Source organism: Caballeronia sp. LZ035, assembly GCF_031451175.1.
Lineage (GTDB): Bacteria > Pseudomonadota > Gammaproteobacteria > Burkholderiales > Burkholderiaceae > Caballeronia.
The window spans coordinates 1,614,848-1,671,761 of sequence record NZ_JARUXS010000003.1; the positions used below are offsets into that span (position 1 = coordinate 1,614,848).

A 56,914-nucleotide genomic window follows, 5' to 3' on the forward strand; every position below is an offset into this window, starting at 1 on the left:
CATATCCGGCCCGAAGATATTGAACGGCGGCTGATCGATGATGACGCGCCAGTACGACGGGCTGCGCGGCTCGATCCGGATCTGCGCGCGGGTGCTATCGAAGGTCATGTCGCTTTCTCCATTACCGATGTTTTCGGTCGCGTGATGCAGCAACTATAGTGGTGGAAACCGCGGCCCGGCGGCGTGTTCATACCAACGTATGTCGGTCTATACGAGGTGCACGCAGCAGCGATACGGCGCGTTGCAGAACCTGTTCAGCGCGTCAAAGGTTATTTAACCCGCGACGCTGCAACGGAGTCCGGATCGCAGCCAACATCGCTCACAACTCGGCAGAATTTTTTTATTAAATCCTGCTAGAGTGTTTCGCATCGCTATGTAACATGACGCTGGCCCACAGTCATGACATGGCGCCAGGCGCGTGACCGAATGGGTCGGCCGCCTGGACACTCCCCTTGCCTGTCGTGACTTTCCTGACGTATCGAATCTGATTCTTGCCCCGGACTCATCCGCGCAAGGTCTCTGCACAGGAGGAAAGATGAACTCCATGCTGCTATCCGCGTCCGGCGGCGCCACGCCGGATGATCAGACGCCGGTGGTCTATGTGGTCGATGACGACGAGTCGATCCGCTTCACCTTGCAGAGTCTGGTGCGTTCGGTCAGGCTGCGGGTCCAGACCTTCGACTCGCCCGCCGAATTCCTCGCCTTTCCCAAATACGCCGTGCCGAGCTGTCTTGTCCTCGACGTGCGCCTGCGCGGCGCGAGCGGCCTGGCGTTCCAGACCGACCTGGCGCGCCATGGCGTGCACATGCCGATACTCTTCATGACCGCCTACGGCGACATCGAGATGACCGTCAAGGCCATGAAGGCGGGCGCGCTCGATTTCTTCGAGAAGCCCTTCCGCGACCAGGACATGCTCGACGCGATCGCCGATGCACTGAAGCGCGATGCAGCGCGCCGCGCATCCGACGCGGCGCTGGCGGTCGTGTTCTCGTCATTCGAGTCACTTACGTTGCGCGAGAAGGACGTCATGCAACGCGTCGTCGCGGGCATGCTGAACAAGCAGATTGCCTACGACATGAACCTCAGCGAAGTCACCGTGAAGATCTATCGCGGACAGGTCATGAGGAAAATGGCTTCCCGCAATCTGCCCGATCTGGTCCGCAAGGCAGAGGTGCTCGGCATCGGACACGCGCGCGACGTTCAAACGGTCGTGCCGCTCGTCGCGCTGGATGCGATCGGGCGCGTCGCCGCTCCGCCGACGGCGCATCACGGTACGGTATAGCCGGCGCTTCACGCCAGCGTGTATTGCTCGATCACCGAGGCAAGGATCATCGCGTGCCCGTTGCACACGCTGGTGGTCCGGATCGGTGCATAGACGAAATCGCCTGCCGCGATCGACTCGCCACTGATTGCACACCGCCCTCGCTTGCGCGCGCGCCGGATTCTCCACGACTGATCGCAATAGCTGCAACGGGTCGGGTCGCGCCAGTAGATCGTGGCGGTGGTCGGCGTGGGGCGTTCTATCACGCTCACCACCAGCCCGGCGCCGCATGGATCGGCGCTCTTGTCCGGCAGCCCGCACACCGCGTGTCGCGACGCGGCGAGACCCGCCGGATTCATGCACGATCGCATCATCACGATGGTCCGTGACCACGCATCGATGGTCTTCATCAGGTCCGACATAACCAGGCTCCTTGAGCGCGCAGCCATGTTTGAGCCGCCGTCACAGACTGGCGGCTTGAAGAATCGCGTCCGCAAAAGCACGGGGCGCCTCCTGCGGCAGGTTATGGCCGACGCCGCCCGCTATCGTGTGGTGGACATACTTGCCGCTGAACTTCCGTGCGTAAGCCGCCGGTTCCGGATGCGGCGCGCCGTTTGCGTCGCCTTCCAGTGTCACGGTGGGCACCTGAATGGCGGGTGCGGCGGCCAGCCGTTGTTCGAGCGCGTCGTATTGCGGCTCGCCTTGCGCGAGGCCGAGGCGCCATCGATAGTTGTGAATCACGATGGCGACGTGATCGGGATTGCGGAACGCGGCGGCCGAACGCCGATAGGTTGCGTCGTCGAACGACCAGCGCGGCGAGGCGAGTTGCCAGATCAGCCGGTTGAACGCATCCAGGTTCGCCGCATAACCCAACGCGCCACGCTCGGTCGCGAAATAGTATTGGTACCACCATTGAAGTTCGGCCGATGGCGGCAGAGGCTTCCGGTTCGCGTCCTGACTGCCGATCAGATACCCGCTGACTGACACCAGCGCCTTGACGCGCGCGGGCCAGAGTGCGGCGACGATGTCCGCGGTGCGCGCGCCCCAGTCGTAGCCGCCGAGCACGGCCTGGTCGATGCCGAGCGCGTCCATCAGGGCGACGAGATCGAGTGCGGTGACGACCTGCTGTCCGTTGCGCGGTGTGTCGGACGAGCGGAAGCGCGTGGAGCCATAGCCCCGCAGATACGGCACGATGACGCGATAACCGCTCGATGCAAGCAGCGGCGCGACTTGGGCATAGCTGTGAATATCGTAGGGCCAGCCATGTATGAGGATCGCCACGGGGCCGTCAGGCGGACCGGCCTCCGCATAACCGACATTCAGCGCGCCTGCATCGATCTGGTGGATCGCTTCAAACGTCCCGGAGGCTTTCGTTTGCGCCGGCTGTGCGCTGAGCCTGGACGACACACCGCATGCCACCGCGCCCGCCATGGCGACAGCCGCACCGAGCGTCCGGCGGCGTTGCGTGCTGATGATGTCGTCCATGTCTCGCTCTCCGCATCGACCTGTTTAACAGTCTACGAAGAGCGGCCGGGATTGGCAGCTTGCCATTGGTATTCCCGCATCGTCGGTTGATATAGCCGACGCATCCCATGGTATTTCGCCAGTTCAGCAGCACGCCTGCCTAAGTCATGGCAGCACCGCGCCGGCGCTTTCCATTGTCTTACGGAAGCTCATCCGACGCGTGTCGGCAATCGCTCGCGGGTCGAACTGTTCGTCCAGCATGACACCCCAGATCTTGCGCATCTGCATGCCGATGTTGCCCGCATCGTACAAGGGGAACACGGCAGCTTCGCGCAGGAACTTCTCCATCGGATGCTGCCTGTCGAGCGCATTGACACCCATCACCTGAAGCGCCCGGAACACCGCGCCGAACAGCGCTTCTCCGCAGAACACCTTCGCCATCGCGGCGACAGCGTGGCCGTCCGAATCGAACTGATCGAGATAATGTGCCGCTTTCCATGAGAACGCCCGGCAGGCCTCGATCTTCATGGCGATCTCCGCGAGCATGTAGCCGACTGCCTGGTGATGAATCATCGGCACGCCGCCGCCCGCGCTGCGCGTCTTCGACCAGTTCAGCGCGAACTCGTAGGCCGAGCGCGCCACGCCCACCGCCGCAATCGCCGCCACCGGCCCCGACCACGTGAATGCCTTGCTGATGACAAGGTCGCCGTCTCCCACCGCAAACACATTCTCTTCGGACACACGGCAGTCCGAGAACGTCATCGCATTGTTCTGGCACAGACGATGCCCCAGCTTCGAAATGGGTGGGGCATAACTGACGCCTGCCGTTCCTCGCGGGACGATGATCGCGCTGAGTCCCTCGCGACCGCCTTTTGAAGTATCGGTACGCACGATACAGACGTTCACGTCCGCGCCCTTCAAATCCCAGCCGCCCGCATTGCACGGCCAGTACTTGGTCCCGTTCAGCACATACTCGCCGCGCCCCTTGTCATGCTTCGCGATCAGGCCGATGCCTGCCGGACTCGCCGCCGGGTGATCGAAGTTCGCCGTGCCGCCGGTTTCACTGACCGCCTCGCTGACTGTCCATCCGGCGATATATTCCCCGCGCGGGTCGCTCGTTGCCTGGGTGAGCCACTTCTGCTTCTGTGCGTCCGACCCGAACCAGACAAGCGGCATGAGCGCGAGTCCGTTCACCAGCAGCACGGTGGCGAACCCCGGGTCGACGGCCGTGATTTCTTCTGCGACGATCTGCAAATCCAGATTGCTGATCCCGCCGCCGCCGTACGCCTTGGGCAGGAAGCCCATGGCAAAACCGAGCTTGTAACACTCGAGATAAGCGCTCTTCGTGATGGCGAACGCCTTCTGCGTGTCAGGCTCCTCGTCCGCCCGCCTGACCACCGGCTGAAGAATTTCGATGGCGAATTCGCGGGCATTTTTCTGCAACTTCCGTTGCGGGCCGGTCAGTGTGAAGTCGATTGGCATGAGATGAGCCCCTGACGTCCAGATCGTTTCAGGCATGACGAGCGTACGCTCGCTCCGTGTATTTCGATGACGTTGCCCACCGCGTGCGCTTCATCCGACGCCTTCCGCAAGCGACGGCGAATAGACAGCCTGATCATCGAGGGCGGCACGTGGATTGAATCGTTCGTGCGCCATGATGCCGCGCACGCGGCGCCGTTGCGCGGCCATGTTGCCGCTGTCATAGATGGGCAGCAGCGCGGCATCGTGCAAATGTCTGCTGAAACTGAATTCGTCGTCGCCGGTACGCGCGCCCACCAGCTGCATGCACCTGAACACGCAGTCGAACATCATCTCCGTGACGTTGATCTTGCACATCGCGCCGAAGATTTCGCCGTGCTGGTCATGTTTGTCCAGATAGTCGGCGGCGCGCCACGCAAAGTAGCGCGCCGATTCGATCCTGGCCGCGACCTCGCCCAGCACATTGCCGACATTCTCGAACCGGCTGAGCGGTGCAAGCGAGCTGCCCGCATGACGTTTCGAGAAGCGCAGGGACACTTCATACGCCGCGCGCGCCACGCCGGCCGCCGCAATGGCCGCCATCGGTCCGAACCAGGCGAAGTTGCGGTCGATGACCCGATCGCCATTGCTCTGGCTACCCGGAAGCAGATTGTCTGCGGCGACTTCGGCATCGTGGAACTCGATAGTGGCGCTCGTTCCCATTCGATACTCGTCCCGTGGCGCCGCATGACACGCAATGCCCGATGTGCCGCGTTCCACGACGATCGCGGAAAGACCTCTCGGGCCGACAGTTTGCCCGTCGGTGCGCACGATGACGGTCTGGGTATTGGCGCCGAGTCCATCCCATCCCGCCGCCGACGACCACTTCTTGCTTCCGTTCAGTACGTAGTGGTCGCCGCGACGGGTTGCGGTCAGAGTGATGTCGGACAGCGAACGGGGATCATCGATGTCATTCACCGCGTGCGTCGATTGATGCGGCTCGGCCGCCGTCCACGCGCCGAGATACTGTTCGCTGGGATCCGACGTGGCCGCACTGACGAAGCGTTGCTTCTGGTCTTCGGTCCCGTACCAGATGACCGGCATCAGTCCGAGGCCATTGCACAGCACGGTACAGGCGAATCCTGGATCGATGGCGGCAATCTCTTCCGTCGCGATGGTGAAGTCGAGACAGGAATAGCCGCCGCCGCCGTATGCGGCCGGCAGCATCGCCGTGGCAATGCCTTGCCGATAGGCTTCGATATACGCTGGTTTCTTCTTTACGAATGCGGTGGTCAGATCGGATTCGTGCTCGGCCTGGTAGAGCAAAGGGGCGAGGACGTCCTCGGCGAACGCCCGTGCTCGCAATTGCACGGCTTTCTGCGCCGACGACATGGTGAAGTCAATGGCCATCTTGTGCCTCTTGATAGAAGCAGGTCACGCGTGTCACTGGGGCGAGTTACACGCGGCCTGTGGCATCAAGATAGGCACAGCTTTTGGCAGGCGCAATAGTCAAAAGTGTTGAAAGGCTCGACTGTTACAACTTCGTCGTGCAAGTGGGGCTGCGACTGAAGAATCGCTCTGTGAGCTTACGGAAACGGCTTGAAGCGAAAGCGGCAGGCTTCTCCGCCGCGTTGCATGCAGGCCTGGTGTTCGACCTCGGTGCCCATCAGCCCGGTGAGAAAGCCGATATCGAAACGGCACACCTCGGGATAGTCTTTCGTCAGATCATGGTAGACACAGTTGGTGCACTCCACGCGCGATAGCGTGGACACACGGTCCGGACCAATCTCCATGGCCCGGAAGCCTGCCTCGTTCATGATCTTCACGGTCTCGGTTACGCGCTCGGAACGCGTCTTCCCGACCAGACGCGGAATCATGCTCGCCGACGTCCTGACGCCCAGATCGAACATGTAATGGTCGAGCCGCTCGGTGCCGAGCTCATCGCGTAGCGTCGACACGAGCAACGCGGAAAACCACGAATACTGCTTGGGAAACTGATTGGTGCCCTCTTGCGTGAGGACATAGACCTGAACCGGCCGGCCGCCGGTTTTTCTGGGAACGCCTTTCTCGATGAAGTTGCGGCGTTCCAGCGCAATCAGATGCTGGTTGACCGCTGTCCTGCTCAAGCCGACGGCCTCGATGATTTCATCGACCGTCAAACCGCTCTTGCGCTGGAGCAGGATGTCCAGAATGCCCTGACGGGTGCTGGACAACGGATCGGTAGCCATGTCGATCGGAGGTCGTTTGGGAAGGGCCATGCGACTGACACAAGGATATACCCTTCTTCGAAGCGACATCAGTACAACATGGCTCAATGCGGCAGTTCGTTCGCAACCTTCGCGACGCCGGCGGCCGCGCACACTTCGTCCTTGTCGCCGCCCGGTGCGCCGCCAATGCCGAGGGCGCCGATCATCTCGCCGTTGACCTTGAACGCCACGGCGCCCGGCAGCGCCATGACGTTATGAACCGTCGCAAGCTGCGGCGCATAGGGACTGGTCTTCATGAGTTCGAAAAAGCCGCTCGACCGGTCGAAGCCGAATTCGGGGCCGAGCGTGACCACAGTGAATGCCTTTCGGAAACTGGATTCGGCGGTGTGTACCGTGGCCTTGTCGCCGCGCAGCACGAGTTGCGGCACGCCGTCCATGTCCACGACAGTCGCGGTCACCCAGTAATGCTTCTGCTCGCACACGCGCAGCGCTTCCTGTGCGGCATCGAGCGCGACCTTCAGCGGCAGGCTATAGCGCCAGCCTGATTTTCCTTCGTCCTCCGCATGGCCTGTCATGCCGATGAAAAGCTGGCCGCAGACAAGCGCGGCGGATGCAAGGCGTTTCATAGGTTCTCCACATTCGACCCGTGGCCATGCAGGAACGTGTTCGATCAGGCGTTGAGCAGCTTGAGCAATTCCTTCGCGGTCGGGCCCGACGATGCCGGGTTTTGCCCGGTAATCAACCGCCCGTCGGTCACCGTGAGGACGTCCCAGTTCTTCACCTTTTCGAAGCGTCCGCCCAGACGCTTCAATTCATCCTCGACCAGAAAGGGCATGACCTTCGTCAAGCCGACCGCTTCTTCTTCGTCGTTGGTGAAACAGGTGACACGCTTGTCCTTCACCAGCGGCTGGCCTTCGAATGTCGCGTGACGAAACACGCACGGCCCGTGGCAGACAGCGGCCACCGGCTTGCCGGCGTTGTAGAAGCTTTCGATCAACGCAATCGAAACGGGATCCTCGGTGAGGTCCCACATCGGTCCGTGGCCGCCCGCGTAGAAGATCGTGTCGTGATCTTCTGCCCGCACGTCGGAGAGCTTCACGGAGTTGGCGAGCACCTTTTGAGTATCGGCATCCTTCTTGAAGCGTTGCATCGTGTCGGTCTGATTGTCGGGATCGTCGCTTCTCGGGTCGATCGGTGGATGGCCGCCCTTCGGCGATGCCACGGTCACCTCGACACCCGCGTCCTTGAACGTGTAGTAGGGCGCGGTGAATTCTTCGAGCCAGAAGCCAGTCGGTTTTCCTGTATTGCCAAGAATATTGTGTGACGTAAGCACGATGACGGTCTTCATGTTCGATCCTTCAAAGGAAGCGTTGCGAAGGCGAGCGCGTCGTATCGACGCGGCCGACGCCTCCATTAAAGGCGAAGCAACAGCCAGCACCATCAGACAATGGTTTTGCGGCGGCATCTGCTGGTATAGCGGCGGTGCGTCATGGTCATCGCACGAGCCACTCAACGCATCGACACCGGCTCACCCGCCCCACGCGCCGACACGCCCCCCGCCCTCGCACTTCTCGCGCGTGCGTCCTGCTTCAGCCCCCAGATCCACGTCACCGCGAGACAGGGCAACAGCGAAGCAATCGAATATCCGACGCCCGCAAGCGGATTCCCGGTCAGGTTGACAAGCGAGAGACTGATGAGCGGAAGGAATCCACCGAACACGACATTGCCGAGTTGCTGCGCCAGGCCGAATCCGGTCGTGCGGCTCTGCGGCGGAAAGCACTCGGCGATGAACGCAGGCAGCGGCGCCATGATCATCGCAGTGAGAATCGCAAGCACCGCGATCAGCAGCGACACCGACACCCACTGCGCCGAAGCCACACTCGACCGGATGCCCGCGAACGCCGGATAAACCGCCGCGATCCACAGCACGATGCCGATCAACATCACGCGCGCCCGCCCGATCGCATCGGACAGTTTGCCGAACACGGGATAGAGCGGCGCCGCGATCAAGATGCCGAAGCCGAGGCACAGATTGGCCTGCATCGGCTCGACCTTGAGTACGTTCTGCAGGAAATACAGCATGTAGACGATCGACGTATAGAGCGAGACCGACGTGCCGCCCTGCGCGCCGAACATCGCGACCAGGATGGCTTTCCACGATGTACGGCTCGACAGCGTCTCCTGCAACGGCCGCTTCGACAGGCGGCCCGCTTCCTTCATCTCGGCGAAGACCGGCGTCTCCGTCATGCCGAGCCGGATCCAGGTCGCGACGGCCACGATCGGCGCGGAGATCACGAACGGCACACGCCATCCCCATGAAGCGAAGCTTGCTGCGTCGAGCGACAGCCGCAACGCGCCCACGACAACGAGCGCAAGCAGCAGGCCGATGCTCGCCGTGCTTTGCAGGACACTGGTTGCCGCGCCCTTGCTCCCTTCCGGCGCATGTTCCATGACATAGACGACGGCCGAGCCGTACTCGCCGCCGAGCGCGACGCCCTGCACGATGCGCAGCGTCAGCAACGCGATGGGCGCGGCGACGCCCGCTACGGCATAGGTCGGCAGGCAACCGATACCGACCGTGGCGATCCCCATGATGGCGAGCGTGATGACGAAGGTTTTCTTGCGGCCAATGCGGTCCGACATTGGACTGAAGATGACAGTGCCAAGCGGCCGCGCGACATAGGCGATGCCGAAGGTCGCGACACCCACGAGCGCCGCGACGGTGCTGTCGGTGGAAGGCAGGAAGAGTTTCGTCAGGGTCGCCGTGAGCGCGACATAGACGAAGAAGTCGTAGTACTCGAGCATCGTGCCGAGACTCGATGTCGCGATGATCCGTACCATGCCGGGACCACGATGATGCGCGTGAGGTCGGGTTGTCATGCTTGTCTCCATCGTTGATTGTGTGCGTCCGCGTCACATGCGGGACGCCTTCTGCCGCGCCTGCTGCTCCAGAAAACCGGACACCGCCTGCTTGTGCTCGCTGCCGCACAGGAGGATGGCCTGCATGTTCGCCGCCAGTTCGAGCGACGCGGAGAGCGTGCCGTGCGCCGACTCCTGCACGAGCTTCTTTGCCATGCGCAACGCGCGGGGAGGATTCGCCGCGATCCGCAAAGCGAGCGCACGCGTTTCGTCGTCGAGTGCGGCATCGGGATGAACGTGGGCGACAATGCCCAGGCGCCGCGCCGACTCGGCATCGACGAACTCGCTGGTGAGCGTCAGTTCGAGCGCCTTCGCGGGCCCGACGATGCGGGACAGGAACCACGCGCCGCCGATCCCCGACACGAGACCGAGCCGGAGAAAGCTCTCCGCGAACACGGCCCGCACGCCTGCCAGCCGAATGTCGCACATCAGCGCGAGGTCGCAGCCCGCGCCCACCGCCGCGCCATTCACGGCGCAGAGCGACGGCACTTCCATCGTGCTCAGCGCCCGCGTGATCCGGTGCAGGCCATGGCGCAAACGCTCGCGCACCGCTTCGACGCCGCCGTCCATCAGATCCTTGCCGCTCTGCATGTCCTTGACGTTGCCGCCCGTGCAGAAGTGCTTCGACGACGAACGCAGCACGACACACTGCACGTCGTCCCTGCTGTTGACGCTTTCGAGCACGTCCGAAAGCGCCGCGGTCATGGCCAGCGTGAGCGCATTGCCGTTCGATGGTTCGTCGAGCGTGATGGTCATTACGCCCGCTTCAACGGCGTGGCGCACCAGCGGCCTTGCGCTTGCATCAGGTTCCCTATCCTGCACGGTCTGTCTCCTCATCCTTGCTTCATCGATTGACAAAACGGGCGGTGCGCCGCTCAAGAAACGCAGCCATGCCTTCTTTCTGGTCCGCCAGCGAAAAACCCGCATGAAACAGACGCCGCTCGAACAACAGCCCTTCCGCCAGCGACGACTCGAAGGAACGATCGACAGCCTCCTTGACCGCCACGATCACCGGCAGCGAATGCCGGGCGATCTGCTGTCCGATCCGCAACGCTTCCTCGATCAGCGCATCCGGCTCGACGACTTTAGAAATCAGGCCGCACGCCAGCGCGTCGGACGCCGGGAGCGCTTCGCCCGTGAGGCACGCGAGCATCGCAGTCGACTTGCCCGCCGCGCGTGGCAAACGCTGCGTGCCGCCCGCGCCCGGCACGATCCCGAGCTTGATTTCGGGCTGGCCGAACAGCGCATCGCGGGCAGCGATGACGATGTCGCACATCATCGCCAGCTCGCAGCCGCCGCCGAGCGCGTAACCCCTGACCGCCGCGATGAGCGGTTTGCGCAGCCTGCGCAGGTGATCCCAGTTCCGGCCGATGAGGTCTTCGGAGAACGCCGTCGCGTAGTCGAGCGGCGCCATTCCGACGATATCCGCGCCCGCCGCGAAGGCCTTGTCCGATCCGGTCAGCACGGTCGCATGCACGGCGGGGTCCGCCTCGATGCGCTGCATTGCGCTGACGAGCGCGTCGATCAGCGCGTCGGTCAGTGGGTTCAACGGGTTGCCGGAGGCAAGCCGTACGAGCGCGACGCGGCCATGCAGTTCGGTGTGTACGATGGGTTGTTCCATTTCCATGCGAGCGCTCCTAGACCGTTCCGGCATGCGCCGCGGCGGCGCGGATCACGCCGGCATTGAGCAAGGCGGCGATGGTTTCTTCGTCGAAGCCGTACAGGCCGAGCATGTCGAGCGTGTGCTGGCCGGTCACGGGCGCGGGCGTTTCATCGCATGCGGGAGGATCCGACGGCCCGAGCGCAAACCCGTGTGTCCTGATGCACCCCGCCACCGGATGCACGACGGTGCGCGCAATCCCGCTCTGCCGATACTCCACCGACTCCATCACCTCGCTATAGGTCGTGACCGGCGCGCAGAGAATGTCCCTCGCCGAGAGCAGCTCGATCCACTCGGCCGTGGTCCGCTGCTCGAAGCGCGCCGCGAGAATCTCATGGAGTTCGGCGCGATGCCGCACGCGCGCGTCATTGCTGGCGAAGCGCGCATCGGCTTCGAGTTGCGGCGCGTCGAGCAGCTCGCACAGCGCGCTCCAGCGTGCCGTGTGATAGGCGACGACCATCATCCATCCGTCGCGCGTGGGAAAGGCTTCGTTCGGGCAGGCATAAGGCGCCGCGCTGCCGACCTTCTCCGGCTCCGAACCCGAAGCGAAGAACGCGGCGAAACCGATCTGCTGCAGCATCAGCGTCGCGTTATAGAGGCTCACGTCGAGGTGCTGGCCCTTGCGCTGCGCACGCGCTGCATGCAGTGCGCCGAGCACGGCGATGGCGGCGAGATAGCCGCCGATCATGTCGGCGACGGGCACCGGCACCTTCAGCGGATCGCCCTGCGCGGTGCCGAGCGTGCTCATGAGTCCGCTCACGGCCTGAATCACACCATCGACACCCGGCCGGCGCGTGCTCTCGCCGCGCTGCCCGAACGCCGAGATCGAGCAATAGACCAGTTGCGGATTGAGCGCGTGGAGCGTCTCGTAGCCGAGTCCCATCGACGCCATCACGCCGGGACGAAAGTTCTCGACCAGCACATCCGCCTGGCGCGCCATCTCGGCGACGGTGCGGCGCCCCGCGTCGGTCTTGAGATCGATCGCCACGCTGTACTTGCCGCGATTGACGCTCATGAAGGCCGGGCTGACGCCGTTCACCCACGGCGGCCCAATCTGTCTGCCTATCTCGCCGCCTGGCGGCTCGATCTTCACCACGTGCGCGCCGAGATCGGCGAGCGTCATCGAACATACGGGGCCGGCCAGCACGTGCGAGAAATCGAGCACGCGAACGCCTTTCAAGCTGTCTCGGATCATGTCGTTGTCCTGTCTCCGGGTTCGACGTTGCATCGAACCATGGCCGCAGATTAGAGTTGCGCGACCGGCGGAACAATCGACTTTTTGGAAACGAGGCTTTGACTTTTTGTTAAAGGGTGGCGTCCGTCTTCACGAGCGACACCAGCCAGTCGCGGAACGTCGTGAGCGCCTCGGACGCGTGCCGCGCCGGCCAGGCGAAGTAGTAGGTATAGGCGCCCCGGTCCAGCTCGAAACGAAACGGCGCGACCAGTTGTCCGCTATCGAGCTCGGCGCGCACGAGCGCTTTCTGCGCGACAGCGACACCATGTCCTTCGATGGCCGCCTGATACGCCAGCAAGGAGGTCTCGTAACGCATCTCGCGGCGGCGCGGATCGCGTGCGAAGCCGGCTGCTTCCATCCAGATGGCCCAGTCGTCGGCGCGAGCGAGCGAATGCAGGAGCGTCTCGCCGGTCAGCTTGCTGCGCGCGCGGATCTTGCGCGAGGGCGCCGCGACCGGCACGAGTTCGTTGGGAATGAGCCGCTGCACGGAGAGGCCGGGCCAGCGGCCGTCGCCGAGCTGGATGCCGCCGTCGATGTCCTCGCGCCTGAAATCCAGCGGCGCCGATGACGTGGTGAGCTGCACGTCGATATCCGGGAACTGCCGATGGAAACTCGCGAGCCGTGGAATCAGCCAGCGCACGGCGAACGTCGCGGGCGAGCGGATCTTGAGCACATGGGAGCGTCTGCCGGCTGTGCGAATGCTGTCGGTGGCCTGGCGCAGACCGGCGAACAGCGGCATCAGTTCGGCGAGATAGCGCGCGCCCGCCGACGTCAGTTCAAGCCGTCCCCTGACGCGTTCGAACAGTTGCAGCCCGAGAAAGCCTTCGAGCGCCTTGACCTGCCGGCTCACCGCGGCCGGCGTGACCGCCAGCTCGCTTGCCGCCTTGGAGACGCTCAACGTGCGTCCTGTCGCTTCGAATGCCCGGATCGCGTTGAGCGAGGGAAGAGTGACGGCACGGTTCATGAGCGGTTTGCGCGGGTCTGACGTGACGGTTCGGAAATTTTTTCAGCGGGCGCGAGCCGGGCGATGAAGCGATCGCGCCAAGCCCGTCTCGCGCGGCCGTCCAGACGTTACCATGGCGGCCGCGCAGCGCCTGATCTCGCCTCAAACCCGAACGCCTGCGCCTGCGGGACTCAATCTTGCTACAAGTTTGCCTCTGAAAAAATCGCTTAAATGCGCTAATGTCGGCGTCCGCCGCACACTAAAGATCGCTGATGGCTTCGATGGACTTGCTGCGTCTCAACCTAACCGACCAGGGGATCCCGGCGACGCTCGACGCGGGCGCCGCCGCCATGGTCAGCCGGAGTGCGCGCAGCATCATCAGCCGGATCGAGTCGCCGGACGTTAGCCTGATTCTCAAAGAGACCGTTGCCGGCATCGATGACGTCGGCGCAATCGCCTCCTTGCGACATGAGCACGCGCTGCTGGACGGTCTGGATCTGCCGGGCGTCGTCAAAATGGTGGGACTCGCCGGCAATCACAGCCGGCTCGCGCTGGTGATGCACGACGGCGGACCGTTCAACCTCGCTGATCGGCTGTCGACCGGCCCCATGGCCATCGACGATGTGCTCGACATCGCCGTGCAACTGGCCGAAGCAGTGGCCGCGCTGCACGCGAACAAGATCGTCCATCGGAATATCAACCCGGCGAACATCGTGCTCGATTCGGCCCAGCGGCTGACGCTGGTCGATTTCGCCATCGCGACCACGCTGTCCAAGCTTGCGGTGGAGCGCACCAGTCCCGCGTTGCTCGAAGGCGCGCTGCGTTATCTCTCGCCGGAGCAGACCGGACGGACGGGACGTTCAGTCGATCTGCGCGCCGATCTCTATTCCGTCGGCGCCACGCTCAACGAAATGCTGACCGGCTCGGCGCCCTTCGCCGCTGACGATCCGGTGGAACTGGTTCATGCGCATCTGGCCCGCCGGCCACGGCCGCCGCATGAACTGCGCGCGGACGTGCCGCTCGCGCTGTCGCATATCGTGCTCAAGCTGCTGGAGAAAGAGCCCGAGTTGCGCTATCAGACCGCCGAAGCGCTGGCCGCCGACCTGCGTCACGCGCGTGCGCAATGGCAGGCGACGGGCGCCATCGAACCGTTCGCGCTCGCCCGGCATGACGTGCCGCGCGAATTCAAGATCGCCGAGAAACTCTACGGCCGCGCCGATGAAGTGCGCCTGCTCGACGAAACCTTCGCCCGCGTCAGCGCCGGACAGCGCGAACTGGTGTTGATCACCGGTGAACCGGGCGTCGGCAAGTCCGCGCTGGTGAGTTATCTGGAGCGGCCCGTCGTCGAGCGTCACGCGCGTTTCATCGCGGGAAAGTTCGACCAGCTTCAACGCAGCGTGCCGTATACCGGCATCGTGCAGGCTTTCCGGATGCTGGTGCGGCAGATCCTGTCGGAATCCGAAGCCGCGCTCGCGGTCTGGAAACAGGAGATCCAGGACGCCGTGGCGCTCAACGGCCAGGTCTTGATCGACGTGGTGCCCGAAGTGCAGCATGTGATCGGACCGCAAGCGCCGGTTCCGGCCTTGGCTCCAGGCGAGTCCGTCAGCCGGCTCAACCTCGTCTTCACCGCGTTCCTGGGCGTGTTCGCCAAGGAAGCGCATCCGCTCGTGCTGTTCCTCGACGACCTCCAATGGGTCGATGCCGCGTCCCTCCAGCTGATCACGCGCTGGATGAGCGATGGCGACCACCGCTTCCTGTTCATGCTCGGTGCGTACCGGGACGAGGAAGTCGGCTTGTCGCATCCGTTGAACCTGACGCTGGCCGCCATTCGCAGCGGCAACGCACATCTGCTCGAACTGCATCTCGGGCCCATGCGTGGCGAAGACGTGGAGAGCCTGATCGCCGATGCGCTGAATCAACCGCCCGAGGAAGTGCGTCCGCTCGCCGATCTCGTTCTCAGCAAGACCGCGGGCAATCCGTTCTTCGTGCGTCGTCTGCTGCATACGCTGCATCACGAAGACCTCATTCGTTTCGATCAGGACGCGGGCGGGTGGCGCTGGGATCTCGTCGAACTGGAACAGGCGCCGTTGAGCGGCAATGTCGTCGAACTGATGGTGCAGACGCTGAACCGGCTGCCCGAGCCGACCCAGCATCTGCTCCAGGCGGGCGCATGTCTGGGGCATCGTTTCGATGTGAGTCTGCTCGCCGATGTCACCGCGCGCTCCGGCATGGCGGTGATGGGCGATCTCTGGCCCGCACTCGAAGAGGGGCTGCTGCTGCCGTTGCACCACGCGTACAAGCTGCCGCGCGTGGCCGGCCCGCTCGACGACAGACTGGCGAATCTGCCCGCCGTGCTGCAGTTCGGTCACGATCGCGTGCAGCAGGCGGCGTACTTGTCGATGAGCCCACAACAGCGCCGGTCGCTGCATCTGGACATTGGGCGCCGCTTGCTCGGCCGATGTTCCGCCATCCAGTCCGACGAACCGTTGTTCGATGAATCGCTGTTCGATATCGCGGATCAGCTCAATCTCGGGCAGGAACTCATCGAACGCCCGGCGGAACGCCTGAGCCTCGCGCATCTGAATCTTGCCGCCGGCCGCAAGGCGAGGACTTCCGCCGCGTATCAGGCTGCCTTCGACTATCTCGATGCCGCTCTCCGCCAGTTGCCCGAAGACGCGTGGACTGGGCACCGCGATCTGACCTTCGCGGTGCATCGCGAACTGGCGGAATGCGCGTATCTGACGGGCCGTCACACCATCGCCGAAGATCTGGCGCAAAACGCGCTCGGCCACGCGCGCTCGAAGAGCAGCCAGGCGGACCTCTGCACGCTTCGCGTGCTCGCGGCGATGGTCGCGGGAAACTCGGGCCGCGCGTTGCAGATTGGCCGTGAGGGGCTGGCGTTGTTCGCGGCGGAATGGCCGCTCGACGATCTCGACGCAGCCATCGAACGGGAAGCGGCGAACGTGCTTGCGAGTCTCGGACAGCGGCGCATCGGCGAACTGAAGGACGCGCCCGAAGTGGCGGACGAAGAGGTGCGCGCCTGCATGCGCCTGCTCTCGACGCTCGGACCGCCCGCCTACTTCAGCGGCGCCAACGACGTCCTCGCCTTCGTCACGATGAAAGGCACCGATATGGCGCTGCGCTACGGGCCGTCGGCGTCTTCTTCCTATGCCTACGTGTTCTACGGGGCGCTGCATCACGCGCGCACCGGCGAGTACGACACGGCTTACGCGTTCGGCGCGCTGGCCGTGGATCTTGCACGCCGCTTCGGCGACAGCGGCGAACTCGCGCGCACGCTCCAGGTGTTCTCGCTGGTGGTGAGCGTCTGGAAGGCGCCGCTGCGCGATACGTTGCCCTTGATGCAGGAAGGCTATGCCGCCGCGCTCAAGTCGGGCGAACTGGCTTACGCGGCCTTCACGCTCGCCGGTCTGCTGATCAACAGCCTGCCTGCGGCCGTTACGCTGAGCGACTTGCTCGAACAGTCGGAGATCGGTCTGGACTTCGTCATCACGCAGAAGAACCAGATTGCGACGTCGATCATCCTGCCGTTCCGTCAACTGGTACGCAACCTGACCGGACAGACCGCGTCGGTCACAACTTTCGACGACGCCGACTTCAACGAGCCGGACTTTCTCGCCGACGCGCACGGCAACGATACGGCCATCGGACATTATTGGGTCGCGCGTTTGCAGGCGGCCTATCTCGCCGGCGATCACGCACTCGCTCAACGCTGTTCGAGCGAGGCGAACGCCGCGTTGAAGGGCATCCAGGGGATGATTACGTCGGCGGAACACGTGTACTACACGATTCTGTCGCTGACGGCCTCCCACGATGCAACCGGCGCCGAAGCGCGTCCGTCGGTCACGGTGATGCAGCAGCAACTCGCCGTGTGGGCCATGCACGGTCCGCAGAGCTTCGATCACAAGCTCGCCTTGGTCGATGCCGAACTCGCGCGTCTCGACGGCGATGGTTGGCGCGCGTTGCAGCTTTATCGCGCGGCTATCGAAGGCGCGGAACGTGAAGGCTTCCTTCAGGACGAGGCCATCGCCCATGAACTGCGCGGGCGTTTCCTGCTGGCGCAGAATGAACCGGCTTTTGCCGCGCTGCACATTCAGAAGGCGCACGACGGATACAGCCGCTGGGGTGCGACCGTGAAGGCGCATCGGCTGACGCTGGACTACCCTGCGTTTTTCGCGGCGAAAGTGCCGGCGCTATCGTCCAGAGGCGGCGAACTCGATACGCTCGGCCTCATCAAGTCGTCGCAGGCCATCTCCGCCGAAACGGTCCAGGCGCGCTTGTACGAGCGCATCCTGCAAATCGTCGTGGAAGTCGCGGGCGCGCAAACAGGCATCCTGGTGCTGGATGCGCCAGGCTCGCTGATGGTGCGCGCCAGGGTGACGGCGGACGAAGGGCTGATTACGGCATCGGAGAGCACGCCGCTCAGCGAATGCGCGGATATTCCGCAGGCCATCCTGCGTTATGTCGCTCGGAGCAAGGAATCCCTCGTACTCGCGGATGCCGCCACCGACGGCCTCTTCGCTAATCATCCCGAAGTCCGCCAGCTCGGCACACGCTCCGTGCTGTGCGTGCCGCTGCAGCGTCAGGAGCGGTTCATCGGCTTGCTGTTCCTGGAGAACCATGCGTTTGCGAACGCGTTCACGCAGGAGCGCGTGGAAGTGGTCCAGGCGCTGGCGACGCAGGCGGTGATTTCGCTCGAGAACAGCACGCTGATCCTGCAACAGGAACGCACCGAGATTGCGCTGCGTCAGACCGATCGCCGCAAGGACGAATTCCTGGCGATGCTCGCGCACGAACTGCGCGGCCCGCTGGGCGCGATCATGAACACGGTCCACTTGCTCGACCGCCGCGCCGATGAACCCGCCGCGCGCCGTTTCATCGACATTCTTCATCGGCAGACGGGCATGCTGCGGCGTCTGGTGGACGATCTGCTGGATGTGTCGCGGATCACGAGCGGGCTGATCGAACTGAAACATGACCGGGTGGATCTGCTGCATATCATCGAGCGCGCGCTGGAAGCCGTACAGGGGTTGATGGATGCCAAGCATCACGACGTGAGCGTCACGCTGCCGCGTCGGGCGGTGGAAGTTTTTGGCGATGCTGTACGGCTTGAGCAGGTGCTGGTGAATCTGTTGACCAATGCGGCGAAATATACCGACGACGGCGGGTCCATCGCGCTGATTCTCAAGACGGACGATGGGCGCGCGCGCTTGCATCTGCGGGATAACGGCATCGGGATGGCGGCGGAAGTGCTCGAGCGGATTTTCGAGCTTTTTGGGCAGGCGGAACGGGGGCTCGCGCGATCGCAGGGGGGGTTGGGGATTGGGTTGACCATCGCGCGCAATCTCGTGGAGTTGCATGGGGGGGAGATCGAGGCTGTCAGTGCGGGGCTGGGGTTGGGGTCTGAGTTTGTTGTGGTGCTGCCGCTGGCGCCTGTTGTCGAGTTGGTGGCTGAGACTGAGCTGAAGGCGGTCCTGCCGGAGGCCGTGCGCGGCAAACGCGTGCTGGTGGTGGATGACAATGTCGATATCGCACAGTCACTGGCCATGCTGCTGGAAGGATGGGGACATCATGTCGTCACCGCCCACGATGGGCATGGGGCGCTGGAGATGGCTGAAGCCGAGAACCCGGAGGTCATCTTGCTGGATATCGGGCTGCCAGGGATGGATGGGTATGAGGTGGCAAGACGGCTCAGGGCCGATCCGCGCATGAAAGGGAAGACGCTTGCGGCGATTACCGGGTACGGGCAAACGCGCGATAAGGCCATGGCGATCGAAGCCGGGTTCGATCGGCATTTTACGAAGCCGGTGGATATTCCGGAGTTGGAGGCGTTTGTGGATGCGGTGGGGCGTGGGGGGGTGGGGTAGGAGGGCGAAAGGCAGTTGCCGACCCGTTTCGGTCGATCATGCCTCCCGAAAGCAGCCACCCACGAAATCATTTCGACAATGAGCATCCACGTTGCTGGGCCTGCAAACGCTGTGCCTTTGATCGGTGCACTCCGCTCGGAATTGTGGAAGGAAACCTGCTGCAATCATTCTGCCGGGAGTTTTATTCAGCCTTCCGTCTTGAGAACCGGAAATTGCAATGGCTCGCTCCGCCCGCCAATGTTTGCGTTCTTTCCAGGTGGATGCCCCGCGTCGCATAGTCGTCGAAATCGAGCCCACAGATGCTGGGCAGGAGTTCCTTGTCACCATGGCGAGCGGCGAACTTACAGAAACCGCAAGCCGTGTAGTTGATACCGAATTCGAAGTTCTCACCGGGGCTCGGCTCGACAAACTCGTATGCAAAGTCGTCCGGAAATGTTTCCCGATGACCTTCTGTCATGCTCATGACGGCCTGCTTGCTCAACTGGGCTCGGTTCTCTGTCGACATAAATTGGCGACCTGCAGCGAGGCGCTCTGCTTCGGGCACTGCGAGCCCTTCTGACTTCAAGGTTTCTCGCGTGACGTCGCAAATCACCGGAAGCGGCACACCATGCCGTCGGAGCACCCGGCCGATGGCCAGGAAGCCAATGAGGCGCATGAAGAAGTTGCTCATGCGATTTTCTGAGCCGCCGACATAGGGCAATTGGGTGAGCACCAAATCGAATTCAGCCATCACCGCATGCTTGACGCCTTCAATGTCCGAAAAGTGCGTGCGCTCGCGCAAGATCGGCTCAGCCAAATCGAGGCGATGGCACATGCTGGCCTCCATGGCGCTTCGCTTTGATTCGTAAAAGGGATGGACACTTTCAGTCATGGCGCACATCTCCTAACCTCGTGCCCGAAATACTGGCAGGACAGGTTGCTTACCGACTCAATATTCAATCGGTGTAAACCGCTTGCGAAAATCACAATGAGGCAGAAAAGCCTCGATCAGAGTCATTTATATTTTTCCGTACACCGATTGTCAACGATCCACGCGCTCGTGTCGGTCGTCCGCTTTTGGCCGACCTCTGCCCGACAATCAACGCAGAACCGCCCCGCATTGATGAAGAACACGCCTTGAATCCAAAAACCTCATCGCCGACCAGACACGCCGTGATATTTCTATGACGACGATCGGCGCACAACTCACGCAAAACCAAGCCCGCGAACTCCGCGAACGTGCGCGACCGAAGGGCTTGCCTGCCGACACGACTATCTGGACCTTCCCCCGACAGGCTGTCGCTAAGCTTCCGAACTGAGCCGAGCACGTCTCACAAACTCGCCTCTCTCACCCTATCCCGCAACCGCGGCACCACAAAATCCACAAACGTACGCAGTTTCAAAGGCAACCTACGCTGCCTGTCATACACGAGATGGACCGGCAGCGCCTCCGGCTCAAACCTCTCCAGCACGACACGCAACCGCTGCTGCCGTACATGCTCAGCCACCTGATAAGACATCGCCCGAACCAGACCCGCACCTGAAAGCCCAGCGTCGATTGCGGCATCGATGGTATTGACGCTCAGCCGCGGCTGTATCGGCGCGGAAATCTCCTCACCATCCGACCAGAAGCTCCACCGCGCCGACGCCGATATGCTGTCGAACGAAATCACGCTGTGCAGCGCGAGGTCCGCCGGCTCAGCGGGTTCTCCCCGCGAATCGAGATACTCCGGACTGCCGCACACCACGCGTCTGATCGAGCCCAGCCCGACCGCAATCAGGTTACTGTCCGGAAGATCCCCGACGCGCAGTGCCACGTCCACCTGATCGTCGAGAAAATGCGTGATCCGGTCGGTCAGGACGAGTCCCACGGCAACCTCCGGATAGGAAGCAAGGAAGCGCGTAACCACCGGCAGCACATGCAGCCTGCCGAACATGATGGGCGCCGTCACAACAAGGTCACCTTTCGGCTCGGCGTACTCTCCTGCCGCCGTTCGCTCCGCCTCGACCACCTGCTCGAGAATGGCCTTCGCTGACACCGCGTAAGACCGGCCGGCGGGAGTCAGTTCGAGCCCTTTCGCCGAGCGGATCAGGAGCGTGGCTCGCAGATGCGTCTCCAGGTCGGCCATCTTGCGGCTGACCGTGGCGAGCGGCACGCCCAGCCTGCGGCTCGCTTTCGAAAAACTCCCCATTTCAGCTGCGGCGAGAAACACCGCCATTGCATCGAGCTGATCCATGGCCTTCCAGAAAATGAGAGGTCGCTTCCCCATATTAGCGTCTATCGCCATTGTCCGGGAATGCGCAGACTGCATTCACGACTTAAGCACAGCTTCGCTTGAGTCAGCCCTTCAACTCGCACAGCAAGCTCACCTTCCACCGCGACGCGGAGAGCATTTTTCCTTGTTGTTTCTTCATACGGAGTTTCATCATGGCATCGATCCCGCAATCCGCGTTGTCCCAGTTCGCAGTGGCCGAACGATCCTCGGGCGCTTACATGTCACAGGCGCTGCTGAGATGGTCGCTCGTGATCGTGTTCCTGTGGTTTGGCGGCATGAAATTCACCAGCTACGAGGCGCATGGCATCGCACCGTTCATCGCCAATAGTCCGATCATGAGTTGGCTGCATGTGGCATTCGGCATTCAGGGTGCAAGCTATGTGATCGGGACGCTGGAACTGTCCACCGCGGTCGCACTCGCAGCCGGCGCATTCGTTCCCGTGCTCTCGGCGCTGGGCGCCGCCATGTCGGCCATGACCTACCTGATCACGTTGACCTTCTTTGCCACGACACCAGGTGTGGCTGAAGCAAGCGCCGGCGGCTTTCCTGCGATTTCCGCACTGCCAGGCCAGTTTCTGCTCAAGGACCTGGTGCTTCTCGCGGCGTCGTTCAGTCTTCTGGCAACGTCCTTGCCGCGCCTGCTGTCCCGGATACGTTGATTGACCCTTCACGCTGCCCGGCCTGTCCGTCGCGCAGCGTGATCAAGGACTTCAGCCACACCGCCATTCTCGAATCAGCCCACTCTGGAGGTCATCATGTTTGCGACGCCGACGTATCAAACGGTCGCTGTTGAAGATCGTCGTACAGGATCGAGCATCGATGTGTTCTATCGCGATGCCGGACACAAGGACGCTCCGGTTGTCCTCCTGCTGCACGGTTTCCCGACGTCGAGTCATCAGTATCGTGGGCTCATCGCCCGGCTCGCCGACAAATATCGTGTGGTCGCCCCCGACCTCCCCGGCTTTGGCTTCTCCGCAGCGCCTGACGCCGATGCCTTTGCCTACACCTTCGACCATCTGGCCGAAGTGGTCGAAGGCTTCACCGAGATTCTCGAACTGAAGCGTTATGCACTGTATGTGTTCGACTACGGCGCCCCCGTCGGCTTTCGACTGGCTGCGTCCCGGCCTGAGCGCGTCAGCGCGCTGATTTCCCAGAACGGCAATGCCTACGAAGAAGGGCTCAGCGAAGGCTGGAATCCCATTCGAGCGTACTGGGAAGCGGAGACAGACGAGAACCGCAACGCCTTGCGTGCGTTCCTGAAGTCCGAGACCACGTCGTTTCAATACACGCACGGTGAGTCGGACACGTCTCTGATCGCTCCTGAGTCATACACGCTCGACCAGCATTTCCTCGACCGCCCTGGCAACGCCGAGATTCAGCTCGATCTGTTCCGCGACTACAAAACGAACGTCGCGGCTTATCCCCGCTTCCACGACTATTTCCGTACCCACCGCCCACCGACGCTGGCTGTCTGGGGAAAGAACGATCCGTTCTTCTTGCCCGCCGGCGCTGAAGCCTTCCGGCGCGATCTTCCGGAAGCGGAAGTGCATTTCGTCGACGCAGGCCACTTCCCGCTGGAAACGCATCTCGACGAAATCGCGGGGATCATTCGTGCCTTTCTGGCCCGGAACGTGGATTCGACGCAAGGCGCGGCGCTGTTCGGCGCGCTCGGCGAGGCCTCGGCGCCTGCCGAGGCGAAAGAGCTGATCGATGTGATGCGCGGCGTGTTCGGCTTCGTGCCCAATCTGGGCTACGCGCTGGCCGCAGAGCCGTCGGTGCTGGGCGCGTATATCGCCATGCTTCAGGCGCTCGGCGCAAGTTCGCTCGACCCTGTCGCGCAGCAAGTCGCCATGGTCGCCGCAAGCCGCGCGAACGCCGCGGAGTACGGCATTGCCGTGCATGCAACGCTTGCAGCGAAACTGGGCGCATCGGCCGACGTCGTGCAGGCTCTGCGAAGCGGAAGCGTAATCGACGATCCCAGGCTGGATGCAGTACGCCGCTTCGCCGCCGCCATCGCGACGAATCGGACGCAGGTATCGGACAGTGACGTCAATGCCCTGAAAGCGGCAGGATTCGATCACCGCGCGATGGTCGCCATCGCTTTAGCTGCGGCTGCGAAGACACTCGTCAATACCGTGGCGCATCTGTCCCGGCCGGAAATCGACGCTGCTTTCCGGGCCGGCCAGGCTTGATCATTCGACTCGCGGGACGGCATCCCAAGTGCCGTTCCGCGATTGCGCATGGCGCATCGACCCTGTCGAGCAGCCTGAACAGCGCCTGCTTCGAACCGGAAGCATTGACGCGATCGACCGCTAGGCCATCAACCCGGTCGAGGAGCACGTCCCTTCCCCACATGCCGCCCGATGATCACCCCCGCCGTCTGCGTAAATGCCTCCGCCAGTTCGAGATCCATCGAAGTCGGCTGTCTCGGCTCCCCGGAATACATGGCCAGCGACCCGATGAGACTTCCCTCAGTCGACTCCACCGGGAATGACCAGCACCCCCGATAGCCAAACTTCTCCGCCAGCCACGTCCACGGCTGCCAACGCGGTTCGTCAAGCACATCTGCCGTGATCACCGGCTTCCCCGTCGCCACCGCCAGCCCACAGGCAAGCGACTCGGGCGAAACCACAAACCCGTCGACACACCGCGCATACTCATCCGGCATGCCCACGACATGCCGGAGGACGTTTCCATCCACGATATAGAACGCACACCGGCCCCGCTCATACGAATGATTCGACAGCGTGCGAGCCAGGATGCCCAAGGATGTCTCCAGCGACGCGCCGTTCATGGCGGCCTGAAACGCTTCCTTTTGCGCCGAGAGCCAGGCCCGGCTGCGCGCGATCACCGCCTCGGCACGAGCGTGATCGCTGATGTCCACGAACGTCACCGCTACGCCGGTAATTGCCTTCGTCTCCGACACATACGGATAAATCTTGCGCAGGAACGTGTGGTCGTGGCTGTCGCGAATAATCGCTTCACGCGGTTCACTGGCGCATAGCACGGCGTGGATATCCGTGTAGAAAGCGGCGTCCGGAAACTTCGAGACAAGGTCCGCAATATGGCGGCCGGTGTCGCGCGGCCTCAGCGGGAACACGTCCCGCATTGAAGGCGTGAACCATCGAAGCCTCAAATCCGGGTCCAGGAACATCGTCATCACGGCGCCCGAGGACAGCACGCGACTTTGCATCGCAAGCTGTTCGATATTGTCCTGCAACGCCACGTTCGCCACGTTGAGATCGCCGTTGCTGCGATTGAGCTGTTCGTTCGATGCCTTGAGCTCTTCATTGAGCGCCTGCAATTCCTCTCGCGACGCTTCCAGCTCCTCACGCGAGGCCCGGGCCTTGTCTTTCCAGTCCACCGACTGCGCAAGGTCGAGATCACCCTGCATGAGCAGCGTGCCGTCCGCCTCGAATGCATCGGCCGCGTCCGGCTCCCTGACGAACGACACCAACACACGGTCGCACGCAGCACCGAACGATGTTTGCAACGGCGTGAGCCGTACGCGCATCGGGATGGTTTCGTCGGCGTCGAGTTTCATGCACTCCAGCGTGAGGGGTTCCTGATCGGCCAGTACCTGTCGAATGGCATGCCGAAGGCTCGCCTCCCACTGTCTCGGCACGAGATCCGTGATCTTGAGCGAGGGTTCGCCCGCAGCAAAACGCAGCACATCCTTCGTGTCGCCATAGATCCGCAAGATGCTGCGGTCTTCGTCGATCAACACGGACGGAACGTCGAACTGCTCGTACGCAAGGCGCAGCGCAAGTTTGGCCAGTCTTTCCTCATCCGATGCCACTCTGCGCACAGCAGTGTGCGCCGCCTTGCGCATCGGCCCGACCTTGCGGTAGATGTTCCACTTCCGGGAAACGATCTCGAAGCCCTCTTCGCCGAGAGGGTAAGCCTCGCTTCTGCCAAGAAGGAGATAACCGCCCATGCGCAATGACGTGTGAAGCGAGAACAGTACGTCCCAGACCGTCTCCGGCTCCAGGTAGATGAACAGGTTGCGGCACGTGACGAGGTCGAGCCCCGAAAGCGGTGGATCGGAGATCAGATCCTGCGGGGCGAACACCAGCTTTTCGCGCAGGAACCGTTTGACGCGGAAAGAGGCGTCCACCTGGTAGAAGTAGCGTCCCTGACGTGCGGGCGACACGCCGGCCAGCAACCTGGCATTGAACTGACCCAGGCTTGCGCTGGCGACCAGTTCAGGCGCGGCATCCGTGGCGAAGATCTGGAAGTCGAAGGGCTCGGCTGCTTCGCGTGCAATTTCATCGAACAGCATCGCAAGGGAAAACGCTTCCTCACCGGTCGCGCATGCAGGCGTCCAGACTCTCACGATACGCTTCGCCCCCACCTCGGCGACGAGCGGTTCAAGCACATCGGTGCGCAAGACCGGCCAGGCATCCGCATCGCGAAAGAATTCGGTCACATGAATCGAGATGCCGCGCGCCAGCGCTTCGAGTTCGACAGGATCGTCCCTGAGCAGCGAAGCGTAATCCTCCAGTGACCACACCTTGCGCATGTCCATGCGTTGCTGGATGCGCCATAACAACGGCGAAGGCTTGTAGCCACTCAGGTTGAAACCCGCACGCCGCCGGACCAGCTCGACAATATGAGCGAGCGTCGTCGACGTGGCGTTGGACCACTCAGCCGGCGGCGTGGGACGTTCGTATGCAGGATCGGCGCAGGCCAGCAATTGCTGACCGATAGCCCCCGCAGGCAGGACATGATCGTGAATACGCCGCTGTATGACCGCGTTGGGCATGGCGTCATGCAGCGCCGTCAGCGGATCCTGAACGATGACAATACCGCCGGCTTGCCGGATGAGCGTCGCGCCCGCAGTTCCATCCATGCCGGTGCCCGAAAGTATGACGGCGACCGGTGGCGGCTCTGTGCGTAACGCAAGGCTTTCGAGAAAGCAGTCGATCGTGTCGATGCCGGGACGCCGCCCGCCTCCTTCCAGCGCTCTCGTATGGAACACATCGCGTTCGATCGTCAGGATGTCGTCCGGCGATGGAATGTAGATGGTTCCAGCCTTGGGACGCGCTCCGTCGACCGCGCGCTCAACCGGCAAGTGCGTCCATTTCGCAATCAGGCCGGGCAGCGCGCTGGGCAGGCCAGCGGGCAGATGCTGGAGCACGACAAGCGCACAGGGCAAGTTGGCGGGAAGCCCTTCGAAGAGCCGCTGCAAAGCGGTAATGCCACCGGCCGAAGCGCCGACCGCAACAATGCGCACATCAGTTTGTCTTCCATCCGCGCTCAGTAATTCGGCCATGGCTGTCTTGTACGGAAGCCTCCCGGTTGGAGAGGCGACATGCGCGCAACAGCACGGCCGATGAGGATGCAGATCAACCGGCTCTGCGATCGGGGCTCACTGACTTCAGGCAAGATGCATTCACGGTTCTTGGACTCCACCTCGCGTGAAGCAGGGTGCGCAGCCTATCGAGGCCTGCTCTTCATGGTAGGTGAATTCTGCATGCGGCGCTCACTGCATCATGGGTGGAGCGAGGCCAACATGGGGATGCAGCACTCGTCTTGTTCAGGCAAACTTCCCGCCTGAGCGTTGAACGCCGCATTGATCGACCGGAACCGTACCCGCCAGGACGCCATCCGAGAAAAGACGCGGGTTCGTTCTGTGCTCCACGATTTCAATCGCTTTTATTTTTCGTTGCGACCTGAAGCAGCACTGTCAGTTAAGCGCCCTTTTCGTCCTCGCTTCAACTCCTTTCGAGGCCACCCGTTTTGATCCTGCATCATTCGCAGAGCACGTGATGAACCCACAAGCAAGTTGGCCGGAGCACGCATACGACTGTAGCGGCTGGCAAGGCGAGATGGCCGGCCGGATCGCCGCTTTCGAGTGGGGCAGGACGGCAATGGGACCGATCGATTCATGGTCGAACAGCCTCCAGTCCGCGGTTCGATTCGTCCTCGCGTCGCCCTTGCCGCTCGTCATGCTCTGGGGCATACCCGGGACCATGATCTACAACGACGCGTATGCCGTGTTCGCCGGCGGCAGGCATCCCTTTCTGCTGGGCAAACCGGTCGAGGATGGGTGGCCCGAGGTTGCGGCATTCAATCGGAATGTCGTGGATAGCTGCCTGACCGGACAGGTGCTCTCGTACAAGGACAAACAACTGACGCTGCATCGCAGCGGCAAGCCCGAAGAAGTGTGGATGGACCTGCACTACAGTCCTGTCACCGAGGACGACGGTCGCCCCGCCGGCGTCATCTCCATCGTGTTCGAAACCACGGAGAAAGTGCTGGCCGAGCGCGAAAGGCAAATCGCAGAGGACAAGCTGCATCGTCTGACCCAGACGCTGGAAGAACGGGTTGCCGTTGCCGTCACCGCGCGCGTGGAAGCCGAAGAACGGTTTCGCCAGGTGCAGAAGCTGGAGGCCATCGGCAATCTCACCGGCGGCGTCGCTCACGACTTCAACAACGTGCTGCAGATCATCTCGTCGAACGCGCAGCTGCTCGAACTCCTCGCGCGCGACACCCCCCGGCTCAAGGAACGTCTGGACATCATCTCCAGCGCCGTCAGTCGCGGCAGCAAGCTGGCCTCGCAGATGCTGGCGTTCGCCCGCCGGCAGCCGCTGAATCCGAAGGTCGTGCGCCCGCTCACCTTGCTGAACTCCGTCTCCGATTTGATGGCGCACGCCCTTCCGGAACACATCGCGCTGAGCTCGGTGGTCGCGGAGGATGTCGGCAATCTGCTCGTCGACCGGAATCAGCTCGAGAACGCACTGCTCAATCTGATCATCAATTCGAGAGACGCCATCCGGGAGCGTGGGGACATTCATGTCGACGTGCGCAACGACGCCGGCAACAGAACGCTGTCCTCGGGGCTGGCGCTGCCGGAAGGCGGCTATGTCAGGTTCAGCGTGACCGATACCGGCGTGGGCATGTCCGAACACGTCAAGTCACGCATGTTCGAGCCTTTCTTCTCTACCAAGCCCGAAGGGCACGGCACCGGGCTCGGACTCAGCATGGTGTTCGGCTTCGTGAGTCAGAGCGCGGGTTATGTCGAGGTCGACTCGGAGGTCAACCAGGGAACGACGATCACCCTGTACTTTCCGATGTGCAGTGAGCCGGAATGCGCGTCTGAAGGAACGCTGCCTGTGAACCCGCGTTCAGTGACGGGCGGCGAGACCATCCTGGTCGCCGAGGACGATCCCGATGTCCGTCTGGCGGCCATCGACATGCTTGCACAACTCGGATACAAGGTCTTCTCCGCGCACGATGGCGACGGCGCGCTGGATGTGTTGCAGCGAGTCCCGCATGTGGATCTGCTGTTCACCGACGTCGTGATGCCCGGCACCGTGCGCAGCAGCGAACTGGCGCGCCTGGCGAGCCAGCCGCCGCATCGGGCGGCTGTGGTATTCGCTTCGGGCTACACGCGCGACGTCATCTTCCATGAAGGCCGCATCGACGAAGGCATTACCTTGCTGAACAAGCCGTATAGCCTTTCGGAGCTCGCGGGGACGATACGGCTGGCGCTGGATGCACGGTCGAGCGCGCTGGCTTTATCGGAGGGCAGCGATGGCGCCGCGATGAAGCGCACGTCTGTGAACACGGTTCGCTAGGAACGTCGTCAGCGTTCCATCCCGGTTTTGCAGCGGTCATCGGCGGCTGTCTCATGGCATGATTCTGGACATCATGCCCTCAGACACCACCTCCTCCGACGCCGCCAAGGCCACCGGCACCGCCGCCTTCTCCAAATTCATGGCGGTCCTGCAACTGGTGGCCGATGCCGCCGATCCCCCCACCATCGCCCAGCTCGCGGCCGAGAGCGGCTATCCGCGCCCGACCGTCTATCGCATCGTCGGCGCGCTGATCGCCGAAGGGCTTGTCGTGGAAGGCGAACGCGGCGGCTACGCGCTCGGCCCGCGCCTGATGTCGCTCGCCAGCCGCAGCTGGGAACGCTCGGACCTGCGCATCGCCGCCACCGACGCCTTGCAGGCGCTGCGCGACGCCACTCAGGAAACCGTCCACCTCGCCGTGCGCAGCGGTTCGGAAATGGTCTACGTGGAGAAGCTGGAAAGCCCGCACGCCGTGCGCATGACCTCGCGCATCGGCACGCGCGTTACGCTCTATTCGAGTTCCGTCGGCAAGGCCTATCTCTCGATGCAAACACCCGCGGAACGCGACGCGCTGCTGCACGGCATCGTCCTGCAACGTTTCACGCCGCATACGGTCACCGACCGCAGCGCGCTCGACGCCGAACTCGACGCCACCCGCGCACGCGGCTATGCCGAAGACCGCGAGGAAAACGAGGCGCAGATCTTCTGCTACGGCAGCGCGATCGTCGCGGCGAACGGCGCCACGCTCGGCTGCGTGAGCATCAGCATTCCAGTGTTCAGGAAAAGCGCGACGCCGCTCGACACCTACGTCGAACCGCTCAAGGAAGCGTGCCGCGCGATCGCGCAACGCATGAGTCCGGGCACGCGCTAACGCAGCACCGTATCGCTCGTGCGCTGGGTCGCCGCCGCGCGTTTCGCGATGAGCGTCGGCAGGCGCGGCAGCATTTGCGGCCAGTGCGTCGCCTCGTGCGCCAGACGGCTTGCCATGCTGCGGAGACTGAAACGGTCGGCGGCAAGCCGCAGAATGACCTTGCGCGCGATGGTCCAGACATCGACATCGGGCGCGATCTCGCGCGCCACGCGTTCGATCCGTTCCGCCGACCTCGAGAGCAGCACCGCCCGCGACGCAATGCGTCCGTGCGCCGCGCTGAACATGTGCTCGGCGGGCGCCCGGCCAATGGCGCCGAACAGATGCGCCACGCCCACATTGCGCCGCGCGTGAGGCGAGGCGAAACGCTCGGCCTCGCGCCGGTAAGTGGACTCCACGCGCATTTCGTGATGACTCGACTGCGCGTCCGGACGGCCCTGTTCGAGATGCGCGCGCGCCGCGGCCTTGTGGTCGCCCTGGATCAGCGCATGCGACACGCCTACCAAAAAGTCGCGCTCGTGCGCGGCGAATAACATCATCGGATTGTCGGCTTCCAGCACGATCTGGCCGCGCGTGCCCTCTTCGATGCTGACCCGCGCGCCCGCCGCATCGAGCCCCGCGTGATACAGCCCGATGCCCAGCGCCATCTCGAAGAACGCTTCGATCAGCGTCGCGACGACATCGGCCGGATCGAGCCCATGCGCCGTCAGCGTATGCGTGTCGCGCAACGCGGCCGTTTCGATCGCACGCGTCGTGAGCACTGCATCGTTGCAGTAGTCCCACAACACCTCGGGCACTGCGATACGCGGGTCCTCGCGCAGACGGAAGCGCAGGTAGCTTTGATCGGCGGCACGCTGGCGCAGGTCGATCATCGCGTCGATGCTCTCCCGCGCCCGCTGCACCCACTCCACCGGATGCATGTCGCGCGCCTTCGCCGAACGCCGCTCGGCGAAGCGTGCCGCCGCGAGCGCGAGGTCGAGATCGTCGGCCAGTTCGGCGCGCGCATCCGCGCGCAACAGCGTGACGCGCACCGGCGTCGCGCCGATGCGCGCCGTATGCGTCTGCTCCGCGACGCCCGAACGCAGCGGCACGTTCTGCAAATCGCTCAGTTCGAAGGCCAGCGTGGCGGGAAACGCCTCAGCGCAAGCCTGGCGGAAGTGGACGGCATCGTAAGGCGTGAAGAGCGCGTCCATCTCGGCCAAGGCAACGCGCACAGCGGTTTCGGCGAGCGCGGGATGACTGGCGAGCGCACCCGACGCGTTTTCCAGCACGCGCGACAGTTGCGACAGCGCAGGCACGCCCGCCGCGAGCGGCGCCGCCCGCGCGCCATGCGTGGCGAAGAAGCGCGCGACGCGGGTCATCGCGGCGCCGTCATCGACATGATGACTTTCCCGGACGAACGCCCGGCCAAGGCGCCACAGGGTGACGAGTCGTCGGACAGGCAAGTTGAGGCTCGCTGAAAGTGAGTTGAAACCGCTGTAAGACAGCGAAACCGTCACGGATGGCAACGGCCGCTTCAATGTGTAACACGATTCGCCAGGCCGTGCACGCCGATGACTCAATGCCGCCCGCTGCAACGCGCTGCGTAATTTGCTTCGTGATCCGCAGTAATCCATGAAGGAAGAAGACCCTGGCAGCACGCGAAAATTGCGCCGTCAAGACCATCTTCCCGCGACGAATGCGATCGCGTTTCCATTTGTGGATTTTTGTCGACCGTCATTTCGGATTAATCTCAGTGCGGTATCTTGTAAAAGCGTCGCGACTGGACACCAGCCGGCCGGGCGCCGACCGCTTCGTGCGTCCACGCGCGAAGATCGATAACGATAAAGCTGAGAGCCCCCATGCCACTTCATTCCGTCGTGCCGTTGGCGAAGGTCATGTACATCCTCGGGCAGATGGGCGCGATCATCTGTCACGAACGCGGCCCGAGCCCGCAGACCAGCGTGTTGACGCGCATGGCGTCGCGGCCCGCGGAGGGCCTGGCGGACGCGCTGGCCGAGATGAATGCGCTGGGCACGCCGCGCCGCGGGCATCGTCGCGCGCTGCTGCAATGGAAGCATGCAGAGATTCTTCGTCTGCGCCGCATGTTGCCTGACGCGCTGCCGGCAGCGGCCTCGGCGCACACGCAAATGCCTTTCTGGGCGGGCTATTGCCAGTACTGGGAAGAGATCCTCAAGGCCCACACCGAACCCGACGGCGAGCGCCCCGTGCTCCGGCTCGTGGATACCTCGCGCAAGCATCCGGACGCCTGAGCCCGCGCGTGTCATCCGCGCAAGCGGTCGGCTGCATGGTCGTCGCCTTGTGCGGAGAAATACGTCCGGATCACCTCGATCATGCGGTCGAGTTCCGCCGGCTTCAGGAAATAGCCGTTGAAACCGGTGCGCTGGGCGCGCGTCCAGTCGTCCGGATTGGCGCGCCCGGTATGCGCGATCAGCAGCATCGTGATGTCGATGGCGCGAATGGCCTCCGCCGCCTCCCAGCCGTCGCCGAGCGGCATCGACAGATCGAGCAGCACCACGCCCGGCCGCCACTTGCGCGCCAGCGAGACCGCATCGAGCCCTGTGTGCACCGCGCGCACGGAGAAGTCGGCGTCCTCGAGCGCAAGCGCGATCGCGCGCGTGGCGTCGGGATCGTCGTCGGCGATCAGCACGCGCGGCTCGTCGGGAGGCGTCGCGCGCACCGGCATCTGCCAGAGCGATTGATGCGGAACAGGAACGGGTCGTTGCATCGTGGTGGCCTCGGAACGAGCGAACCTGAAAGCAACCCTCGTTCCCCATCCGGGTGCGAAGAGCGTCGAGTCAGACGCCATGCGCCTCGCCGACGTTACACTCCGGGAATACCCGCTGGCCGGCCCCGCGCGCCGATGCACGCACTTCGTGCAGCTTTTGCATCAGGCTCGCGCGAGTTCGCCGGAACCGTGCGGCCGTGCGTCCCACAACGTGAGGAGTGTCGATGTTCGTCGTCTACTGGCTTGACGGCAATCCGGATGCCGAAGGCACGGCGCGCTTCCGGCGTTTCGATCCCGCTTCGCTCGCCGAGGCGTTGCGCTATGCCGAAACGCTGAGAAAGCGCCAGGCCGATGGCGATGACCTGAGCTTCATCACGCTGTGCAGCGAGAATCCGCAGTCGGTGGGCAAGCCGGGCGCGGCCGACCCGCCCGCCGGCTACGACTGGAAGAAGCGCAGGCGCTAGTTCTGTGCGGTGGCGGCGGCGTCCTCCTGCCAGCCGCCGCCAAGCGACTTGTACACGGCGATGAGATTCGTCGTCACGTTAACCGTCGATTGCGCCAGTTGCTCGCGCGTCTGGGCGAGCTGGCGCTCGGCATCGAGCACGGTCACGAACGCCGTCAGCCCCTTGCGATAGCTGTCGGTCGCGAGTTGCAGGCTGATGCGGTTGGCCTCGACCGTGCGTACCAGCGCCGCGCGCCGGTCCTGCTCGGTGCGATAGTTGACCAGTGCGTTATCGACGTCCTGCAATGCGCTCAGCACCGTCTGCCGGTATTGCAGCGCCGCCGCGCCCGCTTCGGCCTTGGCGACTCGCACGTTCGCGCGCAACTGGCCGCCTTCGAAGATCGGCAGCGAGATGCTCGGCCCCACCGACCAGAACAGGCTCGACCAGTGGGCCAGGTAATTGGCCTTCGAGGCCCGCATGCCCACCTGCCCGGTCAGGGAGATATCCGGATACAACTGCGCCACCGCGACGCCCACTTCCGCCGTCGCCGCGTGCAACTGCGCCTCGGCGCGGCGGATGTCCGGACGCCGCCGCGCGAGCGTCGACGGCAAGCCGACCGGCACGGCAGGCGGCACCGGCGGCACGACCGCGCTGCCGGTGGCATCGGCGAGTTCGGCGTCGAGTGTGCCGGGCGGACTGCCGCTCAGCACGGCGAGGCCGTTCATGGCCTGCGCGATCTGGGCATCGAGCGTCGGCAGTTGTGCCTGAAGCGTGCCGACCTGGGCGCTCGCGCTCTGCACGTCCTGCTGGCTCGTCAGCCCGACGCGCGCCTGCTCGCGCGTGAGATCGAGGATCTGCTCCTCGGCGTCGATCTCGGCCAGCGTGATCTGCTTGATCGCCTGCGCGCCGCGCAATTGCGCGTAGGTGCGCGCCACTTCGGACTCGAGCGACACTAGCGCGTCGTTGCGGCTTTCGATCTGCGCCTGCGTCTGCGCATCGGCGGATTCCACCGAGCGCCGCACGCGCCCGAACAAGTCCAGTTCCCACGACGCATCGAAGCCGTATTGATAGAGCGTGGTGGGCTGTGTCGCCGAGTCGAGGCCCTGGCGGATCTGTGCGCCGTTGGCGCCGCCGATCTGGTTGATCTGGTCGTAGACGCCCTGCGATTCCAGGAAGCCCTTCACGCCGAGTTGCTCGCGCTTGACACTCGCGTTCGCGCCGATCTGCGGCAGACCCGCCGCGCCCGCCGCAATCGACTGTTCGCGCGCCTCTGCGATGCGCAGCACCGCGGCCTGCAAGTCGAGATTGCCCGCGACCGCGCGTTCGATCAGCGAGTCGAGCATCGGATCGTGAAACTGCTTCCACCAGAGCGGATCGGGATCGGCCGACGTTTGCGCCACCGAAGGCGCATCCGCATGCGGCACGCGTGGATCGTTCGGCGCGTTCTGCGCGCGCTGCATGTCGTTCCAGTTGGCGGGGGCATCGGCGGTCGGCGCCTTGAAATCAGGACCGACGGCGCATGCGCCCAGCAACAGCGCCGGCAAAAGGATGAGGAGACGCGGCTTCATGTCAGTGTCCTCCCGCCTGACCGGACGCCTTGACCGGCGAAAAGAACAACGACAACGGAATGAACATGAACGAGAAGATCGCGCACGCGAGGAATACATCGAGATAGGCGAGGATGGTCGCCTGCGAAACGAGCGTCTTGTACATCTGTCCGGTGGCGGCGGTCATGGCCTGCGACATCGACTGTCCTGCATCCATCAGCGTGCGGGCGATGCGATTCACCGAGTCGGTATACGGCTGATTCAACGGCGTCATGTGTTCGACCATATGCGCCATGTTGGCCTGCGTGCGCTCGCGGATCGCCGCCGTAGCAAGCGATATCCCGATCGACCCCGCCACGTTGCGGAACATCGTGAACAGCGCGGAGGCGTCGTTGTTGAGCGACTTGGGCAGCGAGAGATAGGCGAGCGTCGTCACCGGCACGAACAGGAAGCCGATACCGATCGATTGCGCGCTGCGCATCTTGGTCAGCGTGACATAGTCGATGTTGGGCACGAGATGATGCGAGTAAAGCAACGCGCAGCCCATCAGGAAAAAGCCGAACGCGACGAGAAAACGCGTCTGGATCACGTTCATCAGCTTGCTCACGATCGGAATCAGGAACACGATGCAGATCGCCCCGGGCGAGAGCACGAGGCCTGCGAGCGTCGCGGTATAGCCGAGCTGCTGTTGCGCGAGCTGCGGTATCAGCACAGCGCTGCCGTACAGCACGGACGCGAAGCCGAAGATCGCCGCCGAGCCCAGCGCGAAGTTGCGGTCCTTCATCACGCGCAGGTCGACCACGGGCTTTTTTGCGTACAGCAACCAGAGGGTCGCGCCGATAATCCCCACCGCCGCGAGCACCGCGAACGTCACGATGAACGGCGATGAGAACCAGTCGTCGTCTTCGCCGCGATCGAGAAACACTTGCAGGCAGCCGAGACCCAGCGCGATCAGACTGATGCCAACCGCGTCGATGCCCACTTTCTTCGGATCCTGGCGCTTCTCCCACGGCGGATCCTCGACGAACTGCATGACTGCGAAGGTGGTCAGCACGCCCACCGGCACGTTGATGAGGAAGACCCAGCGCCACGTGAAGTTGTCCGTGATCCAGCCGCCGAGCGTCGGCCCGAGCACCGGCGCGACGACGATCGCGACCGCCGAGATCGAAAACGCGCGGCCGCGCTGTTCGGGTGGGAAGGTGTCGAGAATGATCGATTGCTGGCTCGGCTGCAGGCCGCCGCCGAAGAAGCCTTGCAGGATCCGGAAGACGATCAGCTCGCCCAGGTTGGTGGCGATGCCGCACATCAGCGAGCACACGGTGAACGCGCCGATGCAGATCAGGAAATAGCGCTTGCGCCCGAGGATCTTCGAGAAATAGGCGGAGAGCGGCAGCACGATGCCGTTCGCAACGAGATAGGACGTGAGGGTCCAGGTGGATTCGTCGTAGCTCGCCGACATCGTGCCCGAGATGTGCGGCAGCGCGACGTTGACGATGGTCGTGTCGAGCACTTCCATGAACGCCGCGAGCGTGACGACGACGGCAATCAGCCATGGATTCGACCGGGGCTTCCAGCCGCTGTGGTCGTGTTCTGCGGTGGTATCGCTCATGGCGTCAATGCCTGAGCATCACGGTCGGCACCACGGAGAGGCCGAGCGGCAAGGGTGCGCCCGGCTTCAGGCCATCGTCGATGATGATCTTCACCGGCACGCGCTGCACGATCTTCACGAAGTTGCCCGTGGCGTTCTCGGCGGGGAACGCCGAGAAACGCGAGCCGCTGCCGAGCTGCACGCTGTCCACGTGGCCGTGCAGCTTCATGTCCGGATACGCGTCGACTTCGATATCGACCTTGTCGCCGGGATGCATGCGATCCAGCTGCGACTCCTTGAAGTTGGCCGTCACCCAGAAACGCGTCGTGACGAGCGTGAAGATCGACGTGCCCGCCTGGAGGAAGGTGCCGTACTGCACGTTGCGCCTCGTGATCCAGCCATCGGACGGGGCGCGCAGTTCCGTGTACGAGAGATTCAGTTGCGCGGACTCGACCTGCGCTTCCGCCTGCCGCACCTGCTGGCGTCTTTCTTCCACGGCGGCAATCACGGTCGCGATCTGCTGCGGCACGAGCGCGGCGGTGCGCACCTGCGCTCTCGCCTGCGCGACGTTCGCCTGCGCGCTCTTTTGCTGGGCCGTGGCCGTGTCGATGTTCTGCTGCGAGGTCGCGCGGACATCGACTGTTTTCTGGCGGTCGTATGCGGCGCTCGCCTGCGCGAGATTGGCGCGGGCCGTCTGTTCCTGAGCCTGCGCCTGCGCGAGTTGCGCCGGGTATTGCACGCGCGCGACTTCAAGCTGGGTTTCCTGTGCGTGCAGTTGCGCTTGAGCGAGGCCCAGCGAAGCGTTAGCCTGATCGAGTTGCGCCTGATAGTCGCGCGGATCGATCTTGATGAGCAGATCGCCCTTGTGGACGAACTGGTTATCGTCGATGTTCATCGCCACGACATAGCCCGACACCTTCGGCGCGATGGTGACGGCGTCGCCATCGGTGTAGGCGTCGTCGGTGCTCTGCTGGTTGCGCGTCATGAACCACCAGATGAATGCGCCAATCGCCAGCACCACCACGGCGACGCCGAGAATGATCAGCGGCTTCTTGCCGGGCTTCTTGCGGCCATTTTCTTCCTTGCCGTTTTCTTCCTTGCCGTTGTTCTCGCCGTCGCCGTCCTTGCTATTCGACTTGGCTTTCAGGCGTGGCTTGGCCTCGCCGGTGGCGTCGGCCTGCGCGCCGCTGCGTGCTGGGTTCTGGGTATCGTCTGAATCTGGCATTGCCGCTCACTCGGTGTCGTAACTCGGCGCTGAATCCCGGACGGACGCCGGGTGGAACCGCTGGGTGGACCTGCGCGTGCAATCACGTCGATGACCGCCGGGCACAGGACTACCCAGGCCAGTCATCCGTGGCGGTGTCGTTGAGCAAGTGCCGTTCCCTTGCCGCGCGAAAGCGGTTCGATCCGGCGCGCAGCGAACGTGCGTGCGGCTTGGCACGATATTGTTCTGCTTCCCCGAATGGGATAGGCGCGGCAGTTTTTAAGCTCGTAAGTAAAACTTTCAGCGGCGGCGCGGCGTGGGCGCTCATTTCGCTCTAAGTCTCGTGGCACAGGATGGCGCCTGTACTCGACAGGAGATGCACCATGTACAAGCACATTCTCGTGGCCGTCGGCACCAGCCTCAGCGACACCGCCCTTACCGCCGCGATCCACTGCGCACGCGAATCCAACGCGCGTCTCACCGCGATGCACGTCGTCGATCAAACCCCGTGGTGGGCCGTCGTGACCGCGGACTGCAGCACGGCGGAAACACTCGATGTCATCGACCAGCACGCCCGCGCCGTCGCGCGGCATTGCATGCGGCGGATCAACGAGGCGGGCATCGAAGGCAGCGCGTTCACGCTCACCTTGCCGCTCAACGCGAACCTGGGCGAGACGATCGCGAAGGCATCGACGGAACTGGGCGCGGACCTGATCGTGCTCGGCGGCGAAGCGGACATCGGCTGGAGCCATGGCGACCAGCGGCTGCGCGACGTCGTCTGTGCGCACGTGAAGTGCAACGTGCTGATCGCGTCACATCTGCAGACGCACGCGGAGAGCGCGATCTAGCGGGGCAAGCGATGCAAGCGCGTCAAAGTGTCCCGCGCAGTTGCGTCGCGAGTTGCACGATGCCGATGCAGATCCGCCGTTCGCGCTTCGGATCGAGCCGGCCGATAGGCACGCTCGTCGACACGGCGATGCGCTTGCCGGCCGGCGTCATCCCGACATAGGCGGCGAAGCATGCGAGTCCTTCCGCGACTTCCTCGCGTTCCACGGCAAGACCGCTGGTGCGGATGGCGGCGAGTTCGCGGAGTAAGGCCGCGCGCCGCGTGATGGTGCGCGGCGTGACGGCTTCGAGCCGCTCGGGCAGGCGCTCGATGACGGCTTCATCCGACAGTCCGGCCAGCAGTGCCTTGCCGAGCGCGCAGCAATGCGCGGGCAGGCGCGAACCGGGATCCGACACGAGCCGCACCGGCCGATGCGCATCCTCGCGCGCCACATACACGACATGGATGCCGTCGAGGACGGCGAGCTGCACGACCTCGTTGTGCTGGTGGATGAACGCGGCCGCGCCCTCGCGGAACGCCGCCTGCAACGTGTCATGGCGGACGTAGGCATTGCCGAGCTCGAACAGACCGACGCCGATCACATAGCCATCGTCACGTTTTTCGATCCATTGCATGCGCGCGAGCGTTTCCAGCATCAGATAGAGCGTGCTGCGCGACAGCCCCGTCCGTTCCGCGAGCATCGCGGCGCGCACTGGCTTTGCAGCCGCCGCAAGGGCTTCGAGAATGTCGCTCGCGCGGCGCAATGCGGGTACGTCGTAGGTCTTTTCCATGGGGCCATGCAGCAGATTCAGAGCACACATAGTCCAACAGGTTGGATAAACAATCAACCCAATGGACACTTTGGGGTTGTGCGAGCTACGATCGGCTTTCCTTTTTCTGCCCGCTACCCACGCCATGCAAACCGTCACCGTGACCTCCTGCCTGCCCGAAGATTTCGCCGATGCCGTGCTGATCGGCCGCGTCTGGCGTCCCGCGCCCGTGAACGGTCCGAGCGTCGTGGCGGTGCGTCAGGGCGAAGTGTTCGACATCACGCGCGCCGCGCCGACCACCGCCGATCTCTTCGATCACCCCGAGATGATCGAGATTGCGCGGCATGCGGAAGGCGAGCATCTCGGCAATGTGCAGGACCTGCTGCAAGCGACGCTCGACGCCACGCCGGGCGGCCTGCGGCTGCTTGCCCCGTGCGACGTGCAGGCCGTGAAGGCATGCGGCGTGACCTTCGCGGTGAGTCTGCTGGAACGCGTCATCGAGGAGCACGCGGGTGGCGACGCCAGCAAGGCGCAGGAAGTGCGCGACACCATCAATACGCTGATCGGCGCCGATCTCTCGAAGATCAAGCCCGGCTCGGAAGGGGCGGCGAAGCTGAAAGCCGAACTCGAACGTCGCGGCGCGTGGTCACAGTACATGGAAGTCGGCATCGGGCCTGACGCGGAAGTGTTTTCGAAATCGCAGCCGATGTCGTCAGTCGGTTTCGCGGCGGAGGTCGGGCTGTATCCGACATCGCAATGGAACAATCCCGAGCCGGAAATCGTGTTGGCCGTGAATGCGCGCGGCGAGATCGTCGGCGCGGCGCTTGGCAACGATGTGAATCTGCGTGACATCGAAGGCCGCAGCGCATTGTTGCTCGGCAAGGCGAAGGACAACAATGCGTCGTGCGCGATTGGTCCGTTCGTGCGCCTGTTCGACGGCCGCTTCACGCTCGATTCGGTGCGGCAGACGAGCGTGTCGTTGCGCATCGAAGGCGCGGACGATGGCTTCGTGCTCGAAGGCGTGAGCCACATGAGCGAGATCAGCCGCGATCCGGCGGACCTCGTGACGCAGACGCATGGCGCGCACCATCAGTATCCGGATGGCTTCATGCTGTTCCTCGGCACGATGTTCTCGCCAATCAAGGACCGCGACGCGCAAGGCGGCGGCTTCACGCATCATCTCGGCGATGTGGTGACCATCTCGACGCCGAGTCTCGGTGCGCTGGTGAATACGGTCAGGCTTTCGACGGAAATCGAACCGTGGACGTTCGGCGTCAGGGCGCTGTACCAGAGTCTTGCCGCGCGGGGGTTGATGGGTGCGGCGGGGGGTTGAGGAGGTCTGGTTTCTTGACGGGTGTAAAAGCTGAGCCGTCGAAACGATAGTAGTAGGTACCCTGCCCCTGCTCGTTCCGGCTGCCATGCACGATCAGCAGCGCACTGTCCTTTCGGTAGGCGAGAGGCTCGGTGATATTCAGTGGCCAGTCGGACACGGTGAAGGGCAGCATCACGACCTTACCCGTGTTCGAATCGATGGCCGCAGCCATGACACACGCCGCGCCGCAGCCCCATTCCGCAAGGACGAAGCGGCCCGCGAAGTTGATCTTGCCCGTGGCGGCTGTGTTGATCTGCGTTGCGTAGCGGCGGCTCTGACTAGCGTTCAGTTTGGGTTTGATCGGTCGAGATGGCGGTTCGACCACCGTTGGATAGTCTGCGAAAACCGGCGCGACAGGCTCGGCGCGGCAGTTGCTTGCAACGAACAGGAAGAGAACCCAAGCCGCGAGATTCTTACTCATGCTTCAATACCAATGGTGGCTTTGCCAGAAGTCCCGCGCGGCTTTCGCGGAATGATAGCGACCATAGATATAGCGTATTCCACCTTGGCATTCTTCGACGGCATTGCCGAACGATCTCTCGCCATGCGGATTCAACTCGTACTGCGCACGCAGCAGCTGAAATAAGCCCTCGCTGATGAACTAACGTTGCGGTTGTTCACAATACCGCTGGACTCCTGAGCGAGAATCCAGAGCAGATCGCCATAGTCTGCCTCAGCCACTCCTTCTTGGCGCATGGCCTCTCTGAGCGCAAATCTTACGTGGAGTGAAACCGACTCAGGCGGGATCGGTGTCCAGGCATCGCGGGCGTGCCGCCTTTGCCGGTGATTGTGCGCGTGTAGTATCGCCATGACAGTCTTCCCGATGAATTCATCGAGACATTACGCGGACGCGGCCACACGCGCTACCCGACTACTCTTAAACACCTCACGACGCCCCCAGCCGAAACCCCTTCGGCTGCCCTTTGGTGACGAGTTGCACGGGCGTCTCCATATAAGGCGAAAGATCCCGCTGCCTGCGTTTTTCGAGCAGCGCTTTCACCGCGACATCGACACCAAATACCGCCTGTCTCGCCCCGAACTGTTCGACGGTGGCGAGCAAGCGGCCGTCCTCGAGCATCGGCTGTACAGCTTCGATGTTGTTGTAGCCCGTGACAAGCACCCGGCCCCTCTTGCCCGCGATGCGCAGTGCATCGATCGCGCCCATCGCGATGTTGTCGTTGGCGCACATCAAACCACGCACCATCGGATGCCCCGACAGAATCTGCAGCGCTGCGACCTTGCCGCTTGCGGCGTTCCAGTCGCCGCCGTCGATGGCGCTCACCCGCATACCCGCCGCGTTCATCGCGTCCTTGAAACCGGCCGAACGCTGCTGCGAATTGCGGTCGTTCGCGGGGCCTTCGATGATCGCGACTTCATCGCCCGCCTTCAGCTTCGAGGCGAGATACGTGCCGACGAGCTTCGCCCCGCGCCGGCTATCCGGCCCGACAAACGGAATCACGAGTTTCGCTTCTTCCTGCGCGCGTTCATCGAAGGGATTGTCGATCGCGATCACGATGATGCCCGCGGCAATGGCCCTCGCCGTCACCGGCAGCAACGCGCGTGAATCCGCCGGCGCGATGACGATGGCATTCGCCCTCGCATCGATCAGCGACTCGACGATGCGGATCTGCCCGGCGACGTCGTTGTCCGTGTCCGTGCCGCGCGTGTCGAGCGTGAGTTGCGCGGCGAAGTGGCGCTGGTAGTTCTTCGCGCCTTCGATCATCGACATGACGAACGGGTCTTCCAGCGACTTCATCACCAGCGCAATGGTCGCCTTGTCGGTCGCGGCGTACGCGTTCCATCCACGCGTCAGACCGCATGCACTCAGGGCGCAGGCGGCGAGCAGGCGGCGGCGGACAAGGCTCGTCATGGAATGAAAGAATGAGGCCGATGGATCGCCTCATTGTAGACGCAGCGGTTCGCACTCAGGCCAAGTCCCGCAGCGACGCCGGACTTTCGACTCAGCGCGCCGCCGCCTCCACGAGCGCGGGCAGGCCGCTGACGGGCTGCATCAGGCCTTCATCGAGCCCATGACGCGCGCGGAGATAGTCGGTCGCGTTCCAGGAAAGCCACGCGCCGCCCTGTGCGTCTTCCCAGGCCAGCACCTTCAGCGGCAGATCGAGCGCGGCCGTGGGCACGGCCTGCATCAACGGCGTGCCGGCCTGTGGATTGCCGAACACGAGCAACTGGCTCGGCGGCATCGTGAGGCCGGCGCGCGCGGCGTCGCCGCTGAAGTCGATGCGCGCGAACAGCATCAGCCCGCGCGCGCGGATCAATGCTTCGAGCTTGTCGGCAGTGGCGAGCGCGCCGTGTGCGCTCGCAATCGTCATGACGCCGTTTCCGGCGCTTGCATCGGGCATCGACATGAAGCCTCCGAAGTTCAGCGCGCCGCGCGCTTCGTCCAGGCCAACGAGACAAAGGCCGTACACAGCGCTTCCATGCCGAGCGCGTCTTCGTCGTCGAAACGGTTGGGCACGGGACTATCGACATCCCATACGCCGATCAGCGTGCCATCGGTGGCAATCAAGGGCACGACGATTTCGGAACGCGACGCCGCATCGCACGCGATATGGCCGGGAAACGCGTGGACGTCCGGCACGACCTGCGTCCGGCGCTGCTCCGCCGCCGTGCCGCACACGCCGCGTCCGAGCGCAATGCGCACGCACGCCGGCTTGCCCTGAAACGGCCCGACGACGAGTTCCGTGCCGTCGAACAGATAGAAGCCGGCCCAGTTCAACTCCGGCAGCGAGTGATAAAGCAGCGACGAAAAGTTCGCCGCGTTGGCGATGAAGTCCGGTTCGTCGCTGATGAGTGCGCGGGCTTGCTGAAGCAGGTCGTCGTATTGGGCGGCCTTGCTGGCGTGACTGGACGGGGAGATCGAGAACATGATGGCGAGGAAGTTGGGCCGCAGCGCGAGCGCGTCCGCGACATCGAAAAAGTGTCGCCGACGATAGCACAACGCTTCGCGTCACGCTTTCGACACCGGAAAGCTCATCGCAAGGAAGCACCGTCTGGCTTGGCAGTGCGCGAGCGCATCGCCTAGTGTTAAACCCGCCGGATGTCGCTGTCTACGACGCAACTGTAACGAGTGCTTAAAACCGTGTCCGGGATTTCCCTCCTTTACTTCGTTTCGTCGCCGGCATTAAATCAACCAACTTGATTTAATTAATGGCCACGCCGAGATGGCCCTTTGACGGAGACATCGCGTGAAATCCCCGAGCGGCAAAGGAAGCAACTCCGCGAACGTGCGCCGGTACAACGAGCGCCTGCTGCTGCAGGCGCTCAGGCGCACCGAACCCGCGTCGAAGGCCGACCTCGCCCGGCACGCGAACCTCACCAGCACGGCGGTCGGCAGCATCGTCGATTCGCTCCAGCAGTCCGGGCTGATCGAATACACGGGACGCCGTCTCGAAGGCCAGCGCGGCCAGCCGGCGTCGCTGCTGCGGCTCGATCCGCGCGGCGCGTTCGGGATTGGCGTGCGGCTGGATCGCACGGGCATCGAGACGGTGCTCGTCAATTTCGCCGGCGACGTGCTCGCCCGCAGCGCGCTCGATTCCGTGCTGCCGCATCCGTCCACCGTGCTGAAGATCGTGCAGCGCGACGTCGCCAAGATGCTTGCGCTGTTGAGCGAGGCCGAGCGCGAGCGTCTGACGGGCATCGGCGTCGCGCAGCCGTTCAACCTCGGCAGCTGGCTGCGGGAACTCACACTGCCGGCCGACACCTTCCGCGCCTGGGACGAAATCGACTTCGCCGACGAACTCGGCCGCGCGCTCGGCTTGCCCGTGTTCAGCGAGAACGACGGCAACGCCGCCGCCACCGCCGAACTGTTCTACGGCCACGGCCGCCGCTGCGACGATTTCGTCTATCTGTTCCTCGGCTCGGCGATCGGCGGCGGCATCGCGATTCATGGCGACTGCCTGCGCGGCGCCTCGGGCAATGCGGGCGACATCGGCGTGATTCCGGTGCCGCCGAGCCGCCTGCCGTCCGCGCCGCAACCGGCCGGGCAGTGGGACATCCTGCTGTCGCGCGCGTCGCTGAATGCGCTGGTGCGTCATCTCAGCTATTGCGGCGCGGCGGCTGACAACCGCGTCGATCTCCAGTCGTGCATCGAGCGTGATCTGCCGGCCGTCGACGAATGGATCGACGACTGCATCGAAGCGCTCGCGCCCGCGCTGCGCGCCACGCTGTGCGTGCTCGACGTGCCGATGGTCGTGATCGATTCCGACATCGACGGCGGCCTGCTCGACAAGCTCGTCGCGCGCCTGGCCGCGACGCTCGCCGCCAACGCGCCCGAAGCGCGCGGCACCCCGACGCTCGTGCGCGGCACCTTCGGCCCGGATGCGGGTGCGATCGGCGCGGCCACGCTGCCGCTGTTCTTCAACTTCTCACCGCGCGCGGCGATCCGCCACGCGGGCATCAAACCGCAAGAGGTGAACCATGCCGCATGACGTATCCAGCCGGCCGCCGCTTCTCGAGATGCGCGGCATCAGCAAGACTTTCCCCGGCGTCCGCGCGCTGAACGATGTGCGGCTCTCGGTCTATCCCGGCGAAGTGCATTCGCTGATGGGCGAAAACGGCGCGGGCAAGTCCACGCTGATGAAGATCCTGTCCGGCGCCTATCAGGCCGATGCAGGCGGCCAGATCCTGGTCGACGGCGCGCCCGTCACCATCGACGGCCCGCTTGCCGCGCGCTCGCTCGGCGTCGCGGTGATCTATCAGGAACTGAGCCTCGCGCCGAATCTCTCGGTCGCCGAGAACATCTACGCGGGGCGCGAGCTGCGGCGCGGCCGGCTGGTGGATCGCGCGGGCATGGAGCGCGGCTGCGCCGACGTGCTCACGCGGCTCGGCGCCAACTTCAGGCCGCATACGCTGGTGGGCGATCTGTCGATTGCGGAGCGTCAGCTGGTCGAGATCGCGCGCGCCGTGCATGCGCAGGCGCGCATTCTCGTGATGGACGAACCGACCACGCCGCTATCCTCGCGCGAAACCGACCGCCTGTTCGAGCTCGTGCGCCAGCTGCGCAAGGAAGGCATCGCGATCATCTACATCAGTCACCGGATGGCGGAGATCTATGAACTCTCCGACCGCGTGTCGGTGCTGCGCGACGGCGCCTATGTCGGCACGCTGATGCGCGAGGAACTGTCCGCCGAAAGTCTCGTGAAGATGATGGTGGGACGCGATATCTCGGGCTTCTACAAGAAGGAACACGCGGCCTACGATCCGGGCAACGTGGTGCTGTCAGTGCGCGATCTCGCCGATGGCAAGCGCGTGCGCGGTTGCAGTCTCGATCTTCACGCGGGCGAAGTGCTGGGCATCGCGGGGCTGGTCGGCGCGGGCCGCACCGAGTTCGCGCGGTTGATCTTCGGCGCGGAGCCGGCCGTGCGCGGCGACGTGACGATGCACGGCAAGCCGCTGAAGCTGCGCACGCCGCGCGACGCGATCGACGCCGGTCTCGTCTATCTCACCGAGGACCGCAAGCATCAGGGCCTGTTCCTCGACATGAGCGTGCGCGACAACATCAACATCACGATTGCCGGGCGCGACGCGAGGATGGGCGTGATGGACCTGCCGCGCGGCAACTCGCGCGCGAAGGACGCCATCGCCGCGCTGACGATCCGCGTGCCGAACATGCGCGTGAACGTGGGCGCGCTGTCGGGCGGCAACCAGCAGAAGGTGCTGCTGTCGCGCCTGCTGGAAACGAAGCCCGAAGTCCTGATCCTCGACGAACCGACGCGCGGCGTGGATATCGGCGCGAAGTCGGAGATCTACCGGATCATCAACGACCTGGCGCGTTCGGGCGTCGGGATCATCGTGATTTCGAGCGAACTGCCGGAAGTGATCGGCGTCGCGGATCGCGTGCTCGTGATGCGCGAAGGCGAGATTGCAGGCGAACTCGGCGGCCATTCCGGCAAGCCGATTTCACAGGAAAGCATCATCGAACTGGCGACCGGCTCGAAGGCCGCGCTCGGCCAGGCGGCTTGAGCCTATCTGGACTGGAGAGAGACATGGCTAACACGACGAAACCCCACGACACCGCGCCGGCTTCAAAGACCGACAATCCGGCAGAACGGCAGACGCGCATCGAGCACAAGGAACGCATGCAGGTGCTGATGCGAACAGCGGGCATGCTGCCGGTGCTGATCCTGCTGTGCATCGGCTTCGGCATTGTGACGGACGGCTTCTTCAGCCTCCAGAACCTGTCGATCGTCACGCAGCAGGCGTCCATCAACATCGTGCTCGCGGCCGGCATGACCTTCGTGATCCTGACGGGCGGGATCGACTTGTCGGTGGGTTCGGTCCTCTCGGCGGCCGCTGTCACTGCGCTGCTTGCATCGAACCTGCCGGGCCTGGGCTGGCTCGGCATTCCGGCGGCGCTCGCGGTCGGGCTGGGTTTCGGCGTCGTCAACGGGCTGCTGATCGCGCTGCTCAAACTGCCGCCGTTCATCGTGACGCTCGGCTCGCTGACAGCGGTGCGCGGCATCGCGCGGCTCATCGGACACGATACGACCATCTTCAATCCGCAACTGTCGTTCGCGTTCATCGGCAACGATTCGCTGTTCGGCGTGCCCTGGCTCGTCATCATCGCGCTGGCCGTGGTGGCCATCTCGTGGTTCATCCTGCGACGCACCGTACTCGGCCTGCGTATCTATTCGGTCGGCGGCAATCCGGAAGCAGCGCGGCTGTCGGGCATCAAGGTGTGGGGCATCGAGCTGTTCGTCTACGCGATCTCCGGCCTGCTGGCGGGGCTCGGCGCGGTGATGTCGGCGGCGCGACTGTACGCCGCCAACGGCCTGCAACTCGGCCAGTCGTATGAACTCGATGCCATCGCCGCTGTCATTCTCGGCGGCACGAGCTTTGTCGGCGGTGTCGGCTCGATTGTCGGCACGCTGGTGGGCGCGCTCATCATCGCGGTGCTCTCGAACGGTCTCGTGCTGCTCGGCGTCTCGGACATCTGGCAGTACATCATCAAGGGCCTCGTGATCATCGGCGCCGTGGCGCTCGACCGTTATCGCCAGCGCGGTTCGGCCCGCACCTGATCGACTCATCCTCCATTCGGGCGCTTGCAGGGTCCGCTTGCGCCCGACTCAAACACGAACGGACCAACCTGGAGACAACAACATGCGCAAGCACAACCCGCTGTTCGCCGGCGTCGCACTCGCCCTGGGACTCGGCCTGTCGATCTCGGCCCACGCCGCCGACAAGCCGCTCAAATCGATCGGCGTCACCGTCGGCTCGCTCGGCAACCCGTACTTCGTGACGATTTCAAAAGGCGCGGAAGCGAAGGCCAAGGCCATCAATCCGAACGCGAAGATAACGGCCGTGTCGGCGGATTACGACATGAACAAGCAGTTCACGCAGATCGACAATTTCATCTCGGCACATGTGGACATGATCCTCATCAACGCCGTCGATCCGAAGGCAATCGAGCCGGCTGTGAAGAAGGCGAAGGCGGCGGGTATCGTCGTGGTCGCGGTGGACGTCGCGGCCGCCGGCGCCGATGCCACCGTGCAGACCAACAACGTGCAGGCCGGTGAACTCGCGTGCGATTTCCTCGCGAAGAAGCTGAACGGCAAGGGCAGCGTGGTGATCGAGAACGGGCCGCAGGTCTCGGCGGTGATCGACCGGGTGAACGGCTGCAAGAGCGTGCTCGCGAAGAACCCGGGCATCAAGGTCCTGTCCGACGACCAGGACGCGAAGGGCTCGCGCGAAGGCGGCATGAACGCGATGCAAGGTTATCTGACGCGCTTCCCGAAACTCGACGGCGTATTCGCGATCAACGATCCGCAAGCCATCGGCACGGACCTCGCGGCGAAGCAATTGCATCGCAACAATATCGTGATTACGTCGGTGGACGGCGCGCCTGATATCGAGTCCGCGCTCAAGTCCGACACCATGGTGCAGGCGTCCGCGAGCCAGGACCCGTGGTCGATGGCGCAGCAGGCCGTGAGCGTCGGCTACGACCTGATGAACGGCAAGAAGCCCAGCAGCACGATGATCCTGATGCCCTCCACGCTCATCACGCGCGAGAACGTGGGCAACTACAAGGGCTGGTCGTCGCCGCGCTGAGCGGTGGTTACCTGAGCGGCAGTACGCGGAGAGCGCTCGGCTGGCTGGTCGAGGTCGAGCGATCCACCGCCACCAGCCGCTTGCGCGCCACGTCCACGGCGACTCCGCGCGGCGCGTCCAGATCGTTGGCAAGGACAGTCGGACGGCCGCGCTTCGAGAAACTGCATACGGCGTGCGCGCCGCATTTCGTGTAGAGCGTGCCGTCGGGCGTCGCGGCCAGCAGATCGGGGGCGTCGACGGTCGCGAAGACATCACTGGCGACAAGCGGCGCATCGGCCGTGCGCGCCGCCGGCAAGTCCACGCGGTAGATGCGGTTCGCGGCCTGATCGCTGATATAGAGCGTGTCGCCGGCCATCGCAAGCCCGACCGGCTTCTTCAGGCCCGTGACGATATCCTGCTCGATCACCTGCCGCGGCGCCGCGCCGCGCGTGATGATGCTCACGCCGCCCGTGGCGGGCGCATCGCCTTCCTTCGAGAACCAGCTCGACAGGAACGTGCCGCCATCGAGCACCAGCAAACCCAGACGACGCCGCGCGGCATTCGTGTCGGACGCGAGTGTGACCTGACCGCTCGGCGCGACATCGAACACGGCGCTCGACGAACCGAAGCCGAAGCGCTCCACCAGCAGATGTCCGTTCGGCGCAAACGCGATCTGGCTCAGGCCCGCGCGCCCACCATTCACCGCCGGCAGGCGCGCGTAGGGCGAGAACGCCGCATCTGCTTCGCCGAGGTGCTGCGTCATCAGGATGCCGTTGCTGTCGTCATCGGTGACGAACACCGCGCCGTCCGAATCGCGCACGGCGACGCCGTTCGGCGTGCCCGTCAACGGCACTTTCTGCGCCGTCGAGACCGGCGCGACCGATGCGCAGGCCGTCAGAAGCATCGTGGTAGCAAACGCTGTTATCAGCTGCCGGTTCATCGCGGTGCCTCCCATCGGGTTGACGTTCATCCTTTCCTCCGACTCAGATGATAGTGGCCCGCTGCAACATGCGCAGGCCCGCCAAGCCCTGATCGCCGCGCCTTTCAATTGTTTTGCGGATGATGCGGGTCCGTGTCGTCCGCATGATGGCTGCCGGGCATGCCGCCGCCTCCGCCTCCCAGCCCCGCTCCACCGCCTCCGCCGCTCTCGCCCTTGCCTCCCTGCCCCTCGCCCTGCTTGCCTTTGGCTGCGGACGGCCGCGCCGGACCTTGTGCCGGAATGCGGACGGTCACCGGCACTGCATCGAGATCGAGCGCGTTGCGGATGAAATCGCGCAGCGAGATCACGAGTTCGGCGGTATGAATCGGCCGCCCCTGCACCATCTCGGTCGCGGCATGGGCGGCCAGGCGCACCTGTTCTTCCGTGCCGAGCAGAATGATGTCAGCCAGCGCGGCCTCCACCGAGTCGCGTATGCGCCGCGACCGTTCCGTCTTGCCCGGATCATGAGGATCGCGTGCTGCGTTGGAAACATCCAGCGCGGCAAGGGCGTCATCGACGGCGGGCGGCACGGCCATCGAAGCGCGCCTGAGATCCTTGAGATGGGTCGGATCGACGGCAAGATTGCCGGTGAACGATCCTCCCAGCGTCTTGTACGCGGCGATCAGCGTACGCAGCCGTTCGTTGATCTGCCGGTTGGCGCGCTCACGGCGCTGCTGGACCGTCTGCATCAGCAGCAAGCGGACACCGACGCCGATCAGCGTGACGACAGCCAGTGTGAAAAGCGTCGAAAGAAGGGTTTGCCAGGAACTGAAGTTCAAATCGCGCATGGGTGGACGTCAGGAAGGTTGGGGAACACAGCCACGGTTCGACATGCAGTCGCAAGGCGCGCACCCGTAGAATGACGCGCTTTCGCAACCGAACCCGAGGGACATCGATGCAGTTGAACCGACGCGCATTCCTGTCGCTGATGGCCGCAACAGGCGCGTGTCTCGCGGCGCCCCGCGTGCACGCGCAGGAAGCGCCGCTGACGCTGAACGTAGCGGTGAGATCGCCGTGGATGGCCAACCAGGTCGCACTGACACGCTCGAACTGGTTGTTCCTCGGCCTGCCGCGTTACGCGCGCGACACGCCTACGCCATCGCTTGCGCGGCGCGAGCCTGACGGCCGGCTCGTCCCTTTTCCGGGGAACGCATGGAACGACTGGCAGCCAGGCGACGACGGCCGCGACGCCTTCGTCTATCTGAACTCGGTGCATATCTTCGCGGACGATACCGTGTGGTGCGTGGATCAGGGTTCGCTCAGCCCGGATGCCTTTCCGCACGTCAATGAAGCGCTCGACCACGCCGCGCAGAAAGTAGTCCGGCTCGACGCGCAATCGGGCAAGGTACTCGATGTGCTGCGTTTCGACGACACGATTCTGCCGCCGGGCGCGCAACTGAACGACCTGCGCTTCCATGGCTCGACGATCTATCTGACCGACTCGGGCCTGGGCGGGATCATCGTGCATGACAGGGCGACCGGCAAGACCGTGCGCAGGTTGTCCGGCGATCCGCACGTGAAGGCCTCGCTGACCGAGATTCCGTCGATCCTCGCGCACGTCAAGGGCGGCAAGACCTTCCATCCGCCGAACAGCGACATGATCGAGATCACGTCCGATGGCAAGTGGCTCTACTGGGCCGCGCCGACCGGACCGCTGGTCCGGATCGAGACACGCTTCCTGAACGATGCGACCCTGTCCGACGCGCAACTGGCCGCACGCGTCGAGCATGTCTTCGACAACCGCTTTTCCGGCGGCTGCTGCATGGACTCGGCGGGCAACGTCTACTTCTCGGAGACGGTCACGCATCACATCACCGTGCTGTCGCCACAGGGCCGCACGGCGGTGCTGGCATCCGACCCGACGCTCGTCCGTCCGGACGGCTCGTTCATCAGCCATGACCGGCATCTGTATATCCCCGTCAAGCAGCCGATCGTAACCAATGCCGCGCACCAGCAGACGCCCTACGTGATCTATTCGATTGCGCTGCCCGAGCACTTCGACGGCATCGCGCTCGGCGGCCCGGTGACAGGCGCCTGACGCGTCAATCCAGCGCGGAGCAGACGTCGAACAGCATGTCCCGCATCCATCGATGCGCCAGCGAATGATGTGTGCGTTCGTGCCACGCCATGGTTTTCGTGAAGCCGTCCACGTCGACGGGCGCATCGACGATCACGAGTCCGTCGCCCGGTTGCACCAAACGGCGCGGCACAACCGCGATCAGGTCGCTGCGCTGGAGGATGCGCGGCAGCACGAGAAAGCTCGTCACCGACAACGCGACGCGACGCGCGCGTCCCAGACGTTCCAGCGCCTGGTCCGTAGCGCCGCTGAACGCGCCGCCGTTGTATGACACCAGCGCGTGATCAAGCGCGCAGAAGCGATCCAGCGACAGCGTGCCACTGTGCGCATCCGGATGACCCTCGCGCATCACGCAGACATAGCTCTCGTCGAACAACCGGCGGGCGTGCAACTCCGGTGGCGTCGTATCCGGCGTGACGAGCGCGAGGTCGAGATCGCCGCGTTCGAACTGGGTCTGCAATAGCTGGTTGCGCACCGGCACCACCGCGATGCGCACGCCGGGCGCGCATTCCCGCAACCGCTCCATGAACGGCACGATCACCACTTGCAACGCGTAGTCGGTGGCGGCGAGGGTGAGCGTCATGTCGGCGCTCGCCGGATCGAAGGCGGGCGCGCGGAAGATCGTTTCGATATCGCTCAACACCTGCTTGAGCGGCACGGCGAGTTCCAGTGCCCGTTCGGTCGGCACGATGCCGCGCTGCGTTCGCACGAACAGCGGGTCGCCAAAACTTTCGCGAAGCCGTGTGAGCATGCCGCTCACTGCCGGCTGCGTCAGCGCCAGCCTGCGCGCGGCTTTCGTGACGTTGCGCTCGTCCAGCAGCGCATCCAGCGCGCGCAGCAGATTCAGGTCGATGTTTCTGATATCAGATTGCATGATGACTGAAATCATGACATGTAATTGGATTTATTTCAGCACGGCCCGCATCATTTGCATGGTCAACTTTCTCCTGTGAAACACCATGCAATCCATCCACTGGCCTGAGGGCTACGTGCCCGGCTTCTCCGATAACTTCGCTTCGAACGAGATCATCGTCGCGGATCTCAGCGTCGCCGACGTCTGGCCGATGCTCGATGACACGACGCATTGGCCGACGTACTACAGCAACGCGTCCGAGATCCGTTTTCATGACGGCAACGGGCCGCGCCTCGTTCCTGGCGCGCGTTTTCGCTTCACGACCTTCGGCTTTCCGGTCGAGGCGGAAGTGACCGAACATGTGCCGCCCGCGCCGGGGCAAGCGGCGCGCGTGGCATGGCACGGCTGGGTAGAAGGCGATGCCGCTTCACGCCTCGACGTGCATCACGCGTGGCTGCTGGAGGATCTTCCTGGCGGGCGCGTGCGGATTCTGACGCAGGAAACGCAGAACGGCGCGCCGGCGAAGCAGCTGGCGAGCACACGTCCGAACCCGATGATCAACGGCCATCAGGACTGGCTGGACGGCATGGTCGCGGCGGCGCGCGCGAGCAAGGGAGGCACGCAATGAGCACCGCGACAATCCTGATGATCGTGACCTCGCACGCGACGATGGGCGACGGCGGCCGCGCCACGGGCGTCTGGTTCGAGGAACTATCCACGCCCTACTACGCGTTCGTCGATGCAGGCGTGCAGGTCGACATCGCGTCGATTGCGGGCGGCGCGGTGCCGTTCGATCCGCATTCGATCGACGCGGAGGCGGAACAGCCGGCCAGCGTCCGCCGCTTCAGGAACGATGCGCACGCGATGAAGCAGGTCGAAACGTCCATGAAGATCGACGATATGGACATCACGCATTACTCGGCCATCTTCCTGCCCGGCGGTCACGGCACGATGTGGGACTTGCCGGCGAGTGCAACGCTCGCCCGCCTGCTGTCGGACGCGTGGTCGCAGAACAAGGTTCTCGCCGCGGTTTGCCATGGCCCGGCAGGTCTCGTCAACGTGAAGGACGCCAACGGCCAGCCGCTCGTCGCGGCGCGCAATGTCACGGGCTTCAGCAACAGCGAGGAAGAAGCAGCCGGGCTCACGCACGCCGTTCCCTTCCTGCTCGAAGACCGCCTGCGCTCACTCGGCGCGCAGTACGTCAGCGCTGCGGATTTCCAGCCGCATGCCATCCGCGACGGCAGGCTCGTGACGGGGCAGAACCCGGCATCGTCGGAAGAAGCTGCGCGGCTCACGTTGCAAGCCATCGCGTGAAGTCTGCATCGCCCGGCCTATCCCGCCATTCATTCAGCCAGGAAAACCGCACCATGCCCACGCCTTATCCGCGCGCGTTCTCGCATATCGGCCTCTCGGTCACCGACCTCGATGCCGCCGTCAAGTTCTACACCGAAGTCATGGGCTGGTATCTCATCATGCCACCGACCACGATCAGCGAAGATGAAAGCGCCATCGGCGTGATGTGCACCGATGTCTTCGGCGCGGGCTGGGGCTCGTTCCGCATCGCGCATCTTTCGACGGGTGACCGCATCGGCGTCGAGATCTTCCAGTTCCGCAACGCGCAGAAGCCCGACAACAACTTCGAATACTGGAAGACCGGCGTATTCCATTTCTGCGTGCAGGACCCGGACGTGGAAGGCCTGGCGGCGAAGATCGTGGCGGCGGGCGGCAAGCAGCGCATGCCGGTGCGCGAATACTTTCCGGGCGAGAAGCCTTATCGCATGGTCTATATGGAAGATCCGTTCGGCAACATTCTCGAGATCTATAGCCACAGCTATGAACTGACCTACTCCGCCGGCGCCTATCACTGATCGGCCCGCAACCGCAGCACTATTAACGAGGTATCGATGGCAGCGCTTTTCAGCCCCTTCTCGATCAAGGACATCACGCTGCGCAACCGCGTCGCCGTGCCGCCGATGTGCCAGTACAGCGCCGTCGAAGGCGTCACTACCGAGTGGCACGACGTGCATTACGCGGGTCTCGCGCGCGGCGGCGCGGGCCTCGTGATCGTCGAGGCGACCGCCGTCTCGCCCGAAGGACGCATCACGCCCGCCTGCACGGGCCTGTGGAACGATACGCAGGCGCAAGGCATGGCGCGCATCGCGGCGTCCATCAAGCGCGCCGGCGCGGTGCCGGGCATCCAGATCGGTCATGCGGGATGGAAGGGCAGCGCCAATCGTCCGTGGGACGGCGACGATCACATTCCGAACAGCGATGCGCGCGGCTGGCAAACGCTCTCGCCGTCGGCCATCGCGTTCGGCGGCAAGCTCGACAAGGTGCCCACCGAGATGACGCTCGACGACATCGCCCGCGTCAAGGCGGACTTCGTCGCCGCCGCCGTGCGTGCGCGCGACGCCGGTTTCGAATGGCTCGAACTGCACTTCGCGCACGGCTATCTCGCACAGAGCTTCTTTTCGGTTCATGCCAATCAGCGCACGGATCGATACGGCGGCGACGCGCAAGGGCGCGGCCGCTTCCTGATCGAAACGCTGAACGCGGTGCGCGAAGTCTGGCCCGAGCGTCTGCCGCTGACGGCGCGCTTCGGCGTCATCGAATTCGATGGGCGCGACGAGGAGACGCTGGCCGAAGCCATCGATCTGGTCAGCCGGATGAAACAGGACGGGCTCGATCTGCTCAACGTGAGCATGGGCTTTTCGACGATGCAGGCCAGTGTGCCGTGGTCGTCGGGTTTCATGGCGCCCATCGCGGCGCGCGTGCGCGATGGCGCAGGCATTGCCGTCGCCACCGCGTGGGGCATGGACGAACCGGTCGAGGCGAATCGCGCGATCGAAGCGTCGCAACTCGATCTCGCGATGATGGGCCGCGCGCATCTCGCCGATCCGCATTACCCGTTCCGCGCGGCGCGTGAATTGCAAGTGGCGAAGTCGTCGACGCTGTTGCCGGAGCAGTACGCCTACTGGCTGGCGCGTTATCCGGGTCCGCAGAACGGCGAGCCGGTGGAGTAAGGCCTACGGCCTGATTGTCATTCGCCGCCGGGCTGCATCAGCGGCAGCCGGACGGTGAAGGTCGAACCGAGGCCTGCGCCGTCGCTCGCTCCATCGAGCATGCCGCCATGCAGATCGACGATCTGTCTGGCGAGCCACAGCCCCAGTCCCAGTCCACCGACGCGTCCGCTGGTGCGCGGCGCAATCTGCTCGAAGCGCTCAAAGATACGCGGCAGGGCTTCCGGCTCGATGCCGCGCCCCGTGTCGCGCACCTGGATGCTGACGTGATCGTCCAGGACCTGCATCGAGACGGTGATGCTGCCGGCATCGGTGAACTTGACTGCGTTGGTCAGCAGGTTCGACACGACCTGTCCAAGACGGTTCTCATCGGCCATGACGATGCAGGAGCCGAGTTCCGCGATATCGAGTTGCAGCCCCTTGTGTGCGGCAAGCTTGCGCATGTCCTCGACCACGATCGCGACGAGCGGACCGATATCGACCGGCTTGAGATTTGCCGAGAGCTTCCCGGTCACGACAGCGCCGCTGTCGAGCAGGTCGTCGACCATTCTCGACAACTGCCGCCCGTTGCGGCGAATGGCATCGCCGGCCTTGGCGACGTGATTCGGATCCGCGACGAGTTGCAGCAACTCGGCCCACGACACGATGGCATTCAGCGGCGAGCGCAGTTCGTGGCTCACCGCCGCGATGAAGCGGTCCATCGTGGCCGCCAGCGCCTCGCTCCGCTCGCGCCCCGAGCGCTCCTCGCCGGCGACGGCATGCGCTTCGATCTCCCGCTCCTTGCGCCCCGTGATGTCGAGCGTGAAGCCCGCCACCGAGCGCACGGTGACGTCGCCATCGAAACGCGCCATGCCGCGTATCAGCACCCAGCGATGACCCGTCTGCGTCTGCACGAGGCGCTCGAATTCGAAAGGCTGTCCGGACTGAAGCAGGCGCCAGTGGGCCGCGAACTGCTCGGTGGTGTCGCCGAGGAAGGACGCGTGCGTGAGTTCGTCGGCCTGATCCCGGCCCAGGTCGCGCCGGCATCGTTCACTGCACTTCACCGTGCCGGCCATCAGGTCGAGTTCCCATGCGCCGACGCCCGCGAACGCCAGCGCCTCCTCGAAATGACCGAGCTGATCCGCAAGCTGCTTCTGCGTCTCCTGCACGAGAATTTTCCGCAGGCGCGCATTCGACCGCATCTGCGCCTTCTCACGCCGCTCACCCTCTCCGGCCAGCGTGCGGGCGGTTACGTCCTCGAAGCGCAGGACGACATGGGACGGAAGGTCTTGAGTAGCCGGAACCCGCTGCGCGAAGATCTGCCAATGACGCGCTCCCGGTGTTTCATCGGTGGATTGGCCGCCGTCGAGACGGAACACCGGCGACGACCGCCGCTGCCCGGCGCGCAGATTGGCCGCGACATTGACGATCAGATGCTCGCAGTTGCGGCGTTGCTCGGTCAGCAGCGCGTCCGGCGCCGCCGCGCCTTCAGGAGAAGCGAACAGCGCCCGCCATGCAGCGTTCGCACTGACGAGCGCGCCGTCGGAATCCAGGATCAGGTAGGGATCGAGCAGCCGTTCAAAGATGCGCAATTCTTCCGCCGCCGCCCAGAGGCCCGAACCGTCCTTTCGCGTAGCCTGATCCATCAGAGGCTTCGCCTGTCGTGAGCGCTGCGGTGAGCGATACGGTGAGCGCTGCGTTCGAAGCGGTGCATGGTCAGCCACCTTCCGCAAGTCTGGCGACAGTCG

At 64.0% G+C, this 56,914-nt stretch carries 50 protein-coding genes (2 of these 50 cut by a window edge); 19 read left to right on the top strand and 31 right to left on the bottom strand.

Going from position 1 to position 56,914, the window contains the following annotated elements; all coding sequences use genetic code 11:
• On the bottom strand, positions 1-108 hold the start of the coding sequence (locus QCE88_RS29970) for an enoyl-CoA hydratase/isomerase family protein (RefSeq protein WP_309908628.1). The gene continues 732 nt to the left of window position 1, outside the view; only the first 108 of its 840 coding nucleotides appear in the window; its start codon is at positions 106-108; its stop codon lies off the left edge, out of view.
• 427 nt (positions 109-535) lie between these two features.
• On the opposite strand from QCE88_RS29970, the gene QCE88_RS29975 reads away from it, so the two are divergent.
• Complete coding sequence (locus tag QCE88_RS29975) at positions 536-1,282, top strand: response regulator (protein ID WP_309908630.1); 747 nt, start codon at positions 536-538, stop codon at positions 1,280-1,282.
• 8 nt (positions 1,283-1,290) lie between these two features.
• Here the strand turns inward: QCE88_RS29975 and QCE88_RS29980 are convergent, their stop codons facing one another.
• From QCE88_RS29980 to QCE88_RS30035, 12 genes are all read right to left on the bottom strand, one after another.
• Positions 1,291-1,683, bottom strand: coding sequence for a DUF3331 domain-containing protein (locus QCE88_RS29980; protein WP_309908631.1), 393 nt, complete (start codon positions 1,681-1,683; stop codon positions 1,291-1,293).
• Positions 1,684-1,723: 40 nt separating this feature from the next.
• Positions 1,724-2,746 (bottom strand): alpha/beta hydrolase, encoded by a 1,023-nt coding sequence (locus QCE88_RS29985; protein WP_309908632.1) that lies wholly within the window; start codon positions 2,744-2,746, stop codon positions 1,724-1,726.
• A gap of 144 nt (positions 2,747-2,890) precedes the next feature.
• Positions 2,891-4,207 (bottom strand): acyl-CoA dehydrogenase family protein, encoded by a 1,317-nt coding sequence (locus tag QCE88_RS29990; protein WP_309908633.1) that lies wholly within the window; start codon positions 4,205-4,207, stop codon positions 2,891-2,893.
• Between the two features lie 90 nt (positions 4,208-4,297).
• Positions 4,298-5,593: an acyl-CoA dehydrogenase family protein gene (locus tag QCE88_RS29995; RefSeq protein ID WP_309908634.1), complete on the bottom strand. Its 1,296-nt coding sequence runs from the start codon at positions 5,591-5,593 to the stop codon at positions 4,298-4,300.
• A gap of 176 nt (positions 5,594-5,769) precedes the next feature.
• A complete protein-coding gene (locus QCE88_RS30000) occupies positions 5,770-6,411 on the bottom strand; it encodes a winged helix-turn-helix transcriptional regulator (RefSeq protein ID WP_309908636.1) in 642 nt (213 codons plus the stop codon).
• Between the two features lie 83 nt (positions 6,412-6,494).
• Positions 6,495-7,016 (bottom strand): heme-binding protein, encoded by a 522-nt coding sequence (locus tag QCE88_RS30005; RefSeq protein WP_309908638.1) that lies wholly within the window; start codon positions 7,014-7,016, stop codon positions 6,495-6,497.
• Positions 7,017-7,060: 44 nt separating this feature from the next.
• The gene (locus tag QCE88_RS30010; protein ID WP_309908640.1) at positions 7,061-7,738 is read right to left on the bottom strand and encodes a type 1 glutamine amidotransferase domain-containing protein; all 678 of its coding nucleotides are present in this window, start codon (positions 7,736-7,738) and stop codon (positions 7,061-7,063) included.
• Between the two features lie 161 nt (positions 7,739-7,899).
• Positions 7,900-9,270: an MFS transporter gene (locus QCE88_RS30015; RefSeq protein ID WP_309908643.1), complete on the bottom strand. Its 1,371-nt coding sequence runs from the start codon at positions 9,268-9,270 to the stop codon at positions 7,900-7,902.
• Between the two features lie 33 nt (positions 9,271-9,303).
• Entirely contained in the window at positions 9,304-10,146 is an 843-nt protein-coding gene (locus tag QCE88_RS30020; RefSeq protein WP_409018244.1) for an enoyl-CoA hydratase-related protein, read from the bottom strand.
• Between the two features lie 7 nt (positions 10,147-10,153).
• Entirely contained in the window at positions 10,154-10,930 is a 777-nt protein-coding gene (locus QCE88_RS30025) for an enoyl-CoA hydratase-related protein (RefSeq protein ID WP_309908820.1), read from the bottom strand.
• A gap of 16 nt (positions 10,931-10,946) precedes the next feature.
• Positions 10,947-12,164 (bottom strand): CoA transferase, encoded by a 1,218-nt coding sequence (locus QCE88_RS30030; protein ID WP_309908644.1) that lies wholly within the window; start codon positions 12,162-12,164, stop codon positions 10,947-10,949.
• A 109-nt stretch (positions 12,165-12,273) separates the two neighbouring features.
• The gene (locus QCE88_RS30035) at positions 12,274-13,167 is read right to left on the bottom strand and encodes a LysR substrate-binding domain-containing protein (RefSeq protein WP_309908645.1); all 894 of its coding nucleotides are present in this window, start codon (positions 13,165-13,167) and stop codon (positions 12,274-12,276) included.
• A gap of 251 nt (positions 13,168-13,418) precedes the next feature.
• Between QCE88_RS30035 and QCE88_RS30040 the strand changes: the two genes are divergently transcribed.
• Complete coding sequence (locus QCE88_RS30040) at positions 13,419-19,031, top strand: AAA family ATPase (RefSeq protein WP_309908647.1); 5,613 nt, start codon at positions 13,419-13,421, stop codon at positions 19,029-19,031.
• Positions 19,032-19,212: 181 nt separating this feature from the next.
• Here QCE88_RS30040 and QCE88_RS30045 read toward each other — a convergent pair whose 3' ends face one another.
• Complete coding sequence (locus QCE88_RS30045; RefSeq protein WP_309908649.1) at positions 19,213-19,902, bottom strand: L-2-amino-thiazoline-4-carboxylic acid hydrolase; 690 nt, start codon at positions 19,900-19,902, stop codon at positions 19,213-19,215.
• A 439-nt stretch (positions 19,903-20,341) separates the two neighbouring features.
• The gene (locus QCE88_RS30050; protein ID WP_309908651.1) at positions 20,342-21,247 is read right to left on the bottom strand and encodes a LysR family transcriptional regulator; all 906 of its coding nucleotides are present in this window, start codon (positions 21,245-21,247) and stop codon (positions 20,342-20,344) included.
• A 191-nt stretch (positions 21,248-21,438) separates the two neighbouring features.
• Here QCE88_RS30050 and QCE88_RS30055 point away from each other — a divergent pair, with 191 nt between their 5' ends.
• Both QCE88_RS30055 and QCE88_RS30060 read left to right on the top strand, forming a co-directional pair.
• Complete coding sequence (locus QCE88_RS30055) at positions 21,439-21,945, top strand: DUF417 family protein (protein ID WP_309908653.1); 507 nt, start codon at positions 21,439-21,441, stop codon at positions 21,943-21,945.
• A 96-nt stretch (positions 21,946-22,041) separates the two neighbouring features.
• Complete coding sequence (locus tag QCE88_RS30060) at positions 22,042-23,478, top strand: alpha/beta fold hydrolase (RefSeq protein WP_309908655.1); 1,437 nt, start codon at positions 22,042-22,044, stop codon at positions 23,476-23,478.
• Between the two features lie 128 nt (positions 23,479-23,606).
• Here QCE88_RS30060 and QCE88_RS30065 read toward each other — a convergent pair whose 3' ends face one another.
• Positions 23,607-26,561, bottom strand: a complete 2,955-nt coding sequence (locus tag QCE88_RS30065; protein ID WP_309908656.1) for a chemotaxis protein CheB — start codon at positions 26,559-26,561, stop codon at positions 23,607-23,609.
• Between the two features lie 496 nt (positions 26,562-27,057).
• Between QCE88_RS30065 and QCE88_RS30070 the strand changes: the two genes are divergently transcribed.
• Together QCE88_RS30070 and QCE88_RS30075 are read left to right on the top strand one after the other, a co-directional pair.
• Positions 27,058-28,869 (top strand): ATP-binding protein, encoded by a 1,812-nt coding sequence (locus QCE88_RS30070; RefSeq protein ID WP_309908658.1) that lies wholly within the window; start codon positions 27,058-27,060, stop codon positions 28,867-28,869.
• 73 nt (positions 28,870-28,942) lie between these two features.
• Entirely contained in the window at positions 28,943-29,737 is a 795-nt protein-coding gene (locus tag QCE88_RS30075) for an IclR family transcriptional regulator (RefSeq protein WP_309908662.1), read from the top strand.
• Here the strand turns inward: QCE88_RS30075 and QCE88_RS30080 are convergent.
• Positions 29,734-31,179 (bottom strand): AarF/UbiB family protein, encoded by a 1,446-nt coding sequence (locus QCE88_RS30080; RefSeq protein WP_309908664.1) that lies wholly within the window; start codon positions 31,177-31,179, stop codon positions 29,734-29,736. The two genes, QCE88_RS30075 and QCE88_RS30080, sit on opposite strands and share 4 nt — an antisense overlap.
• Before the next feature lie 396 nt (positions 31,180-31,575).
• Between QCE88_RS30080 and QCE88_RS30085 the strand changes: the two genes are divergently transcribed.
• Positions 31,576-31,986 (top strand): hypothetical protein, encoded by a 411-nt coding sequence (locus tag QCE88_RS30085; RefSeq protein WP_309908666.1) that lies wholly within the window; start codon positions 31,576-31,578, stop codon positions 31,984-31,986.
• Between the two features lie 11 nt (positions 31,987-31,997).
• Here QCE88_RS30085 and QCE88_RS30090 read toward each other — a convergent pair whose 3' ends face one another.
• Positions 31,998-32,462, bottom strand: a complete 465-nt coding sequence (locus tag QCE88_RS30090; RefSeq protein WP_309908668.1) for a response regulator — start codon at positions 32,460-32,462, stop codon at positions 31,998-32,000.
• Between the two features lie 224 nt (positions 32,463-32,686).
• Between QCE88_RS30090 and QCE88_RS30095 the strand changes: the two genes are divergently transcribed.
• Entirely contained in the window at positions 32,687-32,926 is a 240-nt protein-coding gene (locus QCE88_RS30095; RefSeq protein WP_309908670.1) for a hypothetical protein, read from the top strand.
• On the opposite strand, the gene QCE88_RS30100 is transcribed toward QCE88_RS30095, so the two are convergent.
• The 3 genes from QCE88_RS30100 to QCE88_RS30110 are packed head-to-tail and all read right to left on the bottom strand — an operon-like array spanning position 32,923 to position 37,265.
• Positions 32,923-34,473 (bottom strand): efflux transporter outer membrane subunit, encoded by a 1,551-nt coding sequence (locus QCE88_RS30100; RefSeq protein ID WP_309908673.1) that lies wholly within the window; start codon positions 34,471-34,473, stop codon positions 32,923-32,925. The two genes, QCE88_RS30095 and QCE88_RS30100, sit on opposite strands and share 4 nt — an antisense overlap.
• 1 nt (position 34,474) lies before the next feature.
• Positions 34,475-36,061: a DHA2 family efflux MFS transporter permease subunit gene (locus QCE88_RS30105; protein ID WP_309908675.1), complete on the bottom strand. Its 1,587-nt coding sequence runs from the start codon at positions 36,059-36,061 to the stop codon at positions 34,475-34,477.
• Positions 36,062-36,065: 4 nt separating this feature from the next.
• The gene (locus QCE88_RS30110) at positions 36,066-37,265 is read right to left on the bottom strand and encodes an HlyD family efflux transporter periplasmic adaptor subunit (protein ID WP_309908677.1); all 1,200 of its coding nucleotides are present in this window, start codon (positions 37,263-37,265) and stop codon (positions 36,066-36,068) included.
• A 362-nt stretch (positions 37,266-37,627) separates the two neighbouring features.
• Between QCE88_RS30110 and QCE88_RS30115 the strand changes: the two genes are divergently transcribed.
• Complete coding sequence (locus tag QCE88_RS30115) at positions 37,628-38,092, top strand: universal stress protein (protein WP_309908679.1); 465 nt, start codon at positions 37,628-37,630, stop codon at positions 38,090-38,092.
• Between the two features lie 22 nt (positions 38,093-38,114).
• Here QCE88_RS30115 and QCE88_RS30120 read toward each other — a convergent pair whose 3' ends face one another.
• A complete protein-coding gene (locus tag QCE88_RS30120; protein WP_309908681.1) occupies positions 38,115-38,861 on the bottom strand; it encodes an IclR family transcriptional regulator in 747 nt (248 codons plus the stop codon).
• Positions 38,862-38,985: 124 nt separating this feature from the next.
• Between QCE88_RS30120 and QCE88_RS30125 the strand changes: the two genes are divergently transcribed.
• Positions 38,986-40,173: a fumarylacetoacetate hydrolase family protein gene (locus QCE88_RS30125; RefSeq protein ID WP_309908683.1), complete on the top strand. Its 1,188-nt coding sequence runs from the start codon at positions 38,986-38,988 to the stop codon at positions 40,171-40,173.
• On the opposite strand, the gene QCE88_RS30130 is transcribed toward QCE88_RS30125, so the two are convergent.
• The 4 genes from QCE88_RS30130 to QCE88_RS30145 form a co-directional block, all read right to left on the bottom strand.
• Positions 40,115-40,633 (bottom strand): hypothetical protein, encoded by a 519-nt coding sequence (locus tag QCE88_RS30130; protein ID WP_309908684.1) that lies wholly within the window; start codon positions 40,631-40,633, stop codon positions 40,115-40,117. The two genes, QCE88_RS30125 and QCE88_RS30130, sit on opposite strands and share 59 nt — an antisense overlap.
• Positions 40,634-41,098: 465 nt before the next feature.
• Positions 41,099-42,082 carry a substrate-binding domain-containing protein gene (locus QCE88_RS30135; RefSeq protein ID WP_309908686.1) on the bottom strand — a complete coding sequence of 328 codons (984 nt, stop codon included), beginning with the start codon at positions 42,080-42,082 and terminating at the stop codon, positions 41,099-41,101.
• A gap of 91 nt (positions 42,083-42,173) precedes the next feature.
• On the bottom strand, positions 42,174-42,578 hold the full coding sequence (locus tag QCE88_RS30140) for a DUF302 domain-containing protein (RefSeq protein ID WP_309908688.1): 405 nt from the start codon (positions 42,576-42,578) through the stop codon (positions 42,174-42,176).
• Between the two features lie 14 nt (positions 42,579-42,592).
• Positions 42,593-43,099 (bottom strand): GAF domain-containing protein, encoded by a 507-nt coding sequence (locus QCE88_RS30145; protein ID WP_309908821.1) that lies wholly within the window; start codon positions 43,097-43,099, stop codon positions 42,593-42,595.
• Between the two features lie 319 nt (positions 43,100-43,418).
• On the opposite strand from QCE88_RS30145, the gene QCE88_RS30150 reads away from it, so the two are divergent.
• The 4 genes from QCE88_RS30150 (at position 43,419) to QCE88_RS30165 (ending at position 48,279) form a co-directional block, all read left to right on the top strand.
• A complete protein-coding gene (locus tag QCE88_RS30150) occupies positions 43,419-44,660 on the top strand; it encodes an ROK family transcriptional regulator (protein ID WP_309908690.1) in 1,242 nt (413 codons plus the stop codon).
• The gene (locus tag QCE88_RS30155; RefSeq protein ID WP_309908691.1) at positions 44,650-46,194 is read left to right on the top strand and encodes a sugar ABC transporter ATP-binding protein; all 1,545 of its coding nucleotides are present in this window, start codon (positions 44,650-44,652) and stop codon (positions 46,192-46,194) included. The genes QCE88_RS30150 and QCE88_RS30155 overlap by 11 nt, the downstream gene beginning before the upstream one ends.
• 23 nt (positions 46,195-46,217) lie before the next feature.
• Positions 46,218-47,249, top strand: coding sequence for an ABC transporter permease subunit (locus tag QCE88_RS30160; protein ID WP_309908692.1), 1,032 nt, complete (start codon positions 46,218-46,220; stop codon positions 47,247-47,249).
• An 82-nt stretch (positions 47,250-47,331) separates the two neighbouring features.
• Positions 47,332-48,279 (top strand): ABC transporter substrate-binding protein, encoded by a 948-nt coding sequence (locus QCE88_RS30165; RefSeq protein ID WP_309908693.1) that lies wholly within the window; start codon positions 47,332-47,334, stop codon positions 48,277-48,279.
• Positions 48,280-48,286: 7 nt separating this feature from the next.
• Here QCE88_RS30165 and QCE88_RS30170 read toward each other — a convergent pair whose 3' ends face one another.
• Both QCE88_RS30170 and QCE88_RS30175 read right to left on the bottom strand, forming a co-directional pair.
• Positions 48,287-49,228, bottom strand: coding sequence for a hypothetical protein (locus QCE88_RS30170; protein WP_309908695.1), 942 nt, complete (start codon positions 49,226-49,228; stop codon positions 48,287-48,289).
• Positions 49,229-49,302: 74 nt separating this feature from the next.
• Positions 49,303-50,025: a hypothetical protein gene (locus QCE88_RS30175; protein ID WP_309908697.1), complete on the bottom strand. Its 723-nt coding sequence runs from the start codon at positions 50,023-50,025 to the stop codon at positions 49,303-49,305.
• Positions 50,026-50,132: 107 nt separating this feature from the next.
• Here QCE88_RS30175 and QCE88_RS30180 point away from each other — a divergent pair, with 107 nt between their 5' ends.
• Positions 50,133-51,275 (top strand): L-dopachrome tautomerase-related protein, encoded by a 1,143-nt coding sequence (locus QCE88_RS30180; protein WP_309908698.1) that lies wholly within the window; start codon positions 50,133-50,135, stop codon positions 51,273-51,275.
• Positions 51,276-51,279: 4 nt separating this feature from the next.
• Here QCE88_RS30180 and QCE88_RS30185 read toward each other — a convergent pair whose 3' ends face one another.
• A complete protein-coding gene (locus QCE88_RS30185; protein ID WP_309908699.1) occupies positions 51,280-52,188 on the bottom strand; it encodes a LysR family transcriptional regulator in 909 nt (302 codons plus the stop codon).
• 85 nt (positions 52,189-52,273) lie between these two features.
• Here QCE88_RS30185 and QCE88_RS30190 point away from each other — a divergent pair, with 85 nt between their 5' ends.
• Genes QCE88_RS30190 through QCE88_RS30205 form a run of 4 tightly spaced genes read left to right on the top strand, consistent with a single transcriptional unit; the run spans position 52,274 to position 55,190 of the window.
• The gene (locus QCE88_RS30190; protein WP_309908701.1) at positions 52,274-52,795 is read left to right on the top strand and encodes an SRPBCC domain-containing protein; all 522 of its coding nucleotides are present in this window, start codon (positions 52,274-52,276) and stop codon (positions 52,793-52,795) included.
• Complete coding sequence (locus QCE88_RS30195) at positions 52,792-53,481, top strand: type 1 glutamine amidotransferase domain-containing protein (protein ID WP_309908702.1); 690 nt, start codon at positions 52,792-52,794, stop codon at positions 53,479-53,481. Before QCE88_RS30190 ends, QCE88_RS30195 begins: the two co-directional genes overlap by 4 nt.
• A gap of 53 nt (positions 53,482-53,534) precedes the next feature.
• A complete protein-coding gene (locus QCE88_RS30200) occupies positions 53,535-54,035 on the top strand; it encodes a lactoylglutathione lyase family protein (RefSeq protein ID WP_309908704.1) in 501 nt (166 codons plus the stop codon).
• A gap of 36 nt (positions 54,036-54,071) precedes the next feature.
• The gene (locus QCE88_RS30205; RefSeq protein WP_309908706.1) at positions 54,072-55,190 is read left to right on the top strand and encodes an NADH:flavin oxidoreductase/NADH oxidase; all 1,119 of its coding nucleotides are present in this window, start codon (positions 54,072-54,074) and stop codon (positions 55,188-55,190) included.
• Between the two features lie 17 nt (positions 55,191-55,207).
• Here QCE88_RS30205 and QCE88_RS30210 read toward each other — a convergent pair whose 3' ends face one another.
• Positions 55,208-56,812 (bottom strand): ATP-binding protein, encoded by a 1,605-nt coding sequence (locus QCE88_RS30210; protein ID WP_309908707.1) that lies wholly within the window; start codon positions 56,810-56,812, stop codon positions 55,208-55,210.
• Between the two features lie 70 nt (positions 56,813-56,882).
• A protein-coding gene (locus QCE88_RS30215; protein WP_309908709.1) for a response regulator crosses the window boundary here: on the bottom strand, positions 56,883-56,914 show its final stretch. 328 nt of this gene lie beyond the right edge of the window; only the last 32 of its 360 coding nucleotides appear in the window; the start codon falls outside the window, past its right edge; the stop codon is at positions 56,883-56,885.

What these genes read in the sequence shown, in the direction of transcription:
- QCE88_RS29975 (WP_309908630.1), top strand. Translation starts at nt 536, where the DNA reads ATGAACTCCATGCTGCTATCCGCGTCCGGCGGCGCCACGCCGGATGAT.
- QCE88_RS29980 (WP_309908631.1), bottom strand. Translation starts at nt 1,683, where the DNA reads ATGTCGGACCTGATGAAGACCATCGATGCGTGGTCACGGACCATCGTG.
- QCE88_RS29985 (WP_309908632.1), bottom strand. Translation starts at nt 2,746, where the DNA reads ATGGACGACATCATCAGCACGCAACGCCGCCGGACGCTCGGTGCGGCT.
- QCE88_RS29990 (WP_309908633.1), bottom strand. Translation starts at nt 4,207, where the DNA reads ATGCCAATCGACTTCACACTGACCGGCCCGCAACGGAAGTTGCAGAAA.
- QCE88_RS29995 (WP_309908634.1), bottom strand. Translation starts at nt 5,593, where the DNA reads ATGGCCATTGACTTCACCATGTCGTCGGCGCAGAAAGCCGTGCAATTG.
- QCE88_RS30000 (WP_309908636.1), bottom strand. Translation starts at nt 6,411, where the DNA reads ATGGCTACCGATCCGTTGTCCAGCACCCGTCAGGGCATTCTGGACATC.
- QCE88_RS30005 (WP_309908638.1), bottom strand. Translation starts at nt 7,016, where the DNA reads ATGAAACGCCTTGCATCCGCCGCGCTTGTCTGCGGCCAGCTTTTCATC.
- QCE88_RS30010 (WP_309908640.1), bottom strand. Translation starts at nt 7,738, where the DNA reads ATGAAGACCGTCATCGTGCTTACGTCACACAATATTCTTGGCAATACA.
- QCE88_RS30015 (WP_309908643.1), bottom strand. Translation starts at nt 9,270, where the DNA reads ATGACAACCCGACCTCACGCGCATCATCGTGGTCCCGGCATGGTACGG.
- QCE88_RS30020 (WP_409018244.1), bottom strand. Translation starts at nt 10,146, where the DNA reads ATGAGGAGACAGACCGTGCAGGATAGGGAACCTGATGCAAGCGCAAGG.
- QCE88_RS30025 (WP_309908820.1), bottom strand. Translation starts at nt 10,930, where the DNA reads ATGGAACAACCCATCGTACACACCGAACTGCATGGCCGCGTCGCGCTC.
- QCE88_RS30030 (WP_309908644.1), bottom strand. Translation starts at nt 12,164, where the DNA reads ATGATCCGAGACAGCTTGAAAGGCGTTCGCGTGCTCGATTTCTCGCAC.
- QCE88_RS30035 (WP_309908645.1), bottom strand. Translation starts at nt 13,167, where the DNA reads ATGAACCGTGCCGTCACTCTTCCCTCGCTCAACGCGATCCGGGCATTC.
- QCE88_RS30040 (WP_309908647.1), top strand. Translation starts at nt 13,419, where the DNA reads ATGGCTTCGATGGACTTGCTGCGTCTCAACCTAACCGACCAGGGGATC.
- QCE88_RS30045 (WP_309908649.1), bottom strand. Translation starts at nt 19,902, where the DNA reads ATGACTGAAAGTGTCCATCCCTTTTACGAATCAAAGCGAAGCGCCATG.
- QCE88_RS30050 (WP_309908651.1), bottom strand. Translation starts at nt 21,247, where the DNA reads ATGGATCAGCTCGATGCAATGGCGGTGTTTCTCGCCGCAGCTGAAATG.
- QCE88_RS30055 (WP_309908653.1), top strand. Translation starts at nt 21,439, where the DNA reads ATGGCATCGATCCCGCAATCCGCGTTGTCCCAGTTCGCAGTGGCCGAA.
- QCE88_RS30060 (WP_309908655.1), top strand. Translation starts at nt 22,042, where the DNA reads ATGTTTGCGACGCCGACGTATCAAACGGTCGCTGTTGAAGATCGTCGT.
- QCE88_RS30065 (WP_309908656.1), bottom strand. Translation starts at nt 26,561, where the DNA reads ATGGCCGAATTACTGAGCGCGGATGGAAGACAAACTGATGTGCGCATT.
- QCE88_RS30070 (WP_309908658.1), top strand. Translation starts at nt 27,058, where the DNA reads ATGAACCCACAAGCAAGTTGGCCGGAGCACGCATACGACTGTAGCGGC.
- QCE88_RS30075 (WP_309908662.1), top strand. Translation starts at nt 28,943, where the DNA reads ATGCCCTCAGACACCACCTCCTCCGACGCCGCCAAGGCCACCGGCACC.
- QCE88_RS30085 (WP_309908666.1), top strand. Translation starts at nt 31,576, where the DNA reads ATGCCACTTCATTCCGTCGTGCCGTTGGCGAAGGTCATGTACATCCTC.
- QCE88_RS30090 (WP_309908668.1), bottom strand. Translation starts at nt 32,462, where the DNA reads ATGCAACGACCCGTTCCTGTTCCGCATCAATCGCTCTGGCAGATGCCG.
- QCE88_RS30095 (WP_309908670.1), top strand. Translation starts at nt 32,687, where the DNA reads ATGTTCGTCGTCTACTGGCTTGACGGCAATCCGGATGCCGAAGGCACG.
- QCE88_RS30100 (WP_309908673.1), bottom strand. Translation starts at nt 34,473, where the DNA reads ATGAAGCCGCGTCTCCTCATCCTTTTGCCGGCGCTGTTGCTGGGCGCA.
- QCE88_RS30105 (WP_309908675.1), bottom strand. Translation starts at nt 36,061, where the DNA reads ATGAGCGATACCACCGCAGAACACGACCACAGCGGCTGGAAGCCCCGG.
- QCE88_RS30110 (WP_309908677.1), bottom strand. Translation starts at nt 37,265, where the DNA reads ATGCCAGATTCAGACGATACCCAGAACCCAGCACGCAGCGGCGCGCAG.
- QCE88_RS30115 (WP_309908679.1), top strand. Translation starts at nt 37,628, where the DNA reads ATGTACAAGCACATTCTCGTGGCCGTCGGCACCAGCCTCAGCGACACC.
- QCE88_RS30120 (WP_309908681.1), bottom strand. Translation starts at nt 38,861, where the DNA reads ATGGAAAAGACCTACGACGTACCCGCATTGCGCCGCGCGAGCGACATT.
- QCE88_RS30125 (WP_309908683.1), top strand. Translation starts at nt 38,986, where the DNA reads ATGCAAACCGTCACCGTGACCTCCTGCCTGCCCGAAGATTTCGCCGAT.
- QCE88_RS30130 (WP_309908684.1), bottom strand. Translation starts at nt 40,633, where the DNA reads ATGAGTAAGAATCTCGCGGCTTGGGTTCTCTTCCTGTTCGTTGCAAGC.
- QCE88_RS30135 (WP_309908686.1), bottom strand. Translation starts at nt 42,082, where the DNA reads ATGACGAGCCTTGTCCGCCGCCGCCTGCTCGCCGCCTGCGCCCTGAGT.
- QCE88_RS30140 (WP_309908688.1), bottom strand. Translation starts at nt 42,578, where the DNA reads ATGTCGATGCCCGATGCAAGCGCCGGAAACGGCGTCATGACGATTGCG.
- QCE88_RS30145 (WP_309908821.1), bottom strand. Translation starts at nt 43,099, where the DNA reads ATGTTCTCGATCTCCCCGTCCAGTCACGCCAGCAAGGCCGCCCAATAC.
- QCE88_RS30155 (WP_309908691.1), top strand. Translation starts at nt 44,650, where the DNA reads ATGCCGCATGACGTATCCAGCCGGCCGCCGCTTCTCGAGATGCGCGGC.
- QCE88_RS30160 (WP_309908692.1), top strand. Translation starts at nt 46,218, where the DNA reads ATGGCTAACACGACGAAACCCCACGACACCGCGCCGGCTTCAAAGACC.
- QCE88_RS30165 (WP_309908693.1), top strand. Translation starts at nt 47,332, where the DNA reads ATGCGCAAGCACAACCCGCTGTTCGCCGGCGTCGCACTCGCCCTGGGA.
- QCE88_RS30170 (WP_309908695.1), bottom strand. Translation starts at nt 49,228, where the DNA reads ATGAACGTCAACCCGATGGGAGGCACCGCGATGAACCGGCAGCTGATA.
- QCE88_RS30175 (WP_309908697.1), bottom strand. Translation starts at nt 50,025, where the DNA reads ATGCGCGATTTGAACTTCAGTTCCTGGCAAACCCTTCTTTCGACGCTT.
- QCE88_RS30180 (WP_309908698.1), top strand. Translation starts at nt 50,133, where the DNA reads ATGCAGTTGAACCGACGCGCATTCCTGTCGCTGATGGCCGCAACAGGC.
- QCE88_RS30185 (WP_309908699.1), bottom strand. Translation starts at nt 52,188, where the DNA reads ATGCAATCTGATATCAGAAACATCGACCTGAATCTGCTGCGCGCGCTG.
- QCE88_RS30190 (WP_309908701.1), top strand. Translation starts at nt 52,274, where the DNA reads ATGCAATCCATCCACTGGCCTGAGGGCTACGTGCCCGGCTTCTCCGAT.
- QCE88_RS30195 (WP_309908702.1), top strand. Translation starts at nt 52,792, where the DNA reads ATGAGCACCGCGACAATCCTGATGATCGTGACCTCGCACGCGACGATG.
- QCE88_RS30200 (WP_309908704.1), top strand. Translation starts at nt 53,535, where the DNA reads ATGCCCACGCCTTATCCGCGCGCGTTCTCGCATATCGGCCTCTCGGTC.
- QCE88_RS30205 (WP_309908706.1), top strand. Translation starts at nt 54,072, where the DNA reads ATGGCAGCGCTTTTCAGCCCCTTCTCGATCAAGGACATCACGCTGCGC.
- QCE88_RS30210 (WP_309908707.1), bottom strand. Translation starts at nt 56,812, where the DNA reads ATGGATCAGGCTACGCGAAAGGACGGTTCGGGCCTCTGGGCGGCGGCG.